This is a genomic window from Paraburkholderia sp. J94 (assembly GCF_905220285.1).
GTDB classification, from domain to species: domain Bacteria; phylum Pseudomonadota; class Gammaproteobacteria; order Burkholderiales; family Burkholderiaceae; genus Paraburkholderia; species Paraburkholderia tropica_A.
In genome coordinates this window covers 228,229-279,283 of the sequence record NZ_CAJMZH010000011.1, presented here as the reverse complement: position 1 = coordinate 279,283, position 51,055 = coordinate 228,229, and the positions used below count along the sequence as shown (strand labels likewise).

General features: G+C 63.3%; 45 protein-coding genes and 1 pseudogene (1 of these 46 cut by a window edge). 25 read left to right on the top strand and 21 right to left on the bottom strand.

Features of this window, described 5'->3' with window-relative positions; genetic code table 11:
* Positions 1 to 244: SDR family oxidoreductase (locus U4Y88_RS24610; protein ID WP_321787075.1), on the top strand; the 244-nt coding region annotated here is incomplete at its 5' end.
* A gap of 93 nt (positions 245 to 337) precedes the next feature.
* The gene (locus tag U4Y88_RS24605; RefSeq protein WP_321787073.1) at positions 338 to 1,042 is read left to right on the top strand and encodes a pirin family protein; all 705 of its coding nucleotides are present in this window, start codon (positions 338 to 340) and stop codon (positions 1,040 to 1,042) included.
* A gap of 111 nt (positions 1,043 to 1,153) precedes the next feature.
* Here U4Y88_RS24605 and U4Y88_RS24600 read toward each other — a convergent pair whose 3' ends face one another.
* From U4Y88_RS24600 to U4Y88_RS24585, 4 genes are all read right to left on the bottom strand, one after another.
* A complete protein-coding gene (locus U4Y88_RS24600) occupies positions 1,154 to 1,681 on the bottom strand; it encodes an RNA polymerase sigma factor (RefSeq protein WP_321787071.1) in 528 nt (175 codons plus the stop codon).
* Between the two features lie 287 nt (positions 1,682 to 1,968).
* Positions 1,969 to 3,450 (bottom strand): YncE family protein, encoded by a 1,482-nt coding sequence (locus tag U4Y88_RS24595; protein ID WP_321787068.1) that lies wholly within the window; start codon positions 3,448 to 3,450, stop codon positions 1,969 to 1,971.
* The gene (locus tag U4Y88_RS24590) at positions 3,447 to 3,947 is read right to left on the bottom strand and encodes a DUF305 domain-containing protein (RefSeq protein WP_321787088.1); all 501 of its coding nucleotides are present in this window, start codon (positions 3,945 to 3,947) and stop codon (positions 3,447 to 3,449) included. The genes U4Y88_RS24595 and U4Y88_RS24590 overlap by 4 nt, the downstream gene beginning before the upstream one ends.
* 531 nt (positions 3,948 to 4,478) lie before the next feature.
* A complete protein-coding gene (locus U4Y88_RS24585) occupies positions 4,479 to 5,828 on the bottom strand; it encodes an MFS transporter (protein WP_321787066.1) in 1,350 nt (449 codons plus the stop codon).
* Between U4Y88_RS24585 and U4Y88_RS24580 the strand changes: the two genes are divergently transcribed.
* A complete protein-coding gene (locus tag U4Y88_RS24580; protein ID WP_321787064.1) occupies positions 5,827 to 5,964 on the top strand; it encodes a hypothetical protein in 138 nt (45 codons plus the stop codon). The genes U4Y88_RS24585 and U4Y88_RS24580 overlap by 2 nt on opposite strands.
* 478 nt (positions 5,965 to 6,442) lie before the next feature.
* Here U4Y88_RS24580 and U4Y88_RS24575 read toward each other — a convergent pair whose 3' ends face one another.
* Positions 6,443 to 7,180, bottom strand: a complete 738-nt coding sequence (locus tag U4Y88_RS24575) for a hypothetical protein (RefSeq protein ID WP_321787062.1) — start codon at positions 7,178 to 7,180, stop codon at positions 6,443 to 6,445.
* 622 nt (positions 7,181 to 7,802) lie between these two features.
* Here U4Y88_RS24575 and U4Y88_RS24570 point away from each other — a divergent pair.
* Complete coding sequence (locus U4Y88_RS24570) at positions 7,803 to 9,674, top strand: hypothetical protein (protein WP_321787059.1); 1,872 nt, start codon at positions 7,803 to 7,805, stop codon at positions 9,672 to 9,674.
* Positions 9,675 to 10,001: 327 nt separating this feature from the next.
* On the opposite strand, the gene U4Y88_RS24565 is transcribed toward U4Y88_RS24570, so the two are convergent.
* The 5 genes from U4Y88_RS24565 to U4Y88_RS24545 form a co-directional block, all read right to left on the bottom strand.
* Positions 10,002 to 10,856, bottom strand: coding sequence for an IclR family transcriptional regulator (locus U4Y88_RS24565; protein WP_310633539.1), 855 nt, complete (start codon positions 10,854 to 10,856; stop codon positions 10,002 to 10,004).
* A 124-nt stretch (positions 10,857 to 10,980) separates the two neighbouring features.
* Positions 10,981 to 12,390, bottom strand: a complete 1,410-nt coding sequence (locus tag U4Y88_RS24560) for an MFS transporter (protein WP_321787057.1) — start codon at positions 12,388 to 12,390, stop codon at positions 10,981 to 10,983.
* A 94-nt stretch (positions 12,391 to 12,484) separates the two neighbouring features.
* Complete coding sequence (locus U4Y88_RS24555) at positions 12,485 to 13,318, bottom strand: sugar phosphate isomerase/epimerase (protein WP_321787055.1); 834 nt, start codon at positions 13,316 to 13,318, stop codon at positions 12,485 to 12,487.
* A gap of 59 nt (positions 13,319 to 13,377) precedes the next feature.
* Positions 13,378 to 13,989 carry an NIPSNAP family protein gene (locus U4Y88_RS24550; protein WP_310633536.1) on the bottom strand — a complete coding sequence of 204 codons (612 nt, stop codon included), beginning with the start codon at positions 13,987 to 13,989 and terminating at the stop codon, positions 13,378 to 13,380.
* Entirely contained in the window at positions 13,976 to 15,748 is a 1,773-nt protein-coding gene (locus tag U4Y88_RS24545) for an FAD-dependent oxidoreductase (protein WP_321787053.1), read from the bottom strand. The genes U4Y88_RS24550 and U4Y88_RS24545 overlap by 14 nt, the downstream gene beginning before the upstream one ends.
* A gap of 155 nt (positions 15,749 to 15,903) precedes the next feature.
* Between U4Y88_RS24545 and U4Y88_RS24540 the strand changes: the two genes are divergently transcribed.
* Positions 15,904 to 16,818, top strand: a complete 915-nt coding sequence (locus U4Y88_RS24540; RefSeq protein ID WP_321787051.1) for an NAD(P)-dependent oxidoreductase — start codon at positions 15,904 to 15,906, stop codon at positions 16,816 to 16,818.
* Positions 16,819 to 16,822: 4 nt separating this feature from the next.
* On the opposite strand, the gene U4Y88_RS24535 is transcribed toward U4Y88_RS24540, so the two are convergent.
* Positions 16,823 to 17,878 carry a Gfo/Idh/MocA family oxidoreductase gene (locus U4Y88_RS24535; RefSeq protein ID WP_321787049.1) on the bottom strand — a complete coding sequence of 352 codons (1,056 nt, stop codon included), beginning with the start codon at positions 17,876 to 17,878 and terminating at the stop codon, positions 16,823 to 16,825.
* A 206-nt stretch (positions 17,879 to 18,084) separates the two neighbouring features.
* On the opposite strand from U4Y88_RS24535, the gene U4Y88_RS24530 reads away from it, so the two are divergent.
* The 8 genes from U4Y88_RS24530 (at position 18,085) to U4Y88_RS24495 (ending at position 28,625) form a co-directional block, all read left to right on the top strand.
* Entirely contained in the window at positions 18,085 to 19,407 is a 1,323-nt protein-coding gene (locus U4Y88_RS24530; protein WP_321787047.1) for an ABC transporter substrate-binding protein, read from the top strand.
* A gap of 88 nt (positions 19,408 to 19,495) precedes the next feature.
* Positions 19,496 to 20,365 carry a branched-chain amino acid ABC transporter permease gene (locus U4Y88_RS24525; protein WP_321787044.1) on the top strand — a complete coding sequence of 290 codons (870 nt, stop codon included), beginning with the start codon at positions 19,496 to 19,498 and terminating at the stop codon, positions 20,363 to 20,365.
* The gene (locus tag U4Y88_RS24520; RefSeq protein WP_321787042.1) at positions 20,362 to 22,923 is read left to right on the top strand and encodes a branched-chain amino acid ABC transporter ATP-binding protein/permease; all 2,562 of its coding nucleotides are present in this window, start codon (positions 20,362 to 20,364) and stop codon (positions 22,921 to 22,923) included. Before U4Y88_RS24525 ends, U4Y88_RS24520 begins: the two co-directional genes overlap by 4 nt.
* Positions 22,920 to 23,780 (top strand): shikimate dehydrogenase, encoded by an 861-nt coding sequence (locus U4Y88_RS24515; protein ID WP_321787040.1) that lies wholly within the window; start codon positions 22,920 to 22,922, stop codon positions 23,778 to 23,780. Before U4Y88_RS24520 ends, U4Y88_RS24515 begins: the two co-directional genes overlap by 4 nt.
* Positions 23,777 to 24,517: an SDR family NAD(P)-dependent oxidoreductase gene (locus U4Y88_RS24510; RefSeq protein ID WP_321787038.1), complete on the top strand. Its 741-nt coding sequence runs from the start codon at positions 23,777 to 23,779 to the stop codon at positions 24,515 to 24,517. The genes U4Y88_RS24515 and U4Y88_RS24510 overlap by 4 nt, the downstream gene beginning before the upstream one ends.
* Positions 24,518 to 24,615: 98 nt before the next feature.
* Complete coding sequence (locus U4Y88_RS24505) at positions 24,616 to 25,839, top strand: porin (protein ID WP_310633527.1); 1,224 nt, start codon at positions 24,616 to 24,618, stop codon at positions 25,837 to 25,839.
* Positions 25,840 to 26,000: 161 nt separating this feature from the next.
* Positions 26,001 to 27,785: an FAD-binding protein gene (locus U4Y88_RS24500; RefSeq protein ID WP_321787036.1), complete on the top strand. Its 1,785-nt coding sequence runs from the start codon at positions 26,001 to 26,003 to the stop codon at positions 27,783 to 27,785.
* A gap of 18 nt (positions 27,786 to 27,803) precedes the next feature.
* Positions 27,804 to 28,625 carry an aldo/keto reductase gene (locus U4Y88_RS24495; protein ID WP_321787034.1) on the top strand — a complete coding sequence of 274 codons (822 nt, stop codon included), beginning with the start codon at positions 27,804 to 27,806 and terminating at the stop codon, positions 28,623 to 28,625.
* A 1,025-nt stretch (positions 28,626 to 29,650) separates the two neighbouring features.
* Here U4Y88_RS24495 and hydA read toward each other — a convergent pair.
* From hydA to U4Y88_RS24470, 5 genes are read right to left on the bottom strand one after another with little or no spacing between them, the layout of a single operon-like run.
* On the bottom strand, positions 29,651 to 31,075 hold the full coding sequence (hydA, locus tag U4Y88_RS24490; protein WP_321787032.1) for a dihydropyrimidinase: 1,425 nt from the start codon (positions 31,073 to 31,075) through the stop codon (positions 29,651 to 29,653).
* Positions 31,072 to 32,055 carry a dihydrodipicolinate synthase family protein gene (locus tag U4Y88_RS24485; protein ID WP_321787029.1) on the bottom strand — a complete coding sequence of 328 codons (984 nt, stop codon included), beginning with the start codon at positions 32,053 to 32,055 and terminating at the stop codon, positions 31,072 to 31,074. Before U4Y88_RS24485 ends, hydA begins: the two co-directional genes overlap by 4 nt.
* On the bottom strand, positions 32,052 to 33,260 hold the full coding sequence (locus U4Y88_RS24480; protein WP_321787026.1) for an FAD-binding oxidoreductase: 1,209 nt from the start codon (positions 33,258 to 33,260) through the stop codon (positions 32,052 to 32,054). The genes U4Y88_RS24485 and U4Y88_RS24480 overlap by 4 nt, the downstream gene beginning before the upstream one ends.
* A complete protein-coding gene (locus U4Y88_RS24475) occupies positions 33,257 to 34,681 on the bottom strand; it encodes an NAD(P)/FAD-dependent oxidoreductase (protein WP_321787024.1) in 1,425 nt (474 codons plus the stop codon). Before U4Y88_RS24475 ends, U4Y88_RS24480 begins: the two co-directional genes overlap by 4 nt.
* On the bottom strand, positions 34,674 to 34,988 hold the full coding sequence (locus U4Y88_RS24470) for a (2Fe-2S)-binding protein (protein ID WP_224011177.1): 315 nt from the start codon (positions 34,986 to 34,988) through the stop codon (positions 34,674 to 34,676). The genes U4Y88_RS24475 and U4Y88_RS24470 overlap by 8 nt, the downstream gene beginning before the upstream one ends.
* Before the next feature lie 147 nt (positions 34,989 to 35,135).
* Here U4Y88_RS24470 and U4Y88_RS24465 point away from each other — a divergent pair, with 147 nt between their 5' ends.
* From U4Y88_RS24465 to U4Y88_RS24445, 5 genes are all read left to right on the top strand, one after another.
* A complete protein-coding gene (locus tag U4Y88_RS24465) occupies positions 35,136 to 35,963 on the top strand; it encodes a transporter substrate-binding domain-containing protein (protein WP_321787022.1) in 828 nt (275 codons plus the stop codon).
* Positions 35,964 to 36,046: 83 nt separating this feature from the next.
* Entirely contained in the window at positions 36,047 to 36,715 is a 669-nt protein-coding gene (locus U4Y88_RS24460; RefSeq protein WP_321787019.1) for an amino acid ABC transporter permease, read from the top strand.
* Positions 36,715 to 37,404: an amino acid ABC transporter permease gene (locus U4Y88_RS24455; RefSeq protein WP_310631383.1), complete on the top strand. Its 690-nt coding sequence runs from the start codon at positions 36,715 to 36,717 to the stop codon at positions 37,402 to 37,404. Before U4Y88_RS24460 ends, U4Y88_RS24455 begins: the two co-directional genes overlap by 1 nt.
* Complete coding sequence (locus tag U4Y88_RS24450; protein WP_224011185.1) at positions 37,382 to 38,119, top strand: amino acid ABC transporter ATP-binding protein; 738 nt, start codon at positions 37,382 to 37,384, stop codon at positions 38,117 to 38,119. Before U4Y88_RS24455 ends, U4Y88_RS24450 begins: the two co-directional genes overlap by 23 nt.
* A gap of 51 nt (positions 38,120 to 38,170) precedes the next feature.
* The gene (locus tag U4Y88_RS24445) at positions 38,171 to 39,403 is read left to right on the top strand and encodes an ArgE/DapE family deacylase (protein WP_321787017.1); all 1,233 of its coding nucleotides are present in this window, start codon (positions 38,171 to 38,173) and stop codon (positions 39,401 to 39,403) included.
* A 52-nt stretch (positions 39,404 to 39,455) separates the two neighbouring features.
* Here the strand turns inward: U4Y88_RS24445 and U4Y88_RS24440 are convergent, their stop codons facing one another.
* Positions 39,456 to 40,130, bottom strand: coding sequence for a GntR family transcriptional regulator (locus U4Y88_RS24440; RefSeq protein ID WP_224011189.1), 675 nt, complete (start codon positions 40,128 to 40,130; stop codon positions 39,456 to 39,458).
* On the opposite strand from U4Y88_RS24440, the gene U4Y88_RS24435 reads away from it, so the two are divergent.
* Positions 40,094 to 40,450: an FmdB family zinc ribbon protein gene (locus U4Y88_RS24435; protein WP_321787014.1), complete on the top strand. Its 357-nt coding sequence runs from the start codon at positions 40,094 to 40,096 to the stop codon at positions 40,448 to 40,450. The two genes, U4Y88_RS24440 and U4Y88_RS24435, sit on opposite strands and share 37 nt — an antisense overlap.
* A gap of 566 nt (positions 40,451 to 41,016) precedes the next feature.
* Complete coding sequence (locus tag U4Y88_RS24430) at positions 41,017 to 41,475, top strand: DUF2846 domain-containing protein (RefSeq protein WP_224011193.1); 459 nt, start codon at positions 41,017 to 41,019, stop codon at positions 41,473 to 41,475.
* 232 nt (positions 41,476 to 41,707) lie between these two features.
* On the opposite strand, the gene U4Y88_RS24425 is transcribed toward U4Y88_RS24430, so the two are convergent.
* The 4 genes and pseudogenes from U4Y88_RS24425 to U4Y88_RS24410 all read right to left on the bottom strand — a co-directional run.
* Complete coding sequence (locus tag U4Y88_RS24425; protein ID WP_321787086.1) at positions 41,708 to 42,040, bottom strand: hypothetical protein; 333 nt, start codon at positions 42,038 to 42,040, stop codon at positions 41,708 to 41,710.
* A gap of 230 nt (positions 42,041 to 42,270) precedes the next feature.
* Positions 42,271 to 43,206 carry a DUF2950 domain-containing protein gene (locus U4Y88_RS24420; protein ID WP_321787012.1) on the bottom strand — a complete coding sequence of 312 codons (936 nt, stop codon included), beginning with the start codon at positions 43,204 to 43,206 and terminating at the stop codon, positions 42,271 to 42,273.
* 10 nt (positions 43,207 to 43,216) lie between these two features.
* Positions 43,217 to 44,545 carry a DUF3300 domain-containing protein gene (locus tag U4Y88_RS24415; RefSeq protein ID WP_321787009.1) on the bottom strand — a complete coding sequence of 443 codons (1,329 nt, stop codon included), beginning with the start codon at positions 44,543 to 44,545 and terminating at the stop codon, positions 43,217 to 43,219.
* Positions 44,546 to 44,917: 372 nt separating this feature from the next.
* A pseudogene (locus U4Y88_RS24410) lies at positions 44,918 to 45,034 on the bottom strand (helix-turn-helix domain-containing protein); the annotation flags it as partial.
* Positions 45,035 to 45,077: 43 nt separating this feature from the next.
* On the opposite strand from U4Y88_RS24410, the gene U4Y88_RS24405 reads away from it, so the two are divergent.
* The 5 genes from U4Y88_RS24405 to U4Y88_RS24385 all read left to right on the top strand — a co-directional run.
* The gene (locus U4Y88_RS24405) at positions 45,078 to 45,428 is read left to right on the top strand and encodes a hypothetical protein (protein WP_321787007.1); all 351 of its coding nucleotides are present in this window, start codon (positions 45,078 to 45,080) and stop codon (positions 45,426 to 45,428) included.
* A gap of 10 nt (positions 45,429 to 45,438) precedes the next feature.
* Positions 45,439 to 46,686: a multidrug effflux MFS transporter gene (locus tag U4Y88_RS24400; protein ID WP_321787005.1), complete on the top strand. Its 1,248-nt coding sequence runs from the start codon at positions 45,439 to 45,441 to the stop codon at positions 46,684 to 46,686.
* Positions 46,687 to 47,034: 348 nt separating this feature from the next.
* A complete protein-coding gene (locus tag U4Y88_RS24395) occupies positions 47,035 to 47,496 on the top strand; it encodes a (2Fe-2S)-binding protein (RefSeq protein WP_224011202.1) in 462 nt (153 codons plus the stop codon).
* A gap of 16 nt (positions 47,497 to 47,512) precedes the next feature.
* A complete protein-coding gene (locus U4Y88_RS24390) occupies positions 47,513 to 49,753 on the top strand; it encodes a molybdopterin cofactor-binding domain-containing protein (RefSeq protein ID WP_415774494.1) in 2,241 nt (746 codons plus the stop codon).
* Between the two features lie 29 nt (positions 49,754 to 49,782).
* Positions 49,783 to 51,055, top strand: partial view of a cytochrome c gene (locus U4Y88_RS24385; RefSeq protein WP_321787000.1) — the 5' portion only. Its footprint extends 50 nt past the window's final position; the window shows 1,273 of its 1,323 coding nt (coding positions 1–1,273); its start codon is at positions 49,783 to 49,785; its stop codon lies beyond the right edge, outside the window.

Sequence of the window (51,055 nt, the reverse complement as noted above, 5' to 3'; positions counted from 1 at the left end):
TCGCCAGATCCGCGTGAACACGATCAGCCCCGGCGCGACGCGCACGCCCGGCCTGCTCGACCTGGCCGGTGACGACGCCGCACAGCGCCAGGGTCTCGCCGACTATCTGGCCGCGCAGATTCCGATGGGCCGTCTGGGCGAACCGAACGAAATCGCCAGCGCCGCGCTGTTCCTCGCTTCGGACGACGCGAGCTTCGTGAACGGCATCGAACTGTTCGTCGATGGCGGTCAGCAGCAAGTCTGAGCGTGGTTCGAGCGAATTCAGGGCGCGCGCAGGCGAATTCAACGATCGCATCCGCGCCCTGCTCGCATCGGCTCACTCAAACGGAGTTTCATCATGATCGAACATCGCCCTTTTCATTCGCTCGGCGCCCTCCGGCGCGACTGGCTCCATGCGCGGCTGCATTTTCGCGTAGGCGAAACCGGACGCACGGAGCACGCGCCGCTCGGCCCGCTCCACGTCTGGAACGACGACGAATTCGCGCCCCACTCGGGTTTCGGCCTGCACGCGCACCGCGACGTGGAGATCGTCACATGGGTGCGCTCGGGCGCCATCACGCATGAAGACGATGCAGGCAATCGCGCGCGCCTCGTCGCTGATTCCGTGCAGGCGATGAGTGCGGGCTCGACGATCTATCACGCCGAGCGCAACGACGAGGATAAACCTGCGCGGCTGTTTCAGATCTGGTTGCGTCCGCGTACGCCAGGCGGCACGCCTCGCTGGGCAACGCGAGCCTGCCCACGCGAATATCGCGAAGGCCGCTTCGTTACGCTGGCGAGCGGCGATCCAGACGACGTGCGAGCAGGCGCGTTACCCATCAACGCAGACGCTCGGGTCAGTGTTGCCACGCTGCGAGAGGGAGCAAGCGTGAGTCGGACGATGCCCGGCGCGCGGGCAGCCTACCTTGTATCGGACCACGGCGACATCGATGTCGGGTCACTTCGCGTCAGCGCTCGCGATGGTGTTGCTATTCGGCGAGAGCGCGAAATTTCACTCACGGCTCACAAAGACACCGACATCGTCATTGTCGAGTTGCTATGAGGGTGCTGAAACTTGCCAGGTACGAGTCCGAGAATGCCGGTAACCGGCAAGCCACGGCGCCTCGTGTCATGTTTTTGGAAACTACGTGGCGAGCCGGGAAAATCTGAAGCGTTACTGCGCCATTCTCTGCTTCGATCGTTTCCTGGGACTGTTCATTGACATCAATAGTCGCAGTCGTTCCCGTCCACGCGAAAGCCGGGACATGACCGTTCCGATCGGAATATCCAACGCGAGCGCGATCTCTGCATAGCTACATTCTTCGACGCCAACGAGCAGAACGACCTGAAGCTGTTCATCCGGAATCTGCATTAGCGCACGCTCGAGATCTCGAATCTCCAGGCGTCTCGATGGATTCGACGTGGTCACCATCTCGTCGAGAAACCATTCATTCTTTTCATCGACACCCATGTGTAGGGCCTTTTCCGATTTCTTGAGAATCGTATTCACATACACATTGTGCATGAGGGTAAAGGTCCAGGCGCGCAGGTCGGTTCCGTTCTGAAAAAGCGCACGCTTGTTGAGCGCGCGCTCAAGTGTGTCCTGAACCAGATCGTCGGCCTGCTCGCGACAACGCATCAGCGCTCTCGCGTATCTCCTCAATCGCGGCACCTGATCCACGAGCTGATGTCGAAAATCCATTTCCTCTCCGCAGGATCGTACCTTGAATAACCGTTATTCAGCCCTTTCATAACTCTTAAGATTTCTGAAGGACTTCTCGCGCAATTCCGAATAGGGTTTTGATGATGGCAGTGACCCATTCATCGCTTTCTCAGACCCGACGCGGCGGCAATGATCCGGCCGGCGGCCATCGAGAGCGAGCGTTGTTTGCCAACGCTCACTGATGCCGAATGAAAGCGGCAGCAAGGCGCTGCCGCGTGACGGTGGACGGTGGCAGAGGCCCGCAGCGCGTGCCCCTGCCCACTCGGTCAATTGAGCGCCTGAACCTGCACCGGCGATCCGGTGTGACCATCGATCAACGGCACGATGACGAGATAACGTCGACCCGCTTCCGGTTGAGGCGCATTCACCGAAACGACTTGCCGTATCTGACCAATCGCATTGACGATGGCCGAGCCAGCGGGATTGGTCATAAAGTTCGCCAACGCATCAATGCGCCCACTGCCATCCGGGCGATCAGCCAGGCCAAGGACGTAGGGTTGCTTCGGCTTCAGGCCCGTTACCGACGCCTGGAGCACCTGCAGCAAGCCCTGATCGAAAAGCGCAACGCTTGTCGGGAAATTCGCTGCACCCGATGCGTGCGCCCCTGCCGCGCCAAGATAAAGGTGAGCGGTATTGCCGGCAACGCCAAGCGGCTGGAGGTTTTGCATGCCGTCACCTTCGGCCACCGCGCCAGGAACATACGTGACAGCCTGAGGCGCCTGGCCAATCGGCACCTGTGCAATCACCTTGTTGGTCAGCGTATCGATGGCGGCAAGTGCATCGGCGTTTTCCAGCCCGACATACACGCGCGTACCGTCTCCCGAAGGCCAGATACCATGCGGCAGATTGCCAACCGGGATCGTCGCTACCTGCTCGTAGTTGTCGGTACGGAACACTTTCACTTCGTTCAAACCGCCCACCGTCACGTACGCGAACATCCCCTGGGCGTTCTTGACGATATTCACGTGGTTGGTGATCGGGCCAGTGTCCAGCGTCTTGAGCAAATTGAACGGCGGCTTCGCCTCGAATACCTGCGTTTTACCGACATCCTTGAGGGTGAACCAGACCTGCTTGCCATCCGGACTGGCGGCAATGTTCGGGCAAAACGGACTGGCTTGCTGCACCTTGCCGACGATCTGGTGATCGGCCACCGAAATCACATCGACCTCGGGATTGAAGGACGAGCAAACGTAGCCGTACTTTCCATCGGGCGAAAATATCTGCATGCCGGGCCCGGCGGGAACGGTAATACGCGTCTTTTCCTCGTAAGTCGTGCCGTCGAGGACCGCGACATAATTCTCGCCGCGCACCGTCACCCAGACTTCCTTTCCGTCGGGCGTGAAAAACGCCTCATGCGGGGACCGCCCAACGTACGTCACATGCTTGACGGCATTGGTTTCGGTATCGATGAACGACACCGAGTTCGATCCGATGGACACGACCGCGAGTGTCTTGTGATCGGGCGAAAATCCCATGCCGTGAACCAGCACCTGACCACGGTAGAGCGGGCTAAAGTTCGTCGGCGCTGGATCGCCGAGTCGAATCACGCCGAGAAGGCGATTGTCTGCGGGATCGGTGACCGAGACCGTATTGGAGAACTGTTCGGCCGCATAAACCCGATCGTGGTGGCTGACGCCGATATCAGGCGCGCTTTCGGCGCCCGGAACCTGCCCGGCCGAAGCGAGACTGGAGACGGCAAAAGCCACAGCGAAGGCAATGGTCCGCAACGTCAATACGCGTGCACTCATTTCTGATCCTCGTGATTGGACGTCGATGCCGGCGTGTCCATGTGCATGTTCATGTGCATCGACGAATGGTCAGGCTCGTTAGCCTTGTTGGGATGGATCTGGTCAGGCGACGGCACCGAAGGCGGAAGCGACTGCCCCAGCGCGACACGCATCGCCACAATTTCTTGCTGCTGCTCGACGATAATTTCCTGTGCGATACGGCGCAGTTGCTCGTTCGTGCCATGCCTGAGCTCGGCTTGCGCCATATCGATCGCGCCCTGATGATGGGGAATCATCATCGCGACGAAATCCTGATCGACGTCGCCCGACGGCTTCACTGACATGCCATCCATCATCTTCGACATCGCTACGTCGTTTTCTTTTAGAAACGTCGATTCTGCTTCTGTCTTTGACGTGACCTCGCCGCCCGAAGCATAGGCAGCGGATGAAATCGATAAATACGCGAGCACGACGAGAATGCCCGGAAGCAACGGCTTTACGGTTTTGAATACATTCATGGTTTTCCCTTGGCCTTCATTCACCGTGGCAAACACGGTCGTTTAGTGCCTTATTCCAGACGGACCGAAATTTTCGCGCGCGCTGTGACATGGACGGAGAGCACCGTCACAACGGTTCAACTAGTGAAGTTGGATTCGGGTTAAACGAATTGCGATGTACGTTCGCTGTTTTCTATCTGGAGATAGCAACGCTTTGTGCTTGCCAGGCGAGGGCCGTTTTGTGCATCGCCCCACGATTCATTCCTGGCGCATTCGTCACTCAGCGCGGCAAGCAGGCGCTTGTTTATATGTATAGGGAATCTATCGATCTTCGCAATGAATGTCACTGCCCGCGGGCTGAAAGATTCTTAAAATTGAAGAATCTTCGGACTAGTGCCGATTCGCCACGCCCGCCGCGACAAAGGTGTTGTCGCGCTGCTGCTGCGGAATCTCCGTATCCTCGATGAAACTCGCGCCAAGGGAGCAGTCACTTGGCGTCACCTCTGTCAAAAGTCGGCAGGTTTCTTCCGGCGAGCGGCAGTCGCAAGGGCTTCAGCTATTTACCAGATGCTTTGGCAACAGTAAGGTCAATATCGAGCCGAGCAGCAGACAGCCGACCATTGCCGCGACCGGTACCATCGGACTGCCAGAACTTTGCTTCAGATACCCTACCGTATAAGTTCCAAAGAATCCCCCGAGATTACCGACGGCACTGATCAAGCCGATACCACCTGCGGCCGCAGCCGGGGCAAGCACGGCAGTCGGCATGCTCCAGAAAATTGCCAGCACAGACAGCAGGCCCGCGGCTGCAATACACAATGCAAATACGGACAGCCCAACGCTGTGGTGCAACAGTGCGGACATCGTCAATCCAAGCGCCGCGAGAAACATCAGCGCGGCGACATGCAAGCGCCTTTCGCCGATCCGGTCAACGTTACGCCCCACCAAAATTATCGCCACTATCGCGACCACGTTCGGGAGCGCCGTAAGCAGACCTACCCGCAGGTTGCCGTCAACGCCGAGCGAGTGAATGATAGTCGGAGCCCATAATGCGTAGCCATAGCACGCGAACCCATCGAGAAAAAAGATCGTGCAGAATGCCCATACGAGACCGCTTGAATAGACTGCCCCAGACGCGATGGGCAAACTCATTTTGCCATCGCGGGCAAGTGCGCGAGCAAGGAGACCGCGGTCGACCGCATCATAGCGCGGGCTATCAATAACGTTGTCTTCGAGACGCCACCAGCACAACAGGGCGGCGATGAATGCCGGTACTGAATCGACAATCAGCATCCATCTCCAGCCAGCAATATTCAGCGCTCCGTCGAGGTAATGCATGACAAGGCCGGCGAGTGGCGAGCCGATTACACCCGCCAGCGGCAGGGCCACATAAAACGTCGAAATTACGCGCCCCCGGTGACGTCGCGGAAACGAATGTGAGATGTAATAGATGATGCCCGGTACCAGGCCTGCTTCGGCGATGCCGAGCAGATACCGCATCGCGTAGAACTGCCTCGGTGTAGAGATCAGCGTCGTCAGCGCCGTGAGGAGCCCCCACGAGACTATGATGCGCGTCAGCCAGTGGCGCGCACCGACGCGCTGCAAAATCATATTGCTCGGCACCTCAAACACGACGAAACCCAGCAAAAATGTTCCCGCGCCGAAACCGAACACCACATCTGAAAAGCCGAGCTGGCTAGCCAGCTGCAATCGCATGAAACTGACGTTGACGCGATCGATATAAGCCGCCACGTAGGCAAACATCAGCACCGGCAGGATGTGCCACATAAGGGTACGGCAGATGCGTTCCTCAGCGGCGGTATCGGAGATAGCGGACGCCGAAGCGTCCGCGAGAGTCGCATTAGATTGCAAATCGGTCTCTCGAAGGAGTGCAGCCGACATGGGTTCATTGGACGAACTGGACTGCATCGCGCGTGGTTGCCATCGCATCATGAAGAGACTCGCCGTGGACATTGAAAGCTGGGACGCGGCCATACACTGCATCACGCAGTTCATGTCTGATGGCGTGAAACGGTGAACCGATGCGTACGCTCAACACGCCCGCTCACAAGGAGCGCCTAGCGCTCAGTTGATAGTAGTTTTGAGAGCCGCGTATCTTACCGGATTTAATATCTATGCAACATCGCATTAGCGATGCTGCGTCAGAGGTGGTGCGCGTAATGCGAGACCCCGGCCAGCAATCCGGTGGCGTTCATTGATTAGTTTTACAACATACTCCCAATGGCTTTACCTAATCCCACGATGGGATGACCAGCCGCCTACGCTCGTTTTTCTACGCGTCCTTATCGGATCTATGTGCTATTCGGGCATGCTTTTACCGATTCCAGCACGCTTGCCGAAGAACTCCGCAGACACCGCCTGCTCAGTCGGTAGCCACGCCAGAACGGATGGTGATCTTGAGTCGGCGAGCCATTGCTTTGGCTCCGAAAACACCGATCGCGTTACGCATTTGGCGGTCACACTCCCCGGCGACGCAGCATCGTTACGCAGTGATTCTACGGTGCGGCACCGCCCGTCGTTGTGCTTCCTGTTCGGCTTGCGGTCAGATGCCCGATCAGACACTTTCTGCACGGCGGCATGGCGCAAATCGGGTTTAAATCGCACACGGGTGTCGATCTACCATTCGCTCCAATTGCATAATCGATCTGGAACGACGCAAAACCTACGATTGCCGTGTCTCCTCCAGAGTTCAGGATCGCACTGTCGGAGACGACGGGCAAGGTCACGACCATTGGAAGCGTCGCTGGAAAGTCGTTGTATAACGACGGCAGTTTCAGGCCTGGCGCGATAAAGATCGTCTCGCCGACCGACAAATCGATTCCGCTTTCGTGGGTAATCAGGCAATTGAGTACGAAGGCGCTCCTCGGATTCATACCCGAGCATGGCCCATAAGCACTGGGATTCGAATCGAGGGTCAGCGCAGTCCACTGCGCAGCCGGGCCCGCACAGTTCAATGGCACGCCGCCGCCAATCTGTATCTCCAGGCCGGCCGGGCGTTGGCCGCTGCTCCAGTAGGCAGGATTCTGGTAGACACACTGGTTCAATGCGATCGGGAAAAAGCTCCCACGCGCTGCCATGTCTGACGCGGAGACGGTGGCAACGGTCTCCGCCATGGCATATAGGCTCGCCATCGCGGCGCAGCCAAGCAGTGCAACCATAAACAAGGCCCGTCGAACGACGGCAGTACGTCTTTTACGGTATGCCACGCTGCGGTGGCAGGTCATCTTGTCCATGTCGGCTTACACCCTGTGCGCAGGTTCAACGCGGCGCTATTGACAAACACCGTTATTGACGAAGTCATCCCGAGTTCGAATTTAATGCTGTTGAATGGACAGATGTGTGCGCCTTCGAACGACTGATGCGGATTAGCTAGTGGACATCGGTCATATGCACTGCGCTGGCCACTGAGGGTCGCACTGAGCCGGTCGTCCTACTGTGCATGCAGAAAGTCCGTCCCCACGACATTGCCGAGTACGCATACAGCCAGGTACAGATGGCTCCTGCGATTGGCCTGATCACCGCTAAAAATCAATGGCCCGGCTGATCAAGCCCCCATTCATCTGCTACTTTTTGCGTTAGATCAAGATTTCATCGACTCCCACCAAAATGTCCTACCAAATAGACTTTTTGTACAAGGAAATCTCCGTTCCATAAGCGCAGAGTAGCGCTCTATCGAGACATATCGAATCAACAATAATGAAAGAAGAGACACCCTCAAATTCCCTCCATTAATTCCCCTCTCAAAGATCGACATCGGAAATCACCGATCAACAATATCCTCGTCGAAAATCGTCTTGACGAAATAAACCCTCTAATTTCGTCATTAAATCAAATCACCCAAAAAGAGTCTGCCCGATGAAAAAGAAGAATCTGATCATAGGCCTCGCCTGCTCGGCCAGCGTAATCGCCTCGGTTCCGGCCGTTGCCAAAGACACATTGCTCTTCAATCGTATCGCCCCGACCAGCTCCGAGCTGTACGTGGCCAATGCCAACGGCACTGGAGAACACAAGCTGCTCGGCACGCCGGGATTCGATTACAACGCGCGATTTTCGGATGATGGCCAATGGATCGTTTTTACTTCGGAGCGCGAAGGACGCGGGCAATCCGACATCTATCGCGTGAAGGCGGACGGTACTGCACTCGAACGCCTCACAGACGATCCGGCCGTGGATGATCAGGCGTCGATGTCGCCGGACAATCGCTATGTGGCCTTCATGTCTGATCGCGGCTCGCATCGCGCCAATATCTGGATCCTCGATCTCAAGACACGCAAGCTGACCGATTTGACCGGTAAGGCATCGATTCAAGGTGACCCGATGAAACCCGATGGTTTCTATCGCCCTTCGTGGTCGCCCGATGGAAAGTGGATTGCCTTCACATCCGATCGCGACACGGAATGGAAATCTCATGACAAGGGCGTCGCGTGGGAGCATTTGCAGGAGCTGTCCGTCTATATCGTCCATCCCGATGGCAGCGAATTCAAACGACTGTCTCCGGCAGGCGTGACGACCGGTTCACCCAAGTGGTCGGCTGACGGCAAACAATTGATCGCCTATCAGGGTGATGTCGAGGTGAGCTGGCTGGCTCGCGTGGATCAGCTGTCGATGAAGGCGACCTCGCAGATCGTGGCGATCGATGTGGCAACCGGGCATTCCACTGCGCTGACGGCCGGACCTGGCATGAAGCTCAATCCACAGTTCTTGCCGGATGGGCGCTTCGGCTACAGCACGAAGTCAGCGCAAACGACGGGGATTATGTATTCCGATGGACCTGAACCGTTTCCCGCGAACCTGCGCGACCCGTCGTGGAGTCATGATGGAAAGCAGGTCGTCTACGAACGCATCGAGAACCTGCCGCTGGCGCAGAACACGCCGCTGTATAGCTGGAATCCCAAGTTCGACTACCGTTACACGGACGTCTTTCCGATGTTTGCCAAGGACGGCACACTTGCCCTGTCCGATAAGAACGACGACACCTCGCTCGTGATCATGAAAGCCGATGGTACGAACAAGAAGCGGGTGTTTCAGTCGACCACCAAATGTGCTTCTGGCAAGAATCCGTCAGGCCCTTGCGGAGACATGATCGGCGTCGCACTGGCACCGTCCTGGATGCCGGACAGCAAGTCGCTGGTCTTCAGCTTCGGCGGCTATTGGCGAACCCGCGACCAGAACGTGGCCAACGTCAAGATGATCAATCGTGACGGCACGGGTGTTCAGGACTTGACCTCTCCCACGTCGAACACCGGATTCGCCAGCGTCTCCCCGGATGGCAAGCAGATGGTCTTCCGGTCGTGGGCTAAAGGCGACGAGGGATTGCGCATCATGGATCTCGAAACACGCAAGGTTCGCGTGCTCACGAGCGATTGGGACAACGTGCCGGGCTGGTCGCCCGCGGACGACCGGATCGTGTTCACACGCAAGCAGAAAGACGGCAATTTCGACATCTTTACGATCAAGTCGGACGGCACCGAACTGCGTCGCCTGACGAACTTCCCGGCATCCGATGCGCATGCTGTCTGGAGTTGGGACGGCAAGAAGATTCTGTGGAACAGCAGCGAATATGGCTTCAAGGACGAAGCGGCGCTTTATGACAATTCATTCCAGCCATACGGGCAGGTATGGTCGATGAATCCGGACGGCTCCGAAAAGGAAATGCTGACCGACAGCCGTTGGGAAGACTCGATGCCAGCCTTTGTGCCGCCACCGTCTCACATCACCGCGAAATAGTTTTGGCGTTACTGGGGCTGCGCACCAACAGCGCCTGAGGGAAGACCGGAACGCTGCACCGGCCGTCTCCGGTTTTTCCTCGGCTGGCGCCCTCCTGGACCAAGCGAGGTTGCTGGGGATAGCTAGCCGTTGCACTGACCAGATGGCCGCTTCGAAACACCGAACGGGCACTCGTGTCACCGCGGCGAACGGCGACTTGGGGTCGCCTTCTGCCAACTGTTACGAATCTGCCTGTCCCAAACTATCTACATGGGACGAGGCCAACTTCTGCGCAAAAGACCGAACGTTGCGCTAGCTGCCGCAGAGAAAATCAAAAAATAGCTACATTCATTTTGACGCCGCGCGCCCGCGCACCTTGCCGCCGCCGCGCACGGGTTCGACGTCGGCAGCCGTCACGGCCTTGGGCTTGAAGTAGAGCGAGCTCAACGTCGCCGCCCCCATGTCCGAAGCCGCCTCCAGCAGGTAAGGTGCAAGTTCCTTGAGGCGCTCCTCCGGCAAGCGGCTGCTCGGTCCGGCGAGACTGACGATGCCAACCACCTCGTTCGTCACAGGATTGCGCACCGCCGCCGCGATCGATGTCATGCCGGTTTCGTAGGTTTCGATGGCGACGCCATAGCCACGCTGGCGCGCACCGTTGAGGTCCTTCAGGAACTGCTGGATGGTCTTGGGCGCGCGCGGCGCGTTGTGTGCTTTCGGCCCGAGCCCGCCTTGCCTGGACACCAGTTCGATCGCGCGTTCGTCCGGCAGTGTGGCGAGCCACGCCTGTCCGCTCGCCGTGCAATGCAGCGGGGGATTGCTGCCCATGTCCGGGTCGTAGCGCAAGCCCGATTTCGCACCTTGAGCCTTGCCAACGAAGGTGATGTGATCGTTCTCAACCACGCCAAGCCGCGCCAGTTCGCCCGAAGCTTCAGCGAGCCGGTCGAGCACCGGCTGCGAGATGTCGAACACGCCGCTCGTCGACAGGTAGATCAGCGCCAGCGACACGAGCTTCATGGCCAGCATGTACTCGCCATGCTCCTCGTCCTGACGCACGAAGCCCTCTTCGATCAGCATGGCCAGAAGCCGGTGCGTGCCGCTGCGGGGAATGTCCAGCGTGTCCGCAATGGTGGCCAGTGGCATGCGGCCACCGTTTTTCGCCAACAGTTCAAGCACACCCAGTGCACGCTCAAGATTCCCGGCCATATCGATTTCTCATCTGTATTCGTGGATATGAAATGAGAACACAATTCCATACTGGAATTCAAGCTGAATCGAATGAGCGTGCGTTTGGATTAGCGTCGGGTCAAACGCCCGCTCGACAGCCTGCTCAATGCCCCGCGCTCACCCTCACCGGCGTGAACGCGCCCCGATGGCGAGCGCCCTTGAGCAGCACGGCCAGCCCGCCCACCGTCGCGGGCACCGCCAGCGCCGTGAACACCGCGCCAAAGCTCCAGTTCGCATGCAGCATGGCTGCGCCCACCAGCGCGCCGGCAATACCGCCAAAGCGGCCCACGCCGAGCATCCAGCTCGTGCCCGTCGCGCGCATTTCGGTGGGATAAGAGCCGGCGGCGAGCGCGCAGAAGCCGGTGTTCGAGCCGTTCATGCAGTAGCCCATGCCGAACGCGAGCACGCAAATGATGCTGAAAGGATGCGCCGATGCGCCCATGTAGCAGGCCAGCACGCCGCCCACGAGCACGGTCGCGCCGAGCGCGCGATGGGGGTTGAAGCGATCCATCTGCCAGCCGATCAACACCGATCCGACCGTGCCGCCCGCCTGGAACAGCGCACCCACGACGGCCGCCTCGCCAAGCGAGAAACCCAGCCCGCGAATCAGCGTCGGCAGCCAGTTACCGAGCAGATAGACCGTCAGCAGTCCGGCGAAATAACAGATCCACAGCATCACGGTGCCAAAGGCATGTTCGCGCGACAGGATCGCGCGCACGGGACTGCGTGGCGCCTGAGCGGGCTCGTGCGAGACGAAACGGGTGTGCTCGTCGGCCGAACCCGGCTTCATCCGGTTGAGCACGCTGACGAGACGCGCACGGCGGCTTGGCTTGAGCGCCAGATAGCGCGCCGACTCGGGCAGCCATTTGATGAGCACCGGCACGTACAGGACTGGCAGCACGCCGCCCAGCATCAGCACCGACTGCCAGCCCCACTGCGTGATGAGCCACGCGCTCACGAAGCCGCCGCCCGCGGCGCCGAACGTGAAGCCGCAGAATACCGCCGTCACCATCAGTGCGCGGCGGCGCGGCGGCGCGTATTCGGCCATGAGCGTCGCCGCATTCGGCATCGACGCGCCAAGACCGATGCCCGTGAGGAAGCGCAGGATCGTGAGCGACGTCACGTCGACCGCGAACGCCGACGCCAGGCTCCACACGCCGAAGAACAGCACGGCCACGGTCATCACCGTCTTGCGGCCGAAGCGGTCCGACATGGGCCCCGCGCCCAGCGCGCCAAACGCCAGCCCAAGCAGACCGCCACTCATCACCGGTCCGAGCGCGTCACGCGGAATCGCCCAGGCGCTGGACAGCGACGGCGCGATAAAGCCGATCATGACCGTATCGAGCCCGTCGAGCATCACGATCATCATGCACAACAGCAGCACGAGCCATTGAAAGCGCCCGACCGGCTGGTCGTCGAGAAACTGCTGAACGTCGAGTGCGCGCGCGCCTGCTGCCGCTGCTTGACGCCGAGAGGCTGAATGGGCCGATCCGGCCGTTTGAGAAGAATCCATCGTTGTCTCCGTGTCATTTCTTCTTTTTATGTCGATTGAACGGCATGCCCAGACGGCGCTTCTTGTGACGCCTGCCCGGACAGCCCCATGCGTGTCAAACCGCGTCGTGCGCTTCCTTGAGCACCGCGCGCGTCGCCTCGCGCAGACGCCGCGCGCGATCCACGGCACGCGTCGTCTTCGCCCACCGCTCCGTCGGCACTTCGACGCTGACGGGCAGGCCATCCGGCAGCGCGCGCAGCATCCCGACGAGATCGAGGCCGCCCTCGCCCGGAATCATCCGCTCGCAGCGCGCCTGGAACAGCAAGGTATCGAGGTCGGCAGGCCGCGCCGCCGGCGCGTCGCAAAACTGCACGTAGCCGAAATACTCGCGCGGCAGCGCTCGCAAATCGTCGAGTGACGAACCCGCGCGGTCGAAGTGAATCGGGTCGATGATGAGACCGGTGTTGCGCCGCCCGCTCGCCTTTACGATGCGCGCGCCCGCTCCGATCTCCTTCACGTCCGTCCACGGCATCGGCTCGAGCGACGGTGAAAGACCGAGCGGCGCGGCAAGGTCGCAAAGCTGCCCGAGCCGGTCGATGGTGCGGGCTTCGTCAGGATCGTTGCCCGCCACCAGCACGTAGCGCGCACCGAGTTCCGCCGCCGTTTCGAGCATCGGCTTGTACTGGTTGACGTCGGTATCGGGCTTCAGGCGCAGGATCTCGACGTCGAGCACGCGCATGCCCGTATCCTTGAGCACGGCGAGGGTTTCGCGCTTGAGAGGCGTATCGCCGATGATCTCGTGGCGCACCTCGTGGTCAGTTGCGGGCAGCAGACGCAGGCCCACATAGTCGTAACCCGCATCGGCGGCGCACTGCACCATCTCCGGCGGACTCAGCTCCAGCACGGTAAGCGCCGACAACGAAAGCTCGCGCGATTGAGGCTCAATCATGATGTCTCCTGGTTTTATTGCGCGCGCAACGTTTTGCCGCGCGCGTTTTCGATGGTGCCTCAGCGCAGCGGCGAGAACGGCGCGGGCACGCAGATGGTCGATTCCATCGTCGTGAGATGCGCGGGTCCGCCCTTCGGCGGCCAGATGCCGTCTTTCACGGCCTCGGCGCGAATGCGCGAGCGCTCGTCCACGCTCGCATACGGCCAGATATTGAGGAAGCGCGGCACGTTGCCGTCGAGCGAATACATCGCGCCGACCAGCGGCGAGCGCTTCGTGCGCTCGGGCACCGCCTGCTCCCACGCGTTGATGGTGTGCTGCAGGCTGCCGAGTTTCGTGCCGTACACGCGCATCTCGTAGATGCCGCCGTGCGCGGCGGGCTCGATCGGCGGCAGGAACGGGAACAGCGCATAGCTTTCGGTTTTCACGTCATCGACGAATTCGCCCACGCCGAACGGATTGCCTTCGAGCAGCATGCGCTTGCGCTCCGCCACCAGCGCCGCTTCCGATTCGTAGCCACGCAAAACCAGCACCTGGCCGAGCGTGCCGATATCCGAATACCAGCAGCCGAGCAGCTTGCCGCCCTGCGGATCGCCACTGGCCTTGATACCTTCGAAAACCTGCGCATTGGTGCCGATTTTCACGGTGAGCGTCACGAGGTCATACAGTGTCATTGCATTGTCCTTGAGGATAAAGAGTGTCGGAGTGGGTATTCGATGAGTTGGCAGCAATAGACTGCATCGCACCGAGTGAGAGACCCGCGAGATAGCCGAAGGTCATTGCCGGGCCGAGCGTGATGCCGCCGCTCGGATAACAGCCGCCCATCATGCTGGCGCTGTCGTTGCCCACGGCGTAGAGACCGTCGATGGCGCGGCCTGTGTGGTCGAGTGCGCGCGCCTGTGAGTCGGTGGCAAGACCGGCGAATGTGCCGAGGCTTCCCGGAAGCAGCTTCACCGCGTAATACGGGCCGCTTTCGATCGGTGCGAGGCACGGGTTCGGCTTGTGTTCAGCGTCGCCCTGCACGCGGTTGTAGGGCGTCGATCCTTTATGGAACTGCGGATCGAAGCCTTGTTTCGCGTACTGGTTGTAGGTCGACACCGTGTCGGCCAGCGCGGTTGCGTCGATGCCGCATTGCGCGGCCAGCGCTTCGAGTGTGGCGGCGCGCTGCAGATAGCCGCTGCGCCGGTAAGGCCCCGTCGGAAACGGAAACGGCTTCGAAAATCCCAAGCCAAAGCGGCGCTGAAAGCGGTGATCGCAGATGAGCCACGCGCACACTTCGTCGCCGGCCGCTGTGGTGTCGAGCAGCGCACTGATGAAGTCGTGATACGACGACGCTTCGTTGACGAAGCGCTTGCCCGCGCGCGTCACCGCGATCACGCCCGGTTTGGCGCGCTCGATCAGATGCGGGAACGCCACGTCTTTCACGCCATCGTGTTCGGGCACGATCGACACCGGCGCCCATGCGGCGGGCGCATCCAGTGCGGCGTCGAAATGCGCGCCGATCGATTCCCCCAGCCGGATGCCGTCGCCGGTATTGCTACGCGGCGCGGCTGACCAGTGCTCGCGGCCCGACGGCGTATAGGTGAAGGTCCGCGCACGGCGCTCGATATCGTGTGGGTAACCGCCGCAGGCAAGCACGACGCCCCGCGCGGCGCGCACCTCGTGCACGACACCATCGATCTCGACGCGCGCGCCCATCACGCGCGATGCGTCGCGCAGCAGGCTGATGGCTTTGGCGCGGGTACGCAGATCCACGCCGCAATCGGCCGCCGATTTCAGCAGCCTGGCGGCGAGCGCATTGCCGTTCACCAGATGCATCGAGCGCCCGTAGCGCAGCGCCTGCCAGCCGAATGCCGCGAAACGGCGGCTGGCATAAAGCGCCGAGCGCAGCGAGCGCGTCGCGCGATAGAAGTGCGCGAGATCTTGCCCCGAGCCCAGCGCCATGCCCTTTATCGTCGCGACCGAGAGCGGCTTGCGCAGCCGGTCGATCAGCGGGCCAAGCTCGCGGCCGTCGAACGGCGCCGCACAGACCGAACGGCCGCCCGTGCCCGCGCCCGGCGTGGTATGGAAATCGGGGATGCGGTTGCCATCGATAAAACGCACGGCCGTGTGGCGCTCGAAAAATTCGATCATGGCCGGGCCGTGTTCGAGCAGCGCGTCGGCCTTGGCCGCATCGTACTGACCGCCCAGTTCGCTTTTCAGATACGTGCGCGGCGCGTCGATGTCTTCATGGATGCCCGCGCGCGTGGCTAGCGGATTGCGGGGGATCCACAACCAGCCGCCCGACCAGGCGGTCGTCCCGCCGAACACGGCCTCCTTTTCCGCGACGATCACGCGCAGGCCCTGCGTCGCCGCCGTCACTGCCGCCGAGAGCCCGCCCGCGCCGGAACCCAGCACCAGCACGTCGCAATCGAGTTTCGGTTCTCGCTTCATGTTCGGTATCGCCTTTCTTCCTGTGTCTCCGGAAACAGCGTCGCACTGTTTCTATGGAATTACTTTTCGTTGTGGAATACTATTCCACAAAAGAAGGTTTGGCAAAGACTTTGTGACCTGACGAGCGGCAAGGACACCGACATGGAGACGAAACAATGCAGGTACTGATCACAGGCGGCAGCGGGTTTCTCGGGGCATGGATCATGAAGCGGCTGCTTGCGCGCGGCATGGCGTGCGTGGCGTTCGACCTGCGCGCCAATGCGCGGCTGATCGAAGCGCTCGCCCCAGCAGATGCGGCGCGCGTGCGGTGGCGCACCGGCGACATCGCCAGCGCGTCCGACACGGCCCGCGCACTCGACGGCTGCGACACCGTCGTTCACCTCGCGGGCATCCTCACGCCCGATTGCGCGGCCAATCCGGTGCGCGGCGCGCAAATCAACCTGATCGGCACGCTCAACGTGTTCGAGGCCGCGCGTGCCGCGGGCCTGCGCCGCGTGCTGTACGCCGGCAGCGCGGGCGTATTCGGTCCCGCCGACGGCGCCACGCCCTTGCCGCAAACGCACTACGGCACCTTCAAGCTCGCCTGCGAAGGCTCGGCGCGCGCGTACTGGCACGACCACGGCATTGCGAGCATCGGTTTCCGCCCGCTCGTGGTCTACGGCGCAGGCCGCGAATCGGGATCGAGCGCCGGACCGAGCCTCGCGTGCCGCGCAGCCGCGCGCGGCGAGCGCTACACGATCCCGTTCAGCGGTTCGACCGGCCTCGTCTACGCTGACGATGTCGCCGCCGCGTATGAAGCGGCGCTGCTCCGCGAATTCGACGGCGCACACGCCTTCACCCTGGCAGGCGACATGACGCCGGTCGGCACGCTGATTGAACGGATCGAAGCGATCATGCCCGGCGCACAGATCGACGCGAGCGGGCCCCCGCTGCCCATCGCCACTGCGTTCCCGCACGATCCCGCGCTTGCTTACCTGCTGCCCAGTCTGCCGCACACCTCGCTGGAACACGGTTTGCGCGAGACTGTGGCGTTCTATCAGCAGACGCGCCACAGTCTTCAGCCATCCTGATCGTTTATCCGTTGCCCGCCTGCATGACTGCAGGCGCGACCGGCACACGCAGCGACGCCGCGCGATGGACCGCCAGCGTCGCCGCCAGCGTGCGTGCGCCATCGTCGGCGGCACACACGGCGGCCTCTTCGCGCGCGATGACCGCCGCGAAATGGCGCAACTGCTCGTGATAAGGATCGCCCGCGTGCGGCGTGCTGCGCTCGACGGTCAACGGCTCGTGCCAGCCCTTGCCGCTGCGGTATTCCCAGACATCGAGCTGCGGCAACGTCAACGACGCATCCGTGCCGATCAGGAAGTGGGTGTTCTCCTGCTGGCGCGGGTAATGCGCAGCCTCGCCCGCCGCGAGATCCCAGTTCCACGGCGCTGCGGCCGTATCGGAAACCACCAGCGTGCCGAGCGCGCCGCTCTCGAAACGCAGCAGCACCGCCGCCGTGTCTTCCACCGCGAAACCGCGCACGCTGTTCGAGGTTTGCGCCTGCACCTCGACGATCTCGCCCAGCAGGAACCGCATGATGTCGATGTCGTGAATCAGGTTGATGAGCACGGGGCCGCCGCCCGCCTCGCGACGCCACTGCATGTCGAAATACGCATCGGGCTTGTAGAAAGTGGCAAGCGCATTGGCTGCCACCGGCTTGCCCAGCCGCCCCGCGCGCACGATCTCGCGTGTCCGGCGCAGGATCGGATTGTGACGGCGATGGTGGCCCACCAGTAAGGGCACGCCCGCCTCGCGCGCGGCGCGATCGAGCCGCAGCGCGTCTTCCACATGATCGGCCACCGGCTTTTCGATCAGCGCGGCAATGCCGCGCGCCACGCACGCGAGCCCGACCTCCACATGGGTGGCGTTGGGCGTCGCGACGATCACCCCTTCGGGGCGCATTTCGTCGAGCATCGCTTCGTAACCGGCGAACCAGCGCAGCCCTTCGGCTTCGGCGAATTGCCGCGCGGCGGGTGAGGGATCGGCAATCGCCATCACCTGCACCTGCGGATGAAGCCGTGCGCGCTCCACATGCATCCTTCCGATCGCCCCCGCGCCGATCACCGCCAGTTGTCTCCTTGCCATCGTCTGTCTCCTCCTTTTCCTCAGTTGAAAGATTGCGCTCCAGGTGCGGCTACGGGTGAATACCCCGATACCCTGAAATTTGCTTTGATTGTTGAATACTATTCCAATTCGAACTAGAGTTCACAAAAAACTTTCGGCGCAACGCTTTCGACCGGTGTGCCGGACACAAGGAAACGACCCATTCAACGGGACAGGAGCGGAGACACATGACGAAAAAGCATCTTGAGGACAGCCACCTTTCGGCTCCCGAAGCATCGATTGCCGACACAACCACTTCGCCCGATGCGTCAGTGGCGGGCTTCTCGCGGCGCGCCTGGCTTGCCACCGCTGGCAAGGCGCTGGCAGGCGGGGCGGCCGTGCTCGCGGCTCCCGCCATCGTGCGAGCGCAGGGCGAGCAGCCGCTCAAGCTCGGCCTGCTGATGGCCAAGCAGGGCGTCTGGACGGAGCAAGGCGAAGTCATCGCCAACGGTGTGAAGCTCGCGCTCGATCAGGCGGGCAATCAGGCGCGCGGGCGCCGGCTCGAACTGGTCTGGTACGACGAGCCGAACCCGCAGTCGGCGCAGCAGAACATGCAGAAGCTCGTCGAGCAGGACAAGGCGATTGCGGTGATCGGCGGCACCAACAGCGGCACGTCGCTCGCCATGTCGTCGGTGGCGATGCGCACGAAAACGCCCTATATCGCCCCCAACGCCGCCGCGCGCGAATTGACCGGCAGCAGCTGCAATCCGTACACCTTCCGCGTTCTGAGCCCGACGCCCGTCACCTGCCGCGCGCTCGCGCCCTCGCTGCTGGCCATCGGCAAGAAGTGGCACTTCCTGGTCGCGAACTACGCGTATGGGCAGGACATCCAGCGTTCGATGTCGGATCTGCTCAAGCAGTCGGGCGGCACGATCGTGGGCGCGGACGTCACGCCGCTGAACACCACCGACTTCAGCTCCTTCATTCTCAAGATCCGCCAGTCGAAACCCGATGTCGTGCTGCTCGGCCTGCCGGGCGGCGACCTCTCGACCTTCCTCAAGCAGTACGCGGAAATGGGCATGAAAGGCCAGATCCCGGTGGCTTGTCCGATCATCGGCGATTCGGATCTCTGGTCGATCAACGTCGACGCCGCAACCGGCTATTACGGCAAGCCCTGGCATTTCAGCTCGCCGGGCCACTCGCCCGAGGAAGTCGCCTTCATCAAGCAGTACTCGGCCAAATACGGCAAGCCGCCCGCCGATAAGGCGTGGATCGGCTGGTTCACCGCGCGCGCGCTCCTCAAAGCCGTGAACGAGGCGAAAAGCACCTCGGGTGCGGACATCGTGCAAAGCCTCGAAACCGTGCAGGTCGGCGACAGCAGCGGCCCCGCGTATTTCCGCCCGTGGGATCACCAGCTTCTGCGGCGCTGGACCGTGTTCAAGGTCAAGGACCACATCACCGACAAATGGGACTGGCTCAACCAGGTCTCGGTCGTGCCGCAAAACACCACCGATCTCGACCGGCTCTACGGCTCGCGCCAGGAGATCGGCTGCACGATGGCGGCCCGCTGATGCGCCGCACACTCGCTGCATTCAAACCTGACTAATCCCGCGCGCGCAGCACGAAGCTCGCGGCTGCGCCGCAATCTGGAGTATGGGAATGGCAGAAATGGTGTTGTCCCAGGTCGTCAATGGACTGGTGCTGGGTTTCCTCTACGTGCTGCTCGCGATCGGTCTGTCGATCATCTGCGGGCTGCTGGGTATCGTCAATTTCGCACACGGCGCGCTGTTCGCACTGGGCGCGTACTTCGCCATCGCGCTGTCCACGCAGTTCGGCTGGGGCGCAGTCGCACTCGCGCCCGTGCTGGTCGCCGTCGTGGGCGTGCTCATCGAAGTGATCTTTATTCGTCGGCTCTACGGCAAAGAGCCGCTGCTCAGCCTGATCGTCACGTTCGCGCTCTCGCTGCTCATCACGGCGCTCACGCGCCTCATCTGGGGCGCGGGCGGCCTGCCGTTCAGCCCGCCGGAAGCGCTCGGCGGCTTTCTCGTCTATGGCCCGCTGCTCATCACGAAGTACCGCCTGTTCGTGCTGGCCGCGACGATCGCGATTCTTGTCGCGCTGTGGGCGTTCATGAAGTACACGCCCTACGGCCGCATCCTTCGCGCGGGCAGCCGTGACCCGGAAATGGTCGGGCTGCTCGGCATCAATCTGCCGCGCGTGCTGACCGGCGCATTCGCGCTCGGCGCGCTGCTGGCCGGCGCGGCCGGTCTGCTCGCCGCGCCGCTGCTGACCGTCACGCCCGGCATGGCGACCGCCGCGGTCATGCCCGCCTTCGTGATCGTGACGATCGGAGGGCTCGGCTCGTTCGCGGGCGCCGTGGTTGCGGGGCTGCTGGTGGGCGTCGTCACGGCGCTGGCGGTGCAGTTTTTCCCCGAAGGCTCGTCGGTGGCGATGTACGTGCTGATGGCCCTCGTCCTGCTCGTGCGCCCTCGCGGGCTTTTTGGTGAACGCTGGGAGCGCTTCGAATGAACCTCGCCAATCTCACACGGCATCCGGTCGCTGTCCTGACCATCAGCCTGATCGTCGTTTCGCTCGCACTCACGGCCAGCGGCACGCCGCTCGAACGCGCAACGCAGATCGCCATCTACACGCTCTACGGCATGGGCGTGAACCTGCTGGTCGCCTACACGGGGCTGGTGCCGTTCGGCGCTTCGGTGTTTTTCGGCACCTCGACGTACCTGGTCGCGGTCTCGCTACTGCGCTTCATCGGCAACGAGATGCTCGCGCTTGCCGCCAGCGTGATCCTGACGGCGGCGATGGCCGCGCTGATCGGTGCGGTGGTGCTGCGCCGGCGCGGGCTCTACTTCTCGCTGCTCACGCTCGCCTGCTCGCAGATCGCCTTCGAGATTGCCTTCAAATGGACCGACGTGACCGGCGGCGAAAACGGCCTGCAGAACGTGCCGCGCCCGACCTTTTCGAGCACTGCGGGCTTTCATGTGTTCGCCTGCGTGACGGTGATCGCCGTGGCATGGGCGCTCTGGCGGCTCGTGCATGCGCCGTTCGGGCGCGCGCTGCAGGCGCTGCGCGACAACGAGCAGCGCGCCGCGAGCCTCGGCTACGACACCTACCGGCTCAAGCTGCAGGCGTTTGTGATTTCGGCTGCGGTCATCGGCTATGCGGGCGGCCTGCTCTGCCTGATGCTGCAAGGCGCCTATGCGAACAACCTGAGCTGGGAGCACGCGGGCGACAGCCTGCTGATGACGGTGCTGGGCGGCGTCCATCAGTTTCTCGGACCGCTGTGGGGCGCGATTGCCTTCATCCTGCTCGAAGACAAGCTCAGCAGCCTCACCGAGCACTGGTGGCTGATCTTCGCGCCGATCATCATCGCGTTCGCGTTCTTCTCGCCCGAGGGTATTCAGGGTCTCGTGCAACGGCTGCTGCGCCGGCCCCGCTGGACGCTCGTGCGCGACACGATTCCCACGCGCCCGGAAATCATCGCCCCCTATCGCGCGAGCCGCGTGGACGCCGATCCCGCCAGGCCGGTGCTGAGTGTGCGCGGCTTGTCCAAGCGCTTTGGCTCGCTCGTGACCGCCGAGCAGATCGACCTCGATGTGTTTCCGTTCCGTCTGCACAGCTTTATCGGCCCGAACGGCGCGGGCAAGACGACTTTCTTCAACATGCTCACGGGCGTGCTGTCGCCGAGCGCGGGCGCAATTGTCTTCGATGGCCGCGACGTGACGAAGCTGCCGATGTTCCGCCGCGTGCGTCTGGGGATGAGCCGCTCGTTCCAGATCCTCAGCGTGTTCCGCAACCTCACGGTGTTCGAGAACGTGCGCGTGGCGGTGCAGGCCGCGCAGCGCGAGCGGCTTGGCCTGTGGCGCGATGCGCATGAACTCGACAAGCAGAACGCCCGCACGTGGTCGCTGCTCGCGGCGGTCGGTCTGGCCGATCGCGCGGCGCACAGCTGCGAAAGTCTCTCGCACGGCGAGCAGCGCCTGCTGGAAATCGCGCTTTCGCTGGCGACCGACGCACGCCTGCTGCTGCTCGACGAACCGCTCGCGGGTCTCGCCGAAGCCGATCGCGCACGCGTCGCCCACATCATCCGCGAACTCGCCAACCATCACGCCGTGCTGCTGATCGAGCATGACATCGACCGCGTGCTCACCATTTCGGATCGCGTGAGCGTGCTGCATCGCGGCCGGTTGATAGCAGACGGTTCGCCCGCCGAAGTGGCCCGGCACCCCGAAGTGATCGAGGCCTATATGGGCCATGCCAAAGGACAACGGCCTGTCGACGCGCGTCTGGCCGCGCGCGGCGGCGCGGTGGCGCAGGTCGCCGATGCGACCGCAACGCCCCGCGCGCTGCTGCGTCTCGAAGGCGTCAAGGCGGGCTACGCAGGCAACACGATTCTCGACGGCATCGATCTCACGCTCAACGAAGGCGAGGTCATCGCAATCCTCGGGCGTAACGGCGTGGGCAAGACCACAACGCTACGTGCCGCCACCGGCGTGGCGCAGCTCACGGCGGGCCGCATCACGTTCGCGGGTCACGACATCACGGGCCGCCCGGCGCACGTCATCAACCGGCTCGGTCTGGCGATGGTGCCGGAAGGGCGCCGCCTGTTCTCCAACCTCACGGTGAGCGAGAACCTGCGCCTCGCGGCGCGCAAGGGCGGCGCGAGCGTCGACGAAATGTTCGCGCTGTTCCCGCGCCTAGCCACCCGACGCGACGCGCGTGCCGAGCATCTGTCGGGCGGCGAACGGCAGATGGTGGCGATCGCGCGCGCCCTCATGGCGCCCGCCCGAGCGATCCTGCTCGACGAGCCGTTCGAAGGCCTCGCGCCCGCGGTCGTGCAGGAAGTGCTCGACGCCGTGGTCAAGCTGCGCGAGCGCGCAAGCATCGTGATCGTCGAGCATCAGGCCGACATGGTGCTGCCGATCGCTGATCGCGCCTATGTGCTCGTCAACGGCCGCGTGGCTTATGAAGGCAGCGCGAGCGCGCTGGAACAGGACGCGCTCACACAGGCAAAACTGCTCGGCATCATGCACGACGATGCCGGCACAACCCAGGAGATGAAAACAGCATGACTTCCCCCACTTTCACGGCCGCCCAGATCGTTGCGGACACATCCGTTTCGCTCGACGAGGGACTGAGCGGCGCCACGCGCATCTACTTCATCGTCGGCGATCCGATCGCCCAGGTGCGCTCGCCCAAAGGCGTGACGGCGGCGCTGCGCGCAGCGGGCCGTGACGCGCTGGTCGTCCCGGCGCACGTCGCGCCCGACGATCTGGCAGCGTTCTTCGCCGGCGTCACGCCCATGCGCAATGTCGACGGCGTGATCATCACGGTGCCGCACAAGTTCAGCGCGGCGGGCTTCTGCACGAGCCTCGCCGACGAAGCGGCGTTTCTCGGCGCGGCCAACACGCTACGCCGCGGCGCCGACGGTGGCTGGCACGGCGGCATGTTCGACGGCACCGGCTTCGTCGCCGCACTCGCGGACTCGGGCTGCGACCTGAGCGGCAAGCGCGCCCTGCTGGTCGGCGCGGGTGGCGCGGGATCGGCCATCGCCCAGGCGCTCGTGAACGCAGGCGTCGCCTCGCTCGACATCCGCGATAACGATGGCGCGCGCGTCAATGCGCTCGTCGAGCGGCTCGCGGCGCTCGGGCGCGGCGCGATGCGCGTGGCCGGCAGCGACGTGGCAGCCGAATCGTTCGACGTGGTGGTGAACGCCTCGCCGATGGGCATGCGCCCCGAAGACCCGCTGCCCATCGACGTCTCGCGCCTGCCCGCCACCACCTTCGTCGGCGACGTCGTCACCAAACCGCCGCTCACGCCCTTTATCGAAGCGGCGCGCGCGCGCGGTTGCAAGACCGTGACCGGCACGCAGATGTTCGCGCGTGTGTGCGACCGCATGGTCGAGTTCCTGCTCGACGACGCCGTATGAATGCGCCCGCGCGGGTCGCGATCGTGACCGGCGGCGCGGGCGGGCTGGGCCGCGCCATCGCGGCGCGCCTGCAACGCGACGGCCATCGCGTGGCGCTCTGGGATCTCGATGGCGACGCTGCCACGCAGGCCGCCGCGGCGCTGCCTGGCGGCTCGGCCATCGGCGTGCGCGTCGATGTCACCGATGCGGCGTCGGTCGAGTCCGCCATGCACGCCACGCTCACGCACTTCGGCAGCGTGCACGTGCTCGTGAACGGCGCGGGCGCAACCGGCCCGGTCGCCAACGTGGACGATTGCAATATCGCGGCCTGGCAACGCTGCATCGACGTGAATCTGCGCAGCGTCTTCCTGTGCTCGCGCGCGGCCGTGCAGCCGATGCGCGAAGGCGGTTTCGGGCGCATCGTCAACCTGGCCTCCATCGCGGGCAAGGAAGGCAACGCGCAGATGTCGGCGTACTCGGCCGCGAAAGCCGGTGTGATCGCCTTCACCAAGTCGATGGGCAAGGAGCTGGCGCTCACGCCCATCCGCGTGAACTGCATCGCACCCGCCGTGATCGAGACGCCGCTGCTGGCGCAGATGACGTCCGAGGCGCTGGCCGCGAGCCTCGCAAAAATCCCGATGCAACGTGCGGGCACGCCGCAGGAAGCGGCCAACCTCGTCGCCTGGCTGGCCTCCGACGAGTGCTCGTTTTCGAGCGGCGCGACCTTCGACCTCTCAGGAGGCCGCGCGACCTATTGATTGGCTTTGATTGACCACTGATTCACTTCTCGCACGACGGCGGCCCACGATACCGCCGTCACCTCGACCCGATCATTACAACAAGCAGGAGACAATCGATGAATCGCAGCACCGGACTCAGAACCGTTGCGGCAGGTGCAGCCGCGCTTGCCTTTTTCCCCTCGTTCGCCTTCGCGCAGTCGAGCGTGACGCTCTACGGCGTGGTCGACACCGGCATCGGCTGGAGCAATAACCAGAGTACGCTCGGCTCGACCACCGGCGGCCATTCCGCGGTGAAGATGATCAACGGCGTGTGGGCGGGCAGCCGCTTCGGCATCAAGGGATCGGAAGACCTCGGTGGCGGCACCAAGGCGCTGTTCGTGCTCGAATCGGGCATCAACACGGCGACCGGCGCCCAGCAGTACACCAACGCGATGTTCGGACGGCAGTCGTGGTTCGGCCTTGCCAATGCCTCCTTCGGCACGCTCTCACTCGGACGGCAGTACGCGTCCTACTACCAGCTGCTTTCGCCGTTCAGCCCGACCAATGCCGTTACCGGATTCTATGGCGCGCATCCTGGCGACATCGACGGTCTGGACACCATCTATCGCGCCAACAACAGCATCCAGTACCTGTCACCGAAGTTTTACGGCTTCAGCTTCGGTGCGTCGTACGCACCTGGCGGCGTGCCGGGCAGTCTCAACGCGGGATCGACGTGGTCTGTGGCGCTGCAGTATCTCAACGGCCCATTCGGTGTGGGTGCTGGCTTCTCGCGCATCAACAATTCCACGCCTGGAGGCGGTGCGTTCGGCTCGGAATCCACCACGTCGAACAACGGCGCGCAGATCGGTGTCTCCGCGCTCACCAACGGCTACCAGACCGCTCAGGCGCAGCAGCGCTTCGCCGTCGGTGCGAGCTACCGCTTCAACGACGCGTTCGACATGGCGGCGACGTATTCGAATGTGCAGTACATCCCCGGCACGGGGTCGAAGTTCACCGACACCGCGATCTTCAACACGGGAGGCGTGACGCTGCACTGGAAACCGGGCGTCGCCTGGGACCTGGGCGCGGGCTACAGCTATACGCGCGCCACCAAAGCTAACGGCATCGCGAGTTCCGCGCAATATCAACAGTTCAATCTCTCCCAATACTATGCATTGTCAGTGCGCACCGGCTTTTACATGCTCGAGGCGTATCAGCATGCCAACGGATCGACGCTTGGGACGGCGGGCCGCGGCCAGATTATCGACGCGACTGCCACGCTCGGCGACGGCTTCAATTCGACACCCTCCTCCACGCGCAATCAGGTGGCGGTGGGCGTGGGCATCGTGCACCGGTTTTAACCGGGTGGCATGAGGCCTCGCTATCGCGGGGTCATCTTCTACTTGTTGAATACTATTCCACTTTTAAATTAAGTGGAATATGATTCCACAATCATCGAAGACATTGTTCGCCGCTTCCGCTAGCCATCCGGCGCGGCGAACAGCACAAAGGAGACGAGCACATGGACGCGGCCGGACAACAGACAAGGCATGATGACTGGGACGAGCAGGTCGATCTGCTGATATTCGGCGCAGGGGCGGCGGGTATGACCACCGCGCTGGTCGCGGACCATGAAAAGCTGAAGGTGCTGCTCTGCGAAAAGACCGCGATGGTGGGCGGCATCACGTCGACCTCAGGCGGGACCACCTGGGTGCCCGGAACGGCGCTGAGCGCGCAGGCGGGCGTGCCCGATAGCGTCGACGATGCGCGGCGCTTTCTGGCGTCGGTGGTCGGCGCACGCGGTGGCGATGCCGAGCGCGAAGCGTTCCTGCAGAGCGGCCCGCAGGCGATCGACGAACTGGCGCGCATCAGCGACGTGCAGTTCATCGCAGCGGCCGCGCATCCCGACTATGTGAGCGGCCCCGGTGCGGCATTCGGCGGTCGTGCGCTGGTGCCCGCGCCGTTCGACGCGCGCGTGCTCGGCCGCGCCTTCGCGCGCGTGCGGCCGCCGCGCAAGGAATTCATGGGGCTCGGCGGCATGATGGTCGCGCGAAACGACCTGACCGCCCTGCTCGCACCGTTCGCGTCGCTGGCGAACTTCAAACGCACGATGGCGGTCGTGGGCCGCTATGCGCTCGACCGTGTGCGTTATCCGCGTGGCACACAACTCGTCATGGGCAATGCACTCGCCGCGCGGCTCTATTACAGCCTGTGCAAGCGCGGCATCGAAGTCTGCTTCGACACGCCGCTGGTCGAACTCGTGCGCGAAAACGGCCGGGTGACGGGCGCCATCGTCTCGACGCCCGACGGAGGCCGCAGACGCATCGGCGCGCGGCGCGGCGTCGTGCTCGCGACAGGCGGCATCACGCGCCATCCGACACTGCGCAAGCAGTTCTTTCCCGCCGCAGCGCGAGGCCTCTCGCTTGCGCCGCTCACTCATACGGGCGATGGGGTAGATCGCGCCCAGCACATCGGCGCACGCGTCGAGGACGGCGGCGACAGCCCCGGCCTCTGGATGCCCTGCTCGATCCAGCGCGCGCGCAACGGCAACCCCGACGGCGACAGCGTATGGCCGCACATCATCCTCGACCGTGCGAAACCCGGACTCATTGCGGTCAACGGACATGGTAAGCGCTTCGTCAACGAATCGGACTCCTATCATGACTTCGTGATGGGCATGCTGCGAGACGCTCAGAAAAATGGCGCCGCGAGCGCGCGTGCGCATCTGATCGTGGACGCCGCCTTCATCGATGAATATGGCCTTGGCCTGCTGATGCCGGGACGCAGCGCGGGTCGCATCGCCGCCTTCGAGCGCTCCGGCTATCTGGTGAAGGGCAACACGATTGCCGAGCTGGCCGCGAAACTCGACGTGGATGCAGCAGGCCTCGAACGCACCGTCGACGCTTACAACCGCGACGCCGCCACCGGCCAGGACCTGACGTTCGGACGCGGCACGAGTCCGATGAACCGCTTCAACGGCGACGCGCGTCAACAGCCCAATCCCTGTATCCGGCCGATCGGCCCCGGACCGTATTACGCCGTGACCGTCCAGCCCGCTGACCTTGCGTGCAGCGCGGGCCTGAGCGGCAACGCCAATGGCGAAGTGCTCGACGAAGCGGGCCAGGTGATCGCAGGCCTCTTTGCCTGCGGCAACGACCTCGCGTCGATCTTCCGGGGCACCTATCCGGGCCCCGGCACGACACTCGGGCCGGCCATTGTTTTCGGCTGGCGCATTGCGAAATACGTTGCACGCGGCGCTGCGACGAACACGGCGCCGGACACGCACGCGCTCAAGGCGTGCGCCTGAAACGGAGAGCGACAAGTCATGAAAAGAATCGTCAATCGTCATCAACTCGACATGCCGAAACTCGGCCTCGGCACGTGGCCCATGGTCGGCGAAGAATGCACGCGAGCGGTCGCGCAGGCGCTCGAACTGGGCTACCGCCATATCGATACGGCGGCCGCCTACAACAACGAAGACGCCGTTGGACAGGCCCTCGCTCAATCGTCCGTGCCGCGCGAGCATGTTCACGTGACCAGCAAGGTCTGGTGGGACCGGCTGAGTCCCGCCGATATGCGCGCGTCGTTCGACAACACGTTGCGCGCGTTACGTTCCGATTACGTCGACCTGTTCTTGATCCACTGGCCCACACAGGATTGGGATCTCGCACGCACCATCGACACGCTGGTGTCATTCAAGGAGGAAGGACGCGCGCGGGCGATCGGAGTCGCGAATTTCCCGCTTGCGCTCCTGCGTGAAGTCGTCGAAGACATGAAGGCGCCGCTGGCTGCCATGCAGGTCGAGTACCACGTCGCGCTCGGCCAGGTGAAACTGCTCGACTTCGCGCGCCGGCACGATATGGCGCTCATCGCCTATAGTCCGCTTGCACGCAACAGCGTCGCGCAGATACCGGAGATCCAGCGCATTGCCGCAAAGCACGACGTGCCGCCTACGCAGATCGCACTGAAGTGGCTGCTGGATCAGCAGGACGTGGCAGCGGTACCGAAGGCAGGCGGGCGGGCAAACCAGTTGTCCAATCTGCAATCGCTCAATCTGCAGCTTGACGACGAGGATCGCGAAACGATTGCTGCATTGCCCAAAGATCAGCGGCTTGTCAGCCCTCCTTTTGCGCCGCAGTGGGATTGACAGTCACCATGCCTAAGGTGACCATAGAGTGGTGACAGGTGTTACCAAGAGCCTGGAGGGTTGGGCGGCACGATTGGATATCTAAACACTCGATCAAGCTTGAATCAATTGCCGGCGGCTGGAGGCTGCAAGCGGCCGACGCTGCCTCAGAACGCGAGACCACTCTGATTTCGGGCGCCGCCTCACCCTTCTCAAATTGCAGTGGGACCAATACAGAGCGCTCACACCTTCGTCCAGGAAGGGACGTTCGGCGCAACCACTCGAATCGTCGACAATGCGAGATGTAGAGTTGCCCAGAAGGCCAACACGTAAGGAGACCATTCGTGCGACAGGAGAGTGACGTTCCCTTGGATGAACGCGTGCTAGCGGTTGAAGGTCGAGCGTCACCGGATGTCCTGTTTCATGTCCAGGAAGCACTGCCAATGGAACGGCCAGCACACTGCGAAGTGCTGTTCATTTCGTTTGCCTACGCCGATATTCCTTTAGGCCGGACGTTCTCCATCGCCTTTCCAACCTGCGCCCCGAAGTCGGAGACAAGGACACGCTGCGTCATCAGAGCAGTGACGCAGCAATATGCCAAACCGTTTGGCGAGGTCCCACACGGCTGGAAAACGATCTGCCTCGTGGAGTTTCCAGAGGGTATTCCACGCGTCATAGCATCCTTGCCGGAGGTGAACGGGTGGTACGAAAATCGACAGAGCGTGAGCCTTTGCGATGAAGACACGTGGCGGCTGATAGTGGACTGAACGGCCGCTTTGACGCAGCTTGAGAGCAAATCACTCCACATTAAAAAAATGCGAATTTTAGTTCCGCGCGCCAGATTCACGCAAAGCACGCAGAAACAGCCGCATAGCTCAGTCATTTCTAGTCACGCGACCGTGATTTCGTGCCCGTTATCGCCCTGAACGCGGCATGTCGCAATACGCTGCGCTGACACCACGCCCAATCCGTCAACCTGAACGACGAAAGCAAACCCACACGCGCTTCCTCTCGTCGCAATCAGCGCAATTCAGATAACCGCGCGCCTACCAATGCGCTCCCAACTCCCCGCGCGCGACAAACTGGCCTTGACCGCTCGGACCGACCCACTCGCCTTCTTCGATCAGGCATTCACCGCGCAGCAGCACCGTCTTGACCTGCCCCGTCACGTTGCGCCCTTCGAATAGCGTGAAATCGCACGCGCTATGCTGCGTTTGCGCGCTGATCGTCTGCGCGGCGTCCGGGTCGAACAGCACGATGTCGGCATCGCTGCCCACCGCAATCGTCCCCTTTCGCGGAAACAGGCCGAACAGTTTCGCTGGCGCGGTCGACGTCAATTCCACGAAGCGGTTCAGCGAGATGCGCCCGGTGCCCACGCCGCCGTCGTAGACCACGGTCATGCGCGTCTCCACGCCCGGCACGCCATTGGGAATGCGAGAGAAATCGTTCTCGCCGAGCGGCTTCTGATTGACGCGCCCCAGGTGCCCTTCCTTCAAACAGTACGGGCAATGATCGGTCGAGATCAGTTGCAGGTCATCGGTCTTGAGCGCGGTCCACAGCGCGTTCTGCGATTCCTTCGAACGCAGCGGCGGGCTCATCACGTAGCGCGCGACATCGAAGCTGTCGTCGGCATAGGCGGAATCGTCGAAGAACAGATAGTGCGGGCAGGTTTCTGCGAACACGGGAATGCCCAGATCGCGCGCCTCGATCACATGCTTGAGCGCTTCCCTCGCCGACAGGTGGACGAAATACACCGGCGCTTCCGCGAGTTCCGCGAGTTTGATGCCGCGATGCGTGGCCTCGCCTTCCATCAGCGCGGGCCGCGTGAGCGCGTGATAACGCGGCGACGTGTGGCCTTGCTCAAGCGCCTCGCGAATCAGCAGGTCGATGACCGTGCCGTTTTCCGCGTGCAGCGCGATCATGCCGCCGTGCTGACCGACCATGCGCATCGCGCGAAAGATCGCGGCGTCGTCGGACATGACGGTGCCCGGATACGCCATGAACATCTTGAAGCTCGACACGCCTTCGTGACGGATCGCGTAACGCATGTCGCCGAGCACCGATTCGTCGACCTGCGTCACAATCACATGAAAACTGTAGTCGATATGCGAGACCGATGCGGCCTTGGCCTGCGCGCGCGCGATCGCGTCGAGCGGACTCGTGCCCGTTTCCTGCAACGCAAAGTCGATGATGGTCGTCGTGCCGCCAAACGCCGCCGAGCGCGTGCCCGTGTCGAACGTATCGCAGGTCACCGAGGGGCCGAAGGTGTTTTCCATGTGCGTGTGCGCATCCACGCCGCCGGGCAGCACGAGCCGCCCCGTCGCGTCGATCACGCGCGTGTCCGGTCCGGCTTCGAGCTGCACGCCGATGCACACGATGCGTTCGCCTTCGATCAGGATATCGGCATGGTAGTCGTCGACAGCGGTGACGATGCGGCCGCCGCGTATGAGGGTTCGCTTCGCTTGGGTCATGAATGGCTCCGGTGAGGAACGGCGGAATCGGCTGAATCGATTGAATCGGCGGCCAGCGCGTGCGCGAGCGCGGCTTCGAGGTTGCGGATCTCCTGCGCGTCGAGCGGCGCGACGGGCGGCCGCATCGCCGCGCCCGGCAGGTGGCCGAGCAGATGCAGACAAGCCTTCAGGCGCGCGTTCGCGAGAAAGCCCGGCGCGGTGCCGTAGATCACTTTCGCGAGCGGATACACGCGCTCGTGCAGCTTGCGTGCGGTCACGAGATCGTTGCCCTGCATCGCGCGATAGAGTTCGACGATCAGTTCCGGCACCACCGCCGCGAGACTCACGAGCGAGCCCTCGGTGCCGACGGCGAAGCACGTCATCAAATGCTCGTCGCCCGAAGCCATCACCGCGACGTGCGGCGCGAGCGCCTGCACGAGCCGGCGATTCGCCTCATAACGCGCGGTCTCCCAACTGCCCTCCTTGATCGCGACGACGTTTGGCAGCGCGACCAGCGCCGCCAGCATCTCCGGCGTGTACGCCATCGCGCCCGTGCCCACGCCCGCCTGATAGAGCATCAGCGGCAACTGGGCGTTCGCGTTCGTGATGCGATGGTGCGTGACGACCGTCGCGAGGTCGGTGGACAGCGTCCACGAATACGGCGGAAACAGCAGCAGCGCGTCGGCGCCTGCCGCTTTCGCATCGTCGGCATGCGCTTGTGCCTGATAGCTGTCCTCGGAATTGATACCGGCGACGATGATCGACTGCGCGCCGCACATCTCGCGTGCGATCTCCACTACGCGCCGCTTTTCCTCGCGCGAAAGCGCGAAGTTTTCACCGGCATGACCATTAATCAGGAGTCCGACTATTCCATCGACGGACGCAACCTGCGCGAGATGGCGGCGCAGCGCATCTTCGTCGAGGTGCCGACCGTCGGCGTCGAGCGGGCACAACGTGGCGGCGTAGACGCCATGAAAAGGAAATTCGCGAGCGGGAATCATGGCATCGGTTCTCGGTGAACGCTGGAATGAGTGGAGATGGCGGCGGCCGGGACAACGAGCCGCGCGGGATCGAAAAGCGGCAAATCGGGCTCGCTGCCAAGCATCGCCTGCGCGAGCAGCTTCCCCATGAACGGACCGCTCGTGTAGCCGGAATGCACGCAGCCGATCACCCAGGCGGCGTCGTGGCCCGGAATCGGCCCGAGCATTGGCATGGCGTCCGCGGTTTCCGATTCGAGGCCGAGCCAGATGCGCGCGACGCGCGCGGCGGCGAGTGCGGGGATCACGTGCTGCGCGAGACGGAGATTGCCTTGCAGGTTTTGCGGAATGGTTTCGACGGGGCCGTTCACGCGGTCGCCCACGCCTTGCCAGCCGCCGCCGATCAGCACCGTGCCGTTGTCGAACTGCTTCATCGATAGCAAGCCATTGGCGATGCTCAACACGGTGCGCATCACGCGCGGCAGGCGTTCGGTGACGATCAACTGGTTGACGAGCGTTTTCACCGGCACGCGCACGTCGAGCATCGCGAGCATCGGTTCGAGCCACACGCCGCCCGCCAGTACGAGGCGCGCGCCGTCGAGACGCAGCGCAGTGCCGTCGCGTCGCTCGGCGTGCACGCGATATGCGCCGCGCTCGCGCTCGATACGGCTGACCGCCGCGTATTCGACGATCTCGACGTTCGCCGCCCGCAACGCAGCGCGATAGGCGCGGCCGGTCAGATACGCGCTCGCGAAGCCGTCCATCTCGCAGTGCGCCGCTTCGAGCATCTGCGGATTGAGACCCGGCTCGACGGCGAGCGCGGCGGCGGGATCGAGCAAGCCGATCTGCGCGCCGTATTCGCGCCGCGCGGCGGCCCGCGCGCGCAACAACTCCTGCTCGGCAGGCGTGAAAGCCAGCGAGAGACCGGGCGCCGCCGTCGCCGCCACGCCCGCGCCGAGCCAGCTTTCGGCGTTCATCCACATGTGCCACGCGTGCATGGCGTACGGCACGAGCGCGGCGCGCGTCATATGCAGTGTGAGCGTGCCAGCGTTCACGCCGGACGCGGCGCGGCACAGCGCATCGCGCTCGACGAGCGCCACACGCATACCGCCGCGCGCGAGAAACAATGCGGTCGTGCAGCCCATCACGCCGCCGCCGACCACGACGGCGTCGAAGTCGCGACCGCCCTGCGCGGCGCTCGCCGCGATCGATTTCATTGCGGTATTCACAGCGGCGCCGCCTTCGGGATGGGAATGTCGTCGTAGGTATAAGTGCCCGTGAGCGCTGCGACCGAAACCGGCCGCAGCGGCGTGCGCGCCGAAAATGCGCCCACGCCTTCGCGCGTTTTGCCGGGCGCGCAATGCGTCAGCAACTCGGCAGCGACGTCGCCGCAACTTCGGCCCTGACACGGCCCCATGCCGCAGCGCGTCCACGCCTTGAGTTGATTGACGTCCTGCGCGCCAGCCTCGCAGGCGGCTTCGATTTCCGCTCGCGTGACGTCCTCGCATCGGCATACCGTCGTGTCCGCGCCGATGCCTTGCACGTGTCCCTCGCGCAGCGCCATCAAGCCCGCCATCGCTCGGCCAAAACGCGCGTCGCGTTCGTGCGTTGCGCGCGCCGAGGCAATTGCCGAATCGGAGACGATGGACGGATTCGCGCCGAGGTCGCGCGCGCACGCGAGTCCAGCCAGCGTGCCGTGTGCGGCGGCCGCCGCCGCGCCCGCGATGCCCGCGCCGTCGCCGCAAACGTAGAGACGTTCGCGCGAGCTGCGGCCATCGCGGTCGATATCGGCGATCCATCCGCCCGCCGCGCGCTCGTATCGATGGCGCGCGCGCAGAAGCCGCGTGATCTCCGTCGACGGCACGAGGCCGTGCCCCACGGCGACGCAGTCCACGTCCACCGTGCGCCGCGCACCGGCGACCGCACGCCCGCTCGCATCGCAAGGCGCGAGCGTCGCGCGCAGGCGCTCGCCCACGGGTTCGACGCGCTCAAGCGTGTGACGCGCGTAACGCGGCGTGCCCGCGCGGCGAATCGCGCGCCACCACGCAAAGCCCTGCGCCAGCAAGTCGGGACGCGTCACGAGCGCGGGCAGCGTGCGCAGCCAGTCCGCACTGCTGGCGAGATCGGCAATAGCCACGACTTCGCCGCCGCCCGCGATCGTCTTGCCCGCGACCGCCGCGAGCAACGGACCGCAGCCCGCCACCAGCGTCGTGCGTCCGGGCAGCACGCCCTGCGCCTTCAAGAGAATGGTCGCCGCCGCCAGGCCGATGACGCCCGGCGTGGTCCAGCCTTCGAACGGCACGACGCGCTCGGTCGTGCCCGTCGCCACGATCAACGCCCGCGCGGTGCAATGCAACGGGCCATCCGGCCCGACGGCGTCGACGCGATAGTCGCCCGTCACGGCCCAGACCGAGTGGGCCGAGAAGACCCGCACGGGGCTCGCGGCCAACGCGTGGCGCAACGCGTCGCCGGCTTGCCGGTCGGCCTCGCCGTGCGCCGGGATGCCCGCATGCGGCGCGCGATACACCTGGCCGCCCGCCTGCGCGTTTTCATCGAACAAGGCGACCGTGAGGCCGCTTGACGAAGCGGCCAGCGCCGCCTGCACGCCGGCCGGACCGGCGCCGATCACGATCAGGTCGAACTCATTCATGGCGCGCCGAGCCTTCGTCCAGATCCACGGTCTCCACGCGCATCTGCGCGCGCACGGGCGTCTGACATGCCAGCGCGCGCCGGCCGTCCACCATCACGAGACATTCCTGACACGAACCCATCAGACAAAACATGCCGCGCGCGCCATGCGAGCGCGGACTCGTGCGCAGGCACCGGATACCCAGAGCGAACAGCGCCGCCGCGACGCTCTCGCCGTCGCGCGCGGACACGGGCCGGCCGTCGTAAATCAGCTCGACGCACGGCGCTTCGCGCAGACCGTGTACATGCATCCCATCGTCCGAAGCCATCTTTTTACACCTCGCTTGACAAGGAATTTAGGCGATGTTTTGATCCTATCGTATACGAACCGTATACGACAAATCGCCAAAAATAAGGCGCACGCGCAGACGGTTCGTCGCCTCGATCCACCCTCACGCTTCTCACGGAGTCAGCAGATGAAACCTTCGATGTTGGGACGCATGCTTGCCGCGACGGTCGCGGCAGCCGCGTTGCTCGGTTCTACCGGCGCTCACGCGCGCACGCTCGACGAAATTCTCGCCTCGAAAAAGATCGTCTTCGGGATCAATCCGAACCTGCCGCCGCTCGGCACCTACGACGCCAAAAACAACATCGACGGCTTCGACGTCAGCGTGGCGCGCAAGATCGCCGACGGCCTCGGCGTGAAGCTGGAAATCGTCCCGGTCGGTTCGAACGACCGCGTTCCGTTTCTGATGACCGACAAGATCGACGCGGTGATGGGCGGCATGACGCGCAACGCCGACCGCATGAAGGTCATCGACTTCACCGATCCGGTGAACACCGAAGTGCTCGGCGTGCTGACGACCGCGGGCAAGCCGTACAAGGACTGGACGCAGCTCAACGATCCGTCGGTACGGCTCGTGCAGGTGCGCGGCACGACGCCAGTGAAACTCATTCAGGACAAGCTGCCGAAGGCGCAACTGCTGCTGCTCGACAACTACCCCGATGCGGTGCGCTCGATCGCGCAAGGCCGCTCGGATGCGCTGATCGACGTGCTGGATTTCATGCTCAGTTATACGAAGCAATATCCGGTCAAGTGGCGCGTGGTCGATACGCCTATCGAAGTCGATTACGACTGCGTGGGCGTGAAGAAAGGCAATACGGCGCTGACCGAGCGCCTGAACAAGGAGATCGCGACCATGCAGAAGTCGGGCTATATCGCCGCGAGCTGGAAGACCTGGTTCGGCAGCCCGATGCTGTACGACCCGACCGCCGCGCCGCCGGCCGTCGCCTCCGCACAGTAAGTCACACGCACGCAGGCGCCGCAAGGCGCTTGCGCGGATTGCACCTTGATCTTTAATCCTTGTTCCCAAGGAGCGCACACGACATGACGCTTCAATTCGGGCCCGTTCTCGAGCAATGGCCGTATCTGCTCGGCGGCGCGTGGCTCAGTCTGCAGATCGCCGTGCTGGCCTTCGCGTTCGGCATGCTGATCGGTCTCGCGTGCGCGTCCATTCAGCGTTTCGGACCGGCGTGGCTTGCCCGCGTCGTGAGCCTGTATGTGACGTTCGCGACGAACACGCCGCAACTCGTGCAGATCTTCTTTCTCTTTTTCGCGCTGCCGCAAGCGGGCATCACGCTCTCGCCGTACGCGGCCGTGCTGATCGGTGCGACGTTCAATGCGGGTGCCTATCTGTGCGAAATCCAGCGCGCCGGGTTTGCCTCCGTGCACCGCACGGAGATCGAGGCCGCTGAAGTGCTGGGCTTTTCCTCGCTGCAGATCGTTCAGCACGTGATCTTTCCTCATGTGGTCAAAGTCATGTTTCCTCCCTTGTCGAATCAGTTCATCATGATGACGCTCGGCACCTCGATGGCGTCGGTATTCGGCGTGGAAGAACTCACCGGCCGCACTTACAACATTAGTTCGGAAACCTATCTTTCCGTCGAAGCGTTCACGGTGACGGCGGGTATTTATATCGTCATCACAATGCTGGCGACGCTCGCGCTGGCCCTGTTCGGCCGATACGTTTGCCGCGCCAGAGTGAAGGTGTTTTGATGCCAGATTCGACCATTCAGGAAGTCGCGCAACTGTTTTCGCATTACAACCTCCTGCTGCTTCTGGAAGGCTTCGGTACTACGCTTGCGCTCTCCGCCATCGGCTGCCTCGCGGGATTCGCGGGCGGCTTTGCGATCGCCGTCGTGCGCGCAACGCGCTCGCGCGCGGCCGCCCCGTTGCGCGCGCTGGCATTCGTCTGGTGCATGCTGTTCCGGCGCGTGCCCTTTCTCGTCACGCTGATGCTGGTGTTCTTCGTGACGCAGTCGCTCGGCGCGAATTTTTCGACGTTCACGGTGGCGCTCGGCAGCGTGTGCCTGATCGCGAGCGCGTATCTCGGGGAAATCGTGCGCAGCGGTCTCGATGCCGTGCATCGCAATCAATGGGAAGCCGCGCAAACCCTGAACTTCAGCTTCATGCAGACGCTGCGCCACGTCGTCATGCCGCAAGCGTGGCGCGTGATCCTGCCGCCGACCTTTGCGTTCTTCGTCATGTTCATCAAGGACACCGCGCTCGCCTCGCAGATCGGCGTCATGGAACTGACGTCGGCGGGCAAGGTGCTCAGCAACAAAGGCTTTTCCGCGACGATGGTGTACGGCACGGTGCTGGTGCTCTATTTCGCCATGTCCTATCCCCTCTCGCGTCTTGGTAAGCGCCTGGAGAAGAATTTTGCCGCAACTCGAAATCGTTGATCTGAAAGCGTCCTATGGCACGCAAACGGTGCTGGAGCGCATCAACCTGCGCGTCGACAAAGGCGAGATCGTCAGTCTCATCGGGCCGTCAGGTTCGGGAAAGAGCACGCTGCTGCGTGTGCTGATGGGCCTGCTGCCGCCCGAAGCGGGCGCGGTGCGCCTGAACGGAAAAGAGGTCGATTACGCGAGCAAGGCCGCCGTGCGCGCGCTGCGCTCGGACATCGCCATCGTGTTCCAGCAGTACAACCTGTTCCAGAACATGAGCGTGATGGACAACGTGACCATCACGCCCACGCGCATCAAGGGCTGGCCGCGCGCCGAAGTCGAGCGCGATGCGAAGCGGCTGCTCGAACGCGTGGGCCTCGGCCATCGCCTGAAAGCGTATCCCGACGAACTGTCCGGCGGACAGCAGCAGCGCGTCGCCATTGCGCGTGCGCTCGCGCTCAAACCCAAGGTGCTGTTTCTCGACGAAGTCACCGCCGCGCTCGACCCCGAACTCGTGAACGAAGTGCTCGACACGATTCGCGAGCTGGCCTCGGACGGCATCACGATGTTCATCGTCTCGCACGAAATGAGCTTCGTGCGCGAAGTCTCGTCGAAAGTCGTATTCATGGCCGGCGGCCACGTGGTCGAAACCGGCACGCCGCAGCAAATCTTCGACTCGCCGCAAGAAACGCGCACGCGCGAATTCGTCGGCAAGATCCTGCGCCATTAACGGAATTTTCGAACGCTCGCATCAAAAGCCCCTGTTTTAAAGGCACATCGAATGACAGACGCACACACCACCACCGCATTGTTCCAGGCCATCGACCACAATTTCGACAACGAAATCGCGTTTCTCGCCGACCTCGTTCGCCGCCCTTCCGACAATCCGCCCGGCTACTGCGCGGAGCACGCCGAACTGACGGCGCTGGCGCTCGAAGCACTCGGCTTCGACGTGGAACGCCATCGCGTCCCGACGCCGGTTGTCGAGCGCGCGGGCATGATCAGCGCGACGAATCTCGTCGTGCGGCACCGCTTCGGCGCCGGGCCGGTGATCGCGCTCAACGCGCACGGCGACGTGGTGCCGCCGGGCGAAGGCTGGAGCGCCGACCCTTACGGCGCCGAGATTCGCGACGGCTGGATGTACGGGCGCGGCGCGGCCGTTTCGAAGTCCGACTTCGCGACGTATGCGTTCGCGCTGAAGGCGCTGATCGACACGCGCGCGCCGCTCGCCGGCACGGTCGAATTGCACCTCACCTACGACGAAGAAAGCGGCGGCCTGATCGGTCCCGGCTGGTTGCTCAAGGAAGGCATCGTGAAGCCGGACTACGCGATTTGCGCCGGGTTTTCGTATGCGATCACGACGGCGCACAATGGCGCGATCCACCTCGAAGTGTCCGTGCGCGGCAAGTCGGCGCATGCGGCGCGCCCCGACACCGGGCACGACGCGCTCGAAGCCGCCGTGCGCGTGCTCAACGCGCTGTACGCGCATCGCGAAGACCTGCGCCAGATCCGCTCGGCCACGACCGGCATCGAGCACCCGACGCTCGTGGTCGGGCTGATCGAAGGCGGCATCAACACGAACGTCGTGCCCGACAAGGTCACCTTCCGGCTCGACCGCCGCGTGGTGCCCGAGGAGTCCGCGCAAGACGTGCTGGCACAGTTGCGTTCCGTGATCGAGACGGCCGCGGCGCTGCCCGGCATCTCGGTCGAGATTCGCGAAGTGCTGGTGACGTCGCCGCTGCGTCCGATCGACGGTGCGGAGCGTTTGGCATCGGCTTTGCAGGAAGCGGCGGAAGTCACGCTGGGCGCGCGCATTCCCGAGGAAGGCGTGCCGCTCTACACCGACGCGCGGCTGTATTGCGAAGCCGGCGTGCCGACGGTGATCTACGGAGCGGGACCGCGTACGCTGCTGGAAGCGAACGGCCATCGCGCGGATGAGCGCGTCAAGATCGAAGATGTGCGTCTTGCCACGCGCACGGTGGCGCTGGCGCTGACGAATCTGCTGGGCGGTTGAGACCAAGGGAAAGGAGCGGCGCGCAGGTGCCGCTCCTTATGACGCGACGAGTTTAGCTGCCGGACCCTTCGGCAAGCCGTTCGAGCACGAAGCGGCGCAGATTCTGCAAATGCGTGCGCATGGCGCTGCGTGCGAGATCGGCATCTTCCGCGAGACAGGCTTCGAGAATCGCGACGTGCTCGGCACGATCCTCTTCGATCCGGTTGAACGGCGTGGCGAGTTCGAACAGGCGGCTATTCGTGCGCACGATGTCGATGGTGCGCGCCAGCACTTCATTGCCGCCCGCGCGCGCCATGAGCGTGTGAATCTGGTCGTCGACCTGCCAGTGCGCCTGCTCCTGCTGGCCGCTGCTCAAGGCACGCGTTTTCTTGATGAGCGCCTGAAGCTGCTTCTTGTCGATCTTGCCGACCGCGAGGCCCACGGCTTCGACCTCGAGCATCTCGCGCACTTTCATCGCCTGAAAGTACTCCTGCACGCTCACGAAGCGCACGGAATAGGAACGCGCGCCCGCGCGCACGAGCAGGCCTTCGCCTTCGAGACGCAACAGCGCCTCGCGCATGGGCGTACGGGAGATTTTGAGTTCTTCCGCGAGCCGCCCTTCGACGACGGCACCGCCGCTGCGCAACGCCTTATCGAGAATCATGCGGCGCAGCGTCTGATAGGCGAGTTCGCCTAGCTTCTCGGAATTGGATGTGGACGGATTGGACACGATATCGAGTGACGACACTATGCTGTCAGTATACGATAAGTATACGGTCAGGCATAGAGTATGCCAACTTGCGTTGTATCGTCGGCCCTGAAACTTTGAACGAGGAAGGTGCAATGCCTCTTTACGATTATCGATGCGAGACTTGCGGCGTGTTTGAAAGTACGCGCAGTGTGGCCATGCGCGACTGTGCGCCATCGTGCCCGGAATGCGGCGAGGCCACGCAACGCGTCACGGTTACGATGCCTCGACTGGCTCGCTCCTCGGATCAGGACAATCAAGAGACGACACCCGACGGTCGCTACGGCATGCGTCATGCAGCTGCGTGTCCATGTTGTTGAACGCCGTGCCGAAACCGGCCGGTGGAATACTTGCGGGCTGAAAGACCAAAGGCCTCAGGCCATTCCACCTCGGCTTCGCCCGTCGCCGCGAGTGCAGAAACGCCGAGCCGCAATGACAGCTTCAGCGGACCGAGATGCAGACGCGCACCGAGATACGCGGGGCGAGCACGAAGGCGCAACGTGATACTTCACTTCTGGCGAATATTGACTCGCTACCCGGCCTCGTTTGTTCGGATTGTTCCGATTGTTTGGCACCGCCGTCTTCCCGTACGATGGTTGCATCGTCCACATTTGCTTTGTATCGACGAGGAATCCAGGCAAGCCTGGAATTGTGAATGTATTGACTTAATGCAATATGCATTATTGAAATACATAAGACTGCAATTTGTAATGAATTTGAATGGCTATCTTGTTTCGAATTTCTGTCATTCCATGGCGGCTTAAAAGAACAATAAAGAATTGCAAACATATGCCGTAAATCAACCATGCCAGCGTCGGACGAAACACATTGTTCAACCTGGCATCGCCGCGTTTCAAACAATTCAAAACCTACCGGGGATAATGAAATGAAGACGTTCTATCGCACCCTGTCGCTCGCAGTCGGCGTCACGATGCTTGCAGCTGGCTGTGCATCGGGACCGCAGTACAAAGAAGTGGCCTCGTCGATTCCGACGCTCACCGCCGATCATGGCCGAATCTACTTCTTCCGCGCTGACGGTTTCGGCGGCGCCATGATCCAGCCAGAAGTCAAGCTTAACGACAAGGTCGTCGGGCGATCCGTACCGGGTGGATTCTTTTATGTAGACGAGGTTCCCGGCGATTACACGGTGTCAACGACGACCGAGACGAAGAAAGAGGTGACGTTCACCCTGCACGCGGGCGACACGAAATACGTGCGGACTTCTATCAGCATGGGCATTCTGGTCGGGCATATCACGCCGACGCTGGATGACCCGGAAACCGCACCTCACGAAATCGAGCAACTCAAATACACCGGGACGCCAGTGACAACCGCCGTCCAATAAAGCTTTTGATTTGAACAGGCCGGAAGACATCTGGGTGCATCGCTACTCACGTGTTGACCGGCTGCATGACCTACCCGACATGGTTACCTACTCCGTGGATAACCATTGTCGAAGTCAGAACCCAACAGCGCGCCCATTTCGGGCGATTTTTTTGTCGTTATATATAAAAGACTGCCGCTTCGGCGCTGCCTGAATCGTGGCATCGGTTCAATGAGGCGTGTTCGAAAAACGCCTAGCGCCCCATGCGCCGGTCGTAGCTGCGCGAAATCCGCCCGAGCAGCGATGGATCTCGTGCATCGGCGGAATTGAACTGCACGATCACGCTGCCATCGCCTTGCTGACGCACGTTCGCAGTGACAGTGCTGCCGTCGATGGTGCCGGCTATCGCGCCGGTGCCGGGGTCCTGAACGGTCATCGTCAGGCCTTCGTCGCGCATCGCGCCTGCGGCCGCGGCAAAGGACCGGTCGAAACTGGCGGGCTGCATGACCACGGTGCCTGGCGGCGGCGCGTAGTAGTAGGGACACCCCGCCAGAGGAAGCAGACCTACGCACACGCCTGCAAGCATGATCCGTCTCGCGACGGCGCCATACCCGGCACCATACAAAGCGCGCAATCCACGGCCATCGCGCAATAAGCTCATCATGGTTCTCCTCGGACGATGCGCGAAGCGTAGCGTGTGCGCCTGAATAGGCAACGAAAATGCGTCGCGCGCGGCACCCGGCCACCGATCATCAGCAATGCCAGGTGCTTTCTGGCATGTTCTCCGTGCCGACCATCTGCGCGCCGTGGAACGCCTCATTCGCTATTGCTATCGCGATCGGGAACCTTGCTCCACCCCGGCCCCGGATCGAACGATTTCATGGCCCGCGCCTTCGTTGCACTCTCGGGCCCGAGGTCGCGCTCATAAACCTGACCGGAATGGCTCACCATGAACGTCTTGATGCCCGTTTCGCCGTACTTCACCGGCCAGGCGATCACAGCGAAGCCGCCAAACAGCTTGCCGTTCACGACGTAGTCATACGCGCCGCCGGGCGCGTTGGGGCCCTGCGATTCGAGCAGCTTGAAGTGGTAGCCGTAATAGCCCGCGTTTTGCGCGTTGCGCGAACTCGCATCGATGAAGGCTGCGCCGAGTGGACTGGGGGTGTCATCGGCTCCAGTCGGCCAGTACAGGCCGTCGTGCTTGCCAGGCGAGCTCACCATCTTCGACGCGTAGGCGAACACCCCCACGCCGTCGTGATTGGTCTGAGCGTATTCGCGCTGCGCATCGAAGACCGCGAGCATCGTCTGGATGACGGCCAGCTCGTCGCGGCCGATGCGCCGCAAGCGCATATCCTGCGCGCCGGTCCGCGTATCGAAATGCCATCCCCGATCGTTCTTGACGAGCGGAACCGGGAACGTCCAGCCGTTGTCGCCCACGACGATATTGGCGCGTCCGTTCTCCGCCTGCTGGATGGTGTGGGACTTGGCCCACTCGGCGATAAAGGTGTCCCGCACGGGCGCGCCGATGGGCGGGATCAACTCCCGAAAGTCACTGCCGAAGATCTTGCGCAACGCGTCCTCCCGGTCCTTGACGACCGCGTCGCCAAAGGCATTCATCGCTGCCTCCGGCGAACTGAAGTTCTGCTGGGCGCGCGCCGACGGCGGCGCCGCGATGGACAGCACAACGCCCGCCGCGAGGCTCGCGAACGTCAGCTTCAGGAACTTGCGCATACCGCGTGGATGACCGTTCATGGTTCGCTCCCTAGCGTCTGCCACCGCGTCCGCCGCCGCGCATACCGCCCGATGGTCGGTTGAAGCCCGAGCCCTGCGTGCTCCGGCTGCCTCTGTCGAAGTTGCGCTGCGAAGCGCCGCCGCTGCCGCCGACGCCCGAAAACGCGCCATCGCTCCCGCCGCCAATTCCACCGCCGGAACCGGCGCGATTGCCCGGGGCACTGCGATCGGCCACGCCGCCCCGGTTTGCACCCGCTGAGCGGTCCGCCGCCGCGCCGCGATTGCCCGCTCCTGTCCGGTCGCCTCCGGCCATGCGGTTGCCCGCTTCAGCACCGCGTCCGCGATACTGGGAGCGCCGGTCGGCTCCGGGCGACCCGGCGAACTTGTCGCGCGTGGCGTTATCGCGGTAGGCAACGCCCTGACGATGGCTCGCATCGTGTTGCCAGCGGCCGCCCCGCTCGCCGTTCTTGAGTTTCGAACTGTCGAAGTTGCGGTCGACGTTCCGCGCCCGGTCGGAGTTGATGTTGATATCGTCTCCGCCCCAACACGAGTTGCAGTCCGCGAAGATCGCACCGGCAGCAACAAGGCCGATGCCGAAGGCGAGGCCCGCGCCGGGGTAGTAGCCGGGATAGTAGGCCGGGTACGGTGGCCAGTAGTACGGCGGATAGGCCGGATAACCCCACCCTCCGTACACGACGGTCGGATCGTAGGCGGGCACATAGATCACCTGCGGATTGGCGGGCTCGATCTTCACGATGGTCTGCCCGCCGCCAGCGGGCGCCTGCTCGACGATCACGTTTTGCTGCTCGTTCGACTTGAGGTTGCCCGACTGTTGCGCCCGCGCCCGCAAGCGCTGCACGGCATCGAAGACGTCTTTTTGCTGCGCAAGAAAGGCGTCGCCGAGTTTCTGGGTCCAGTCGATCTTGTCGTTCATCGGCTCAAGAATCTGCGGGAACGCCACCATCGATTTCACACTCGTATCCCACGGCTCGTTCTGGACCGCCTTCACGGCATCGTCGCCCTTCACATTCGGATTCGCTTTCACCCAACGCGCGGCGTGCACGATCTCCAGCGGATAGGTCGACGCCATCAATACCTGCGCCAGCAAGGAGTCCGGGTAGAGCGCAATTGGCGCGACGAGCGCATCGAGTTCCTCCGGCTTGAATGGCGCGGGGCCCAATGACTCGGCAGCCGATGCAGCGGGCGCCGATGACGGGGACGCTGCTGGCGCGGTGCTCAATGGCGCGGAGCCAGATGGCGGGACCGCCGTCGCGCCGTGATCGGCACACGCCGAAATTGTCGCCAGCAAAACCAGCCATAAGAATAAGGCTCTCATCCCTCGGGCTTTCCAATTGTTCATGGCCACTCCTTCCGGCGGTTTGTTGGCGCGGACCAGGAGACTTTCCTGGCGGTCGCAGAACCGTCCGTTGCTTGCGTGGTTCGCTGCCCGGATGGTTTGGGCGTCAAAAGGAACATCAGCAAAACGAAAACAAACATCGTGAATCAGCCGGAGCGTGCAGTTCCCGATTGCGCAGACCAGATTCCGGGTGCGAACCCTCCCCAAGCAATAAGACAGCTGAACTTCGGGCGGGTCAATGAGACCTTGGGCTCACAGGTCTGGGACGTTGGGTTAGCGGAATGGCGCTTCGATGCGTTCTGGCATATCGAAGGCTGACGACGTCCAGGCGCTGAACAGCGAGGCGACGTTGATCGCAGCGACCGCTCACGCGCCCATGGTATGAAGCAGCGCAGACGGAGACAGTCCCTGCACGCGCGCGGCTGCACTGAAGCTGCGGTGACCGGCAATCGTCACACAAGCGCTGAGTTCAGATAATCCGGCTCGGGGCATTCATGAATTTTTCTCACATCGTCATGCAACCGCAGACCCATTGTTGAATAAAGTCGGCAACCATAAACTGACGCTCGATTCATCTGGTTTAGCCCGCCCGCAATGGAAAGCAATCGCAATGACCAGGCGACGGGTGCCCGGCGCAAATGGGCAACTCGCCCGCCATACGCTCCCGTTCATGCTGGCAGCGCCCGACGTCGAAATAACGCTTTATCTGCGGCATGCCGCGCGCCTCGATCGTCTGGATCGATCGCGTGTGCGCACGCTCACGCAAAAGGGCGAACCGTTCGTCGGGCACGACATTGCGCTCGACAGCCTGTCGAATCTCATCGTCAAACTCGTCGCCACGCCCGGCCTGCACGACCATTGCAGCCTCGGCGTGAGCGACACCTGAACGTCCTCTCATGCCTGATTCCACACCGCCCCGCGCCACGTTCGATGTGGCGCGCGGCCACAACGTTCGCATACTTGCCATCCTGAGCATGCTGATGGCTTTTGCGTCTATTTCGACGGACCTTTACCTGCCCGCCTTGCCCGCGATGAGCCTGGCGCTCCATGCCAGTGCCGGCATGATGGAGTACACCATCTCGGGCTATCTGGTGGGCTTCAGCCTCGGACAGCTGTTGTGGGGCCCGATTGCTGACCGCTACGGCCGACGCGCGCCCGTCGCCATCGGTCTTGTGTTGTTCGTCATTGGCTCCGCTGGCTGCGCGATTTCGCAGACCCCTGCCGCCATGATCGGCTGGCGCATCGTGCAGGCAATCGGCGCCTGCGCGAGTGTGGTGCTCGCACGCGCAATGGTCCGCGATCTCTACACCGGACATCGCGCCGCGCAGATGATGTCGACGCTCATGACGGTCATGGCCGTAGCGCCGCTGATCGGCCCCAGCGTGGGCGGCATGATCCTCCACTTCGCGTCGTGGCGCGCCATCTTCTGGACCCTGGTGGGCGTGGGGCTCGCCACGCTCGTGGCGCTCGCTGCACTGCCTGAAACGCTGCCGCTTGCGCGGCGCAATCACGAGCCACTCGCCCGCGCGCTGGGCAACTATGGCCGCTTGCTGCGTATCCGACGGATGCTCGGCTATGCGGGCGCCGGCGGATTTTTCTACGGCGCCCTGTATGCGTATATCGCCGGCACGCCATTCGCGTACATCACTTACCATCATCTGTCGCCGCAGTGGTATGGCGTGCTGTTCGCCGCGGGCATTGTGGGCATCATGCTCACGAATCTGCTCAACGCGCGCTTCGTCGCACTCTTCGGCAGCGATCGTCTGATGCGGAGTGGAACGGTGGGTGCCGCCATCGCCGGACTGCTGCTCGCATTCGATGCTCGCACGGATTGGGGCGGCCTCATGGGCCTGTTCTTGCCGCTCTTTCTCTTCGTCTCGGCGACCGGCTTCATCGTCGCGAACTCCATCGCCGGCGCACTGGGTTGCGCGCCCGAGCGCGCGGGCGCCGTATCAGCACTGATTGGCGCGATCCAGTACGGCACCGGCATCGCAGGCTCCGCGCTCGTGGGCGTGCTGGCCGACGGCACGCCGTGGCCCATGGGCTGCGTGATCGCGTTGATGGGGCTCGCTAGTGCAGCGAGCGCGCTGACGCTCGTAAAGGGCGAATCCCTCGAGACGCCACCGCTGCGCCGAGCGAGTTGAACGTTCTTTTCTCTCGCCATCAATTCGCGGATTGCACCACTCGCTTGCGTGCATCGGCGTGAGCGGTTCGACGCCTCAACACGATGAGAAAAGATTCCGATCTTTGAGCATAAAACTAATACTTTTAGGCATGACACTTCGCTTCGCGCCTTATAAAGTCCAGCGAATGCGTATCCGGTGCCATCATGGCCGCCCGCGCGCGCAACAACCGCAGTCAACCCAAAGCCCGGCTCAAGTCTGCTGGCGTTAGCAAAATACCGCGCCTGCACAGGCATCCGCCCTTCACTCTTCGCCGCTCCGCCGGTTATCCGACGGCCCGCATTCGCATCTTTAAAGAGGTCTAGATAGATGAACATTATCGTGAACGGAGAATCGCATGCATTCTCCGGTGATGCAGAAATGCCGTTGCTCTGGTATCTGCGGGACGAACTCGGCCTGACGGGAACGAAGTTCGGTTGCGGCATGGCGCTATGCGGCGCGTGCACCGTGCATCTCGACGGACAGCCCGCGCGCGCCTGCGTGACGCCCATCGGTTCCCTTCAGGGCCGTCGCGTCACGACGATCGAAGCGATGCACGATCAGAAGATCGGCGCCGCCGTGCAAACCGCCTGGGTCGACGGACAGGTGCCGCAGTGCGGATACTGCCAGTCCGGCCAGGTGATGTCGGCCGTCGCCCTGCTCAGCACGAAAGCGAACCCGACCGACGCCGATATCGACGCGGCGATGAGCGGCAACATCTGCCGCTGCGCGACGTATAACCGGATTCGCGAGGCCATCCACGTCGCAGCGGAGACCCTCAAACATGCGTAAGCCGCTCCCTCATCCCATGGCTTCGCGCGCGTCGGGTCAGCGCAGCGAAGCCCTCCTGCTCAGCCGGCGCCAGTTCCTGGGCAGCGCTGCGGCGCTCACGCTCGCCGTCGGCGCCGTCGGCGCCATCGGTTTCCCTGGCGGCATCGCGCTCGCCGCGTCGCTGGACCCGGCCAGGCTGACGTTCGAGCCCAACGCGTTCATTCGCGTGGAAGCGGATGGCACGGTGACGGTGGTCTCGTCCTATCTGGAGATGGGGCAAGGCACGTTCACCGGTCTCGCAACGCTCGCCGCCGAGGAACTCGACGTGCCGCTTGCCGCGGTCAAGGTCGTCGCGGCCCCCGCCGACGTGAAGCGTTACGCGAACCCCATGTTCGCGCAGATGGGCTGGACGGTGCAGGGCACGGGCGGCAGCACCGCCATGGCCGGCGCGTGGAAGCAAATGCGTCAGGCCGCTGCCGCGGCGCGAATGATGCTGGTCGCCGCAGCGGCGAAGCAATGGAAAGTCGCGCCCTCGTCGCTGCACGTCGAGGCGGGCGTGATTATCCATGCCGCTTCAGGCCGCCGTGGCGGCTACGGCATGTTCGTCGCCGATGCCGCGCGCGAGCCCGTGCCGACGAACGTCACCGTCAAGCATCCGCAAGCGTTTCAGCTAATCGGGCGCGCGAAAACGCAGCGTGTCGATATTCCTTCGAAGGTGGATGGCTCGGCCATCTATACGCAGGACATCAAGCTCCCCGACATGCTGGTGGCAGTCATCGCGCATCCGCCTCGCATCGGCGCAAAGGTCGCTCATGTCGATGCGAGCGCCGCCAGGGCAATCGCGGGCGTCGTCGCCGTGGTCACCGTTGCCGGCGATGCGGAAGTCCAGGGCGGCGTCGCCGTGCTCGCGCGCAACACCTGGGTCGCTCGACAGGGTCGCGACGCCCTCAAGATCACGTGGGACAACAGCCATGCCTTCGCCATGGATACGCACGCGATCTACGCACAATACCGCGCGCTCACCGATCAACCCGGCGTATCGGCTGCGAACCGGGGCAAGGTCTTGAGCGAAGCGCCGTCGGGCGGCAAATTCATCGACGCGATCATCGAGCAGCCGTATCTCGCGCATGCGGCCATGGAACCGATGAACTGCCTCGTTCATCTCCATGCGGACCGCTGCGAGATCTGGAATGGCGAACAGTGGCACACGATGGATCAGGCGTCCGCTGCGAAAGAACTCGGCTTCAAGCCCGAACAGGTGACGATCAACCAACTCTACGCAGGCGGCAGTTTCGGGCGTCGCGCGAATCCCCATAGCGATTATGTCCGCGAGGCCGTGCGTATTGCGCGCGCAGCGCGTGCGCAAGGCGTCACGTCGCCGGTGAAGCTGGTCTGGATGCGCGAAGAAGACATGCGCGGCGGCTACTATCGGCCGGCCACGGTCCACCGGGTGCGCCTCGCGGTCGACAAAGCGGGCGATCTTGTCTCGTGGAATCAGGACATCGTCGGACAGAGCTTCTTTCCGCCGGGTGCAGATGGCGTCGACGAAGTCCTGGTCGAGGGCTCGGCAGACAGTCCCTACGCGATCAAGAACTTCAAGGTCACGCAGCACATAGCGAAATTGCCCGTCCAGACGCAATGGATGCGATCGGTGGGACATACGCATGCCGCTTTTGTCGGCGAGACCCTCATGGATGAAGCCGCACGCGCAGGCGGTAAGGATCCCTATGCATTTCGCCGTGCGCTGCTCGCCGACAAACCGAGACATCGCGGCGCGCTCGATCTCGCCGCCCAGAAGGCAAACTGGTCGGGCCCGCTCGCGGCAGGCGCAAGCGGTACGCGGCGCGGTCGCGGCATCGCGCTGCAATTCGCCTTTGGCACCTATGTGGCACAGGTCGCGGAAGTCACGGTGGCGTCGGACGGCTCGTTCACGGTCGATCGCGTTGTGTGCGCGGTGGACTGCGGGACGGTGATCAATCCCGATATCGTGGCGGCGCAGGTGGAAGGCGGCATCGGCTTCGGCCTCACGTTCCTGCGCGCCGCCATCACGGTCGAAAACGGGCACATCAAGCAGGGCAATTTCAACGATTACCCGGTGCTGCGCATGAGCGGCATGCCAGCTGTGGAAGTGCATATCGTGCCGTCGAATGAAGCGCCAACCGGCATCGGAGAGCCAGGCGTACCGCCGATCGCGCCAGCCGTGGTCAATGCGCTCGCCGCCGCGACCGGTGCCACGGTCCGGTCATTGCCGCTGGGCGACACGCTGCGCCCTGCCTGATATCCCTTGCTGCTTCGAGTTCATCCAACGTGAAAGTCTCCCGCCTTGCTGGCCTGGCCCTATTGGTCATCGCCGCGGCCGCCGCCGTCTTCGGCGGCCGCGCCCTGCTCACCCCTGTCGGGCCGGAACCGCAGCCGCCTGTGGCCGGCGCGCCGGCGAATCTGGCCGCGTCCATCGCGCACGGCGAATATCTCGCGAAAGCCGCCGATTGCGTCGCCTGCCACACCGCGCAAGGGCATACGCCTTATGCGGGCGGCCGCGCGTTCCGTCTTCCCTTCGGCACGGTCTATTCCACCAACCTGACGTCCGATCCCGACTTCGGCCTCGGGCGTTGGAGCGACGACGACTTCGTGGACGCGGTGCGCAAAGGCGTCGGTTCGCACGGGCGCCTGTACCCGGCGATGCCGTACACCTCCTACGCGAAAATGAGCCGCGACGATGTGCTGGCGATCAAACGCTATCTGATGACGCTAGCGCCCGTCCACGAGGCTCCGCCCGATAATTCGCTATCCTTTCCATTTAACCAGCGCTGGGGCATGGTGTTCTGGAATCTGGCCTTTTTCCACGAGCAGCGCTTCATGCCCGACGCGTCAAAGAGCGTCGAATGGAATCGCGGCGCCTATCTCGCGACCGCGCTGGGGCATTGCGGCGAATGTCACACGCCGCGCAATGCCGGCTTTGCGATGAAGTCCCGCGACTATCTCTCGGGCGCGGAAATCGAAGGCTGGAAGGCCTATAACACGACCGCCGACAAGAGCTACGGCATTGGATCGTGGACTGACGAGCAGGTCGCGCAATACCTGTCTCTGGGCCATGCGCCCGGTCGTAGTTCGGCATCGGGACCGATGGCCGACGTTGTCGAGCACAGTCTGCAATATCTGACACCGGACGACATCAACGCGCTGGTCCTGTACTTACGCAGCATCACGCCCGCCGAAGGTGAAGCCAGCATGCGCTCGACAGTCGACCTTCAGCCGTCAGCGGCGCGCGCATCGAATCCGGTCCTTCCGGGCACGGTAGCAACGACTGGCGCGATGTCGCGTGGAGAACACCTTTTCGCGGGCGACTGTGCGGGCTGTCACCAATGGAATGGCGTCGGACGACAGACCGATTACGCGTCGCTGATCGGAAGCCATGCCGTCAACGATCCGTCGGGCGCGGCGCTCGTTCAGGTGTTGCTGCACGGAACGAGTCTCACCGTCGGCGGGCGTACGCAACAGATGCCGGGGTTCAGTGAAGCGTACTCGGATTCGGATATCGCAGCGGTCGCCAATTTCGTGCTGAGCCACTTCGGATCGAAGC

Bases quoted from the DNA above. Each gene is read 5' to 3' on its own strand.
- U4Y88_RS24390 (WP_415774494.1), top strand. From the start codon at position 47,513: ATGGCTTCGCGCGCGTCGGGTCAGCGCAGCGAAGCCCTCCTGCTCAGC.
- U4Y88_RS24425 (WP_321787086.1), bottom strand. From the start codon at position 42,040: ATGCTTGCAGGCGTGTGCGTAGGTCTGCTTCCTCTGGCGGGGTGTCCC.
- U4Y88_RS24595 (WP_321787068.1), bottom strand. From the start codon at position 3,450: ATGAGTGCACGCGTATTGACGTTGCGGACCATTGCCTTCGCTGTGGCT.
- U4Y88_RS24465 (WP_321787022.1), top strand. From the start codon at position 35,136: ATGAAACCTTCGATGTTGGGACGCATGCTTGCCGCGACGGTCGCGGCA.
- U4Y88_RS24565 (WP_310633539.1), bottom strand. From the start codon at position 10,856: ATGGCCGGGAATCTTGAGCGTGCACTGGGTGTGCTTGAACTGTTGGCG.
- U4Y88_RS24475 (WP_321787024.1), bottom strand. From the start codon at position 34,681: ATGAATGAGTTCGACCTGATCGTGATCGGCGCCGGTCCGGCCGGCGTG.
- U4Y88_RS24420 (WP_321787012.1), bottom strand. From the start codon at position 43,206: ATGAACGGTCATCCACGCGGTATGCGCAAGTTCCTGAAGCTGACGTTC.
- U4Y88_RS24435 (WP_321787014.1), top strand. From the start codon at position 40,094: ATGTGGACGGATTGGACACGATATCGAGTGACGACACTATGCTGTCAG.
- U4Y88_RS24500 (WP_321787036.1), top strand. From the start codon at position 26,001: ATGGACGCGGCCGGACAACAGACAAGGCATGATGACTGGGACGAGCAG.
- hydA (WP_321787032.1), bottom strand. From the start codon at position 31,075: ATGACCCAAGCGAAGCGAACCCTCATACGCGGCGGCCGCATCGTCACC.
- U4Y88_RS24515 (WP_321787040.1), top strand. From the start codon at position 22,920: ATGACTTCCCCCACTTTCACGGCCGCCCAGATCGTTGCGGACACATCC.
- U4Y88_RS24525 (WP_321787044.1), top strand. From the start codon at position 19,496: ATGGCAGAAATGGTGTTGTCCCAGGTCGTCAATGGACTGGTGCTGGGT.
- U4Y88_RS24560 (WP_321787057.1), bottom strand. From the start codon at position 12,390: ATGGATTCTTCTCAAACGGCCGGATCGGCCCATTCAGCCTCTCGGCGT.
- U4Y88_RS24455 (WP_310631383.1), top strand. From the start codon at position 36,715: ATGCCAGATTCGACCATTCAGGAAGTCGCGCAACTGTTTTCGCATTAC.
- U4Y88_RS24540 (WP_321787051.1), top strand. From the start codon at position 15,904: ATGCAGGTACTGATCACAGGCGGCAGCGGGTTTCTCGGGGCATGGATC.
- U4Y88_RS24485 (WP_321787029.1), bottom strand. From the start codon at position 32,055: ATGATTCCCGCTCGCGAATTTCCTTTTCATGGCGTCTACGCCGCCACG.
- U4Y88_RS24555 (WP_321787055.1), bottom strand. From the start codon at position 13,318: ATGATTGAGCCTCAATCGCGCGAGCTTTCGTTGTCGGCGCTTACCGTG.
- U4Y88_RS24495 (WP_321787034.1), top strand. From the start codon at position 27,804: ATGAAAAGAATCGTCAATCGTCATCAACTCGACATGCCGAAACTCGGC.
- U4Y88_RS24570 (WP_321787059.1), top strand. From the start codon at position 7,803: ATGAAAAAGAAGAATCTGATCATAGGCCTCGCCTGCTCGGCCAGCGTA.
- U4Y88_RS24460 (WP_321787019.1), top strand. From the start codon at position 36,047: ATGACGCTTCAATTCGGGCCCGTTCTCGAGCAATGGCCGTATCTGCTC.
- U4Y88_RS24415 (WP_321787009.1), bottom strand. From the start codon at position 44,545: ATGAACAATTGGAAAGCCCGAGGGATGAGAGCCTTATTCTTATGGCTG.
- U4Y88_RS24510 (WP_321787038.1), top strand. From the start codon at position 23,777: ATGAATGCGCCCGCGCGGGTCGCGATCGTGACCGGCGGCGCGGGCGGG.
- U4Y88_RS24535 (WP_321787049.1), bottom strand. From the start codon at position 17,878: ATGGCAAGGAGACAACTGGCGGTGATCGGCGCGGGGGCGATCGGAAGG.
- U4Y88_RS24445 (WP_321787017.1), top strand. From the start codon at position 38,171: ATGACAGACGCACACACCACCACCGCATTGTTCCAGGCCATCGACCAC.
- U4Y88_RS24400 (WP_321787005.1), top strand. From the start codon at position 45,439: ATGCCTGATTCCACACCGCCCCGCGCCACGTTCGATGTGGCGCGCGGC.
- U4Y88_RS24590 (WP_321787088.1), bottom strand. From the start codon at position 3,947: ATGAATGTATTCAAAACCGTAAAGCCGTTGCTTCCGGGCATTCTCGTC.
- U4Y88_RS24530 (WP_321787047.1), top strand. From the start codon at position 18,085: ATGACGAAAAAGCATCTTGAGGACAGCCACCTTTCGGCTCCCGAAGCA.
- U4Y88_RS24600 (WP_321787071.1), bottom strand. From the start codon at position 1,681: ATGGATTTTCGACATCAGCTCGTGGATCAGGTGCCGCGATTGAGGAGA.
- U4Y88_RS24505 (WP_310633527.1), top strand. From the start codon at position 24,616: ATGAATCGCAGCACCGGACTCAGAACCGTTGCGGCAGGTGCAGCCGCG.
- U4Y88_RS24430 (WP_224011193.1), top strand. From the start codon at position 41,017: ATGAAGACGTTCTATCGCACCCTGTCGCTCGCAGTCGGCGTCACGATG.
- U4Y88_RS24580 (WP_321787064.1), top strand. From the start codon at position 5,827: ATGGGTTCATTGGACGAACTGGACTGCATCGCGCGTGGTTGCCATCGC.
- U4Y88_RS24545 (WP_321787053.1), bottom strand. From the start codon at position 15,748: ATGAAGCGAGAACCGAAACTCGATTGCGACGTGCTGGTGCTGGGTTCC.
- U4Y88_RS24395 (WP_224011202.1), top strand. From the start codon at position 47,035: ATGAACATTATCGTGAACGGAGAATCGCATGCATTCTCCGGTGATGCA.
- U4Y88_RS24575 (WP_321787062.1), bottom strand. From the start codon at position 7,180: ATGGACAAGATGACCTGCCACCGCAGCGTGGCATACCGTAAAAGACGT.
- U4Y88_RS24585 (WP_321787066.1), bottom strand. From the start codon at position 5,828: ATGTCGGCTGCACTCCTTCGAGAGACCGATTTGCAATCTAATGCGACT.
- U4Y88_RS24520 (WP_321787042.1), top strand. From the start codon at position 20,362: ATGAACCTCGCCAATCTCACACGGCATCCGGTCGCTGTCCTGACCATC.
- U4Y88_RS24605 (WP_321787073.1), top strand. From the start codon at position 338: ATGATCGAACATCGCCCTTTTCATTCGCTCGGCGCCCTCCGGCGCGAC.
- U4Y88_RS24470 (WP_224011177.1), bottom strand. From the start codon at position 34,988: ATGGCTTCGGACGATGGGATGCATGTACACGGTCTGCGCGAAGCGCCG.
- U4Y88_RS24550 (WP_310633536.1), bottom strand. From the start codon at position 13,989: ATGACACTGTATGACCTCGTGACGCTCACCGTGAAAATCGGCACCAAT.